At 73.1% G+C, this 43,098-nt stretch carries 32 protein-coding genes and 1 pseudogene; 8 read left to right on the top strand and 25 right to left on the bottom strand.

The window, feature by feature from the left end:
- Positions 1-104: 104 nt before the first annotated feature.
- The 4 genes from ABZ172_RS27075 to eccD all read right to left on the bottom strand — a co-directional run bounded on the left by ABZ172_RS27075 (position 105) and on the right by eccD (position 4,360).
- The gene (locus ABZ172_RS27075; RefSeq protein ID WP_356887431.1) at positions 105-413 is read right to left on the bottom strand and encodes a WXG100 family type VII secretion target; all 309 of its coding nucleotides are present in this window, start codon (positions 411-413) and stop codon (positions 105-107) included.
- 90 nt (positions 414-503) lie between these two features.
- Positions 504-839 (bottom strand): hypothetical protein, encoded by a 336-nt coding sequence (locus ABZ172_RS27070; RefSeq protein WP_356887429.1) that lies wholly within the window; start codon positions 837-839, stop codon positions 504-506.
- A gap of 449 nt (positions 840-1,288) precedes the next feature.
- The gene (gene eccB / locus ABZ172_RS27065) at positions 1,289-2,908 is read right to left on the bottom strand and encodes a type VII secretion protein EccB (RefSeq protein ID WP_356887427.1); all 1,620 of its coding nucleotides are present in this window, start codon (positions 2,906-2,908) and stop codon (positions 1,289-1,291) included.
- 48 nt (positions 2,909-2,956) lie between these two features.
- Positions 2,957-4,360 carry a type VII secretion integral membrane protein EccD gene (gene eccD, locus ABZ172_RS27060; protein ID WP_356887425.1) on the bottom strand — a complete coding sequence of 468 codons (1,404 nt, stop codon included), beginning with the start codon at positions 4,358-4,360 and terminating at the stop codon, positions 2,957-2,959.
- A 407-nt stretch (positions 4,361-4,767) separates the two neighbouring features.
- On the opposite strand from eccD, the gene eccCa reads away from it, so the two are divergent.
- On the top strand, positions 4,768-8,817 hold the full coding sequence (eccCa, locus tag ABZ172_RS27055; protein WP_356887423.1) for a type VII secretion protein EccCa: 4,050 nt from the start codon (positions 4,768-4,770) through the stop codon (positions 8,815-8,817).
- Between the two features lie 87 nt (positions 8,818-8,904).
- On the opposite strand, the gene ABZ172_RS27050 is transcribed toward eccCa, so the two are convergent.
- From ABZ172_RS27050 to ABZ172_RS27035, 4 genes are all read right to left on the bottom strand, one after another.
- Positions 8,905-10,164, bottom strand: coding sequence for a S8 family serine peptidase (locus ABZ172_RS27050; protein ID WP_356887421.1), 1,260 nt, complete (start codon positions 10,162-10,164; stop codon positions 8,905-8,907).
- A complete protein-coding gene (locus ABZ172_RS27045) occupies positions 10,161-13,478 on the bottom strand; it encodes a right-handed parallel beta-helix repeat-containing protein (RefSeq protein ID WP_356887419.1) in 3,318 nt (1,105 codons plus the stop codon). Before ABZ172_RS27045 ends, ABZ172_RS27050 begins: the two co-directional genes overlap by 4 nt.
- Before the next feature lie 146 nt (positions 13,479-13,624).
- Positions 13,625-14,866, bottom strand: coding sequence for a ricin-type beta-trefoil lectin domain protein (locus ABZ172_RS27040; protein WP_356887417.1), 1,242 nt, complete (start codon positions 14,864-14,866; stop codon positions 13,625-13,627).
- Positions 14,863-15,675 carry a type VII secretion system-associated protein gene (locus ABZ172_RS27035; RefSeq protein WP_356887415.1) on the bottom strand — a complete coding sequence of 271 codons (813 nt, stop codon included), beginning with the start codon at positions 15,673-15,675 and terminating at the stop codon, positions 14,863-14,865. Before ABZ172_RS27035 ends, ABZ172_RS27040 begins: the two co-directional genes overlap by 4 nt.
- Before the next feature lie 405 nt (positions 15,676-16,080).
- On the opposite strand from ABZ172_RS27035, the gene ABZ172_RS27030 reads away from it, so the two are divergent.
- Together ABZ172_RS27030 and ABZ172_RS27025 are read left to right on the top strand one after the other, a co-directional pair.
- Positions 16,081-17,091, top strand: a complete 1,011-nt coding sequence (locus tag ABZ172_RS27030; protein WP_356887413.1) for a mannose-binding protein — start codon at positions 16,081-16,083, stop codon at positions 17,089-17,091.
- A 168-nt stretch (positions 17,092-17,259) separates the two neighbouring features.
- Positions 17,260-19,254: a beta-N-acetylglucosaminidase domain-containing protein gene (locus ABZ172_RS27025; RefSeq protein WP_356887411.1), complete on the top strand. Its 1,995-nt coding sequence runs from the start codon at positions 17,260-17,262 to the stop codon at positions 19,252-19,254.
- Between the two features lie 90 nt (positions 19,255-19,344).
- Here the strand turns inward: ABZ172_RS27025 and ABZ172_RS27020 are convergent, their stop codons facing one another.
- The 7 genes from ABZ172_RS27020 to ABZ172_RS26990 all read right to left on the bottom strand — a co-directional run bounded on the left by ABZ172_RS27020 (position 19,345) and on the right by ABZ172_RS26990 (position 24,879).
- Positions 19,345-20,040: a GntR family transcriptional regulator gene (locus ABZ172_RS27020; protein WP_356887409.1), complete on the bottom strand. Its 696-nt coding sequence runs from the start codon at positions 20,038-20,040 to the stop codon at positions 19,345-19,347.
- 140 nt (positions 20,041-20,180) lie between these two features.
- Positions 20,181-21,224, bottom strand: coding sequence for an LLM class flavin-dependent oxidoreductase (locus ABZ172_RS27015; RefSeq protein WP_356887407.1), 1,044 nt, complete (start codon positions 21,222-21,224; stop codon positions 20,181-20,183).
- On the bottom strand, positions 21,221-21,505 hold the full coding sequence (locus ABZ172_RS27010; RefSeq protein WP_356887405.1) for a tautomerase family protein: 285 nt from the start codon (positions 21,503-21,505) through the stop codon (positions 21,221-21,223). Before ABZ172_RS27010 ends, ABZ172_RS27015 begins: the two co-directional genes overlap by 4 nt.
- A 1-nt stretch (position 21,506) precedes the next feature.
- Positions 21,507-23,006, bottom strand: coding sequence for an aldehyde dehydrogenase (locus tag ABZ172_RS27005; protein ID WP_356887403.1), 1,500 nt, complete (start codon positions 23,004-23,006; stop codon positions 21,507-21,509).
- Positions 22,999-23,730: an alpha/beta fold hydrolase gene (locus ABZ172_RS27000; protein WP_356887401.1), complete on the bottom strand. Its 732-nt coding sequence runs from the start codon at positions 23,728-23,730 to the stop codon at positions 22,999-23,001. The genes ABZ172_RS27005 and ABZ172_RS27000 overlap by 8 nt, the downstream gene beginning before the upstream one ends.
- A 7-nt stretch (positions 23,731-23,737) precedes the next feature.
- Positions 23,738-24,289, bottom strand: a complete 552-nt coding sequence (locus tag ABZ172_RS26995) for an amino acid synthesis family protein (RefSeq protein ID WP_356887399.1) — start codon at positions 24,287-24,289, stop codon at positions 23,738-23,740.
- Complete coding sequence (locus tag ABZ172_RS26990) at positions 24,286-24,879, bottom strand: amino acid synthesis family protein (protein ID WP_356887397.1); 594 nt, start codon at positions 24,877-24,879, stop codon at positions 24,286-24,288. Before ABZ172_RS26990 ends, ABZ172_RS26995 begins: the two co-directional genes overlap by 4 nt.
- A 300-nt stretch (positions 24,880-25,179) precedes the next feature.
- Here ABZ172_RS26990 and ABZ172_RS26985 point away from each other — a divergent pair, with 300 nt between their 5' ends.
- The 3 genes from ABZ172_RS26985 (at position 25,180) to ABZ172_RS26975 (ending at position 30,166) form a co-directional block, all read left to right on the top strand.
- On the top strand, positions 25,180-26,166 hold the full coding sequence (locus ABZ172_RS26985; protein ID WP_356887395.1) for a flavin reductase: 987 nt from the start codon (positions 25,180-25,182) through the stop codon (positions 26,164-26,166).
- Positions 26,167-26,467: 301 nt separating this feature from the next.
- Complete coding sequence (locus ABZ172_RS26980; RefSeq protein ID WP_356887393.1) at positions 26,468-27,907, top strand: cytosine permease; 1,440 nt, start codon at positions 26,468-26,470, stop codon at positions 27,905-27,907.
- 354 nt (positions 27,908-28,261) lie between these two features.
- Positions 28,262-30,166, top strand: coding sequence for a DUF2075 domain-containing protein (locus ABZ172_RS26975; protein WP_356887391.1), 1,905 nt, complete (start codon positions 28,262-28,264; stop codon positions 30,164-30,166).
- 186 nt (positions 30,167-30,352) lie between these two features.
- Here the strand turns inward: ABZ172_RS26975 and ABZ172_RS26970 are convergent, their stop codons facing one another.
- From ABZ172_RS26970 to ABZ172_RS26950, 5 genes are all read right to left on the bottom strand, one after another.
- The gene (locus ABZ172_RS26970; protein ID WP_356887389.1) at positions 30,353-31,447 is read right to left on the bottom strand and encodes a peptidase C39 family protein; all 1,095 of its coding nucleotides are present in this window, start codon (positions 31,445-31,447) and stop codon (positions 30,353-30,355) included.
- Positions 31,448-31,538: 91 nt separating this feature from the next.
- Entirely contained in the window at positions 31,539-33,641 is a 2,103-nt protein-coding gene (locus tag ABZ172_RS26965) for an iron ABC transporter permease (protein ID WP_356887387.1), read from the bottom strand.
- The gene (locus tag ABZ172_RS26960) at positions 33,638-34,702 is read right to left on the bottom strand and encodes an iron-siderophore ABC transporter substrate-binding protein (RefSeq protein WP_356887385.1); all 1,065 of its coding nucleotides are present in this window, start codon (positions 34,700-34,702) and stop codon (positions 33,638-33,640) included. The genes ABZ172_RS26965 and ABZ172_RS26960 overlap by 4 nt, the downstream gene beginning before the upstream one ends.
- Before the next feature lie 228 nt (positions 34,703-34,930).
- On the bottom strand, positions 34,931-35,794 hold the full coding sequence (locus ABZ172_RS26955; protein ID WP_356887383.1) for an ABC transporter ATP-binding protein: 864 nt from the start codon (positions 35,792-35,794) through the stop codon (positions 34,931-34,933).
- 160 nt (positions 35,795-35,954) lie between these two features.
- The gene (locus tag ABZ172_RS26950; protein WP_356887437.1) at positions 35,955-36,794 is read right to left on the bottom strand and encodes an AraC family transcriptional regulator; all 840 of its coding nucleotides are present in this window, start codon (positions 36,792-36,794) and stop codon (positions 35,955-35,957) included.
- A 275-nt stretch (positions 36,795-37,069) separates the two neighbouring features.
- Here ABZ172_RS26950 and ABZ172_RS26945 point away from each other — a divergent pair.
- Positions 37,070-37,278: pseudogene (locus ABZ172_RS26945) on the top strand (MBL fold metallo-hydrolase); the annotation flags it as partial.
- On the opposite strand, the gene ABZ172_RS26940 reads toward ABZ172_RS26945, so the two are convergent.
- Positions 37,269-37,556: a metal-sensitive transcriptional regulator gene (locus ABZ172_RS26940; RefSeq protein WP_356887435.1), complete on the bottom strand. Its 288-nt coding sequence runs from the start codon at positions 37,554-37,556 to the stop codon at positions 37,269-37,271. The pseudogene ABZ172_RS26945 and the gene ABZ172_RS26940 sit on opposite strands and share 10 nt — an antisense overlap.
- A 281-nt stretch (positions 37,557-37,837) precedes the next feature.
- On the opposite strand from ABZ172_RS26940, the gene ABZ172_RS26935 reads away from it, so the two are divergent.
- Positions 37,838-38,053, top strand: coding sequence for a hypothetical protein (locus ABZ172_RS26935; RefSeq protein ID WP_356887381.1), 216 nt, complete (start codon positions 37,838-37,840; stop codon positions 38,051-38,053).
- A 153-nt stretch (positions 38,054-38,206) separates the two neighbouring features.
- On the opposite strand, the gene ABZ172_RS26930 is transcribed toward ABZ172_RS26935, so the two are convergent.
- The 4 genes from ABZ172_RS26930 to ABZ172_RS26915 form a co-directional block, all read right to left on the bottom strand.
- Complete coding sequence (locus ABZ172_RS26930) at positions 38,207-39,649, bottom strand: aldehyde dehydrogenase family protein (protein ID WP_356887379.1); 1,443 nt, start codon at positions 39,647-39,649, stop codon at positions 38,207-38,209.
- 3 nt (positions 39,650-39,652) lie between these two features.
- Positions 39,653-39,799 carry a hypothetical protein gene (locus tag ABZ172_RS26925; protein WP_356887377.1) on the bottom strand — a complete coding sequence of 49 codons (147 nt, stop codon included), beginning with the start codon at positions 39,797-39,799 and terminating at the stop codon, positions 39,653-39,655.
- A gap of 7 nt (positions 39,800-39,806) precedes the next feature.
- A complete protein-coding gene (gene fabV, locus ABZ172_RS26920; RefSeq protein ID WP_356887433.1) occupies positions 39,807-41,036 on the bottom strand; it encodes an enoyl-[acyl-carrier-protein] reductase FabV in 1,230 nt (409 codons plus the stop codon).
- A gap of 19 nt (positions 41,037-41,055) precedes the next feature.
- On the bottom strand, positions 41,056-43,098 hold a 2,043-nt coding region (locus ABZ172_RS26915; RefSeq protein WP_356887375.1), incomplete at its 5' end, for a KR domain-containing protein.

The following is a 43,098-nucleotide window of genomic DNA, read 5'->3' as shown; positions in this document are numbered from 1 at the left end:
ACGCCGCCGCCCCAAAAAACCCGCCCCCCCCCCCCCCCCCCCCCCCGCGGCGGGGGGGGGGGGGGGGGGGCCCCCCCCCCCCCCCACGACCCGGACGAAGAGCCTCAGCGGGCTCGCACGTTGCCCCAGTTGTCGGCGCTCCTGCGCTCGTCACGGGAGTGGTTGTCGTGGATGCTCTGCACCAGCTCGCCGCTGTCGCCGAGCAGCAGGGCCATGTTCTTGGTGGCCTGGTCCCACTCCGCCTGGACCCCGCGGTACATCTGCTGGTCGTCACCCTCCCATGAAGCGACGAGCGGCCTGAGCTCGTCCTCCAGGTTGTTGAGGGTGGTGATGATCTGCTGGGTCTGGCCCTTCAGCTCCTCGATCGCGTTGCGGACCGTGGAGTACTGCACATCGATGATGCCGTCAGCCATGACATCTCCTCTCGGATGGCCGGGCGCCGGGGCCCGGGCCGCTCACCGGTCCCGGCCTCCTCCAGGGGGGCCGGCACCGCGGGGGGTGGGTCAGCGCAGCGCTTCGAAGACGCCCTGGCTGGTCTTGCTGTTGAGGACCTCGGTGAGGTCCTGGTTCTCCTTCGCCAGACGGTCGGCGGAGGTCACGTTCTCCTGAAGCGCGTCGACCATCTTGCTGATCTGGACGACAACCTTCTGCGCCTCGCCGTTCCAGCTGCGGAAGAGCTTCAGCAGGGCCTGGCCCTCGTCGCCCCCCACACCCGAACGCGCGGCGATCTGCGCGACGTTGTCCTGGATCTTCTCGACTGCGCTCCGGGCCGACTCCAGGGAGGAGACACCTCCCAAGCCCTTGGCATAGTCCGCTTTCCTTGCGCCAGTGTCCGCCATGTCGCGCTCCCTTCCTACAGGCCTGCCTTGTTGCACCGTTGCCCCGCCGAGGCTAAAGAGAACCTGGCGTTCAGCGCAACGCGTGTGGGGAAGATTTGAGCATAGGCCAGTTCTCAAGAACCCCTGCACGACAACAGAGTTGTTCAAATGTTTCCACGGGATGAACCCGCTGCTCGCCGAGGGCGGGACCGTCCGGGGCCACTCCGCGCCGGTCGGCACGAAACGGCTCGGAAACGGGCACCCATGGAGGGCGAACGGTCACCGGGACAGCCCGATCAGGCGATGTGCGGGCACCCGCGGGATTCCGCGGGCACCGACGCCCGAATATTTGAGCTTTATTTGAGGATCGCCCTCGCGTTCCGTTCACAAGAAGTCGACGGCACCGCGGGGAAGATTTCTCTTTGCCGGTTTTTCCGTTCTTCGGCCGCGTACGCACGGTTCCGTATGGATCACAATGCGGAGTCGGCCGCGCCGACGGCCTCTCCCATTCCGCCCTTCTCGGCCTGGTCCCCCTTCTCGGCCTTGTCCTTCTCCTTGTTCTCGTCCTTCTTCTCGTCCGCGGACTCGGCCGCGCACTGCGGGGCCGTGACACGGGGCTGCGCGGCGCCCGAGGCGGCGGCCGGGTCGAGGTCCGCCCCGGTCGGCAACGCCGCCAGCAGCGGCGCCGGGACGGAGCCGATGTCGCCGGCCGCGTAACCGAGGGCCGCCAGTGCCTCCTTGCCCGGGACGCGGTACTTCACACCGTTCTCCGCCACCAGGTACGTCGTGCCGGCGTGCGCCGCGCCGCTCGCGTTCAGGGCCCGGACCAGGGCACCGCGCCCCGGCCGCACCACGGTGGCGTCGATGCGGACGCAGGCGGGGCTCAGCGGCTGGGCGGTGCCCTCGGCCACCACGACCGGTGCGAGTCCGGTCAGCGGGACCAGTACCGACCTGATCCGGGTGCCGCCGTGGTCGCCGTCCACCTGTGCGCACAGCGCGGTGCCGCGGGGCGCGGGCTGCGGGACCGGCGGGGTGTCCGGCAGGTCCGCCGTACCCGCGGTCGCCGCGTCCTTCGCCCGGTGGGCGCGCAGTGCGTCGGCGCCGACGTCCCGCACCTCGGGCGACTTCCCCTCGTAGGCGTCCTTCTGGGTCGCCGGGTCACCCAGCACCAGGGCGGCGCCGAGCCGGGTCAGCGGCACCAGGCCGTCCTTCTGCAGCAGGTGGTAGGTGCTGCCGCCGCCGGGCACCTGCACGTTGAAGACCTGGCCGATCCGGCTGGGTTCACCGCCGAGCACCGGGCCCTCCTCGCCACGGCCGGGTACGGCGGGCGGCTTGAGGGCGGGGCCGGGGGCCAGCGCGTCCAGGAAGGCCGCCGAGACCGGCATCGGCTCCTCCGAGCCGTAGCCGAGGGCGTTGCGGGCGTCGGACTTCCGGTCCAGCGGGAGCCTGCTGCCGCGCCAGACCAGGTACTCGGTCTTCCCGGGGCCGCGCACGAGCACCCCGCGGCCACCGTTCACGTCCTGGGTGTCCAGCGGCGCCCCGGCGACCACGGTGGTCGCCCCCGGCTCGTCCACCCCGGTGGACCCCACCGCTCCGGTGGTGCTGGGCAGCGCTCCGCCGGGGCCGGTCACGCACACGTGCCAGGCGGCGGCGTCCAGCTCTCCGGCCCCGGGCACGGTGTCCGGGGCGCCCGGGATGCCGGCCGGCGATCCCACCGGGACGTCCCGCAGGGAGGCGGTGGCGACGTCCGCGGTCTCCAGCTCGGACCCGCCGATCAGCCGGGCCGAGGCGTAGTTGCGCACCGGGTGCAGGACGCCGTCGGTGCCGGTCCACAGGTAGCGGGCACCGGTGTCACGGTTGACCACCAGGTGCTCGCCCTTCTGCCAGCCGTCGTTCCCGCCCGGGCGCAGCAGCCCGAAGACCGTGGTGCCCGCACCGACGAGCACGGTCACCAGGACCCCGAAGACGACGCCCCGGGTCGTGCGCCCGAGGGGGCTCTCCGGGGCGTCCGGGTCGGCGGTCAGCAGGCCCGAGCTGAGCCTGCCCATCATGAACGTGTGGGCGTGTACCTGGTCGCGCTTGGACTGCACTGCCTCTCCTCACCAACTTGTTTCCCATGTCACGGCGTGCGGGGGTGCTCAGCCGAACAGACCGCGCAGCCAGCCGAAGAGACCCGCGACCCAGAGGCTGAGCGGCAGCAGCGCCACGGCGAAGAGGGTGTGGGCCAGCTCGGCCGCACGGCCCCAGTACGGCAGCATCCGGCGGCCGGGCACGATCCAGGAGGCGATCACGAGTCCCGCGGCCACCGCGAGGAGCACGGCGAAGACCACCACGCGTCCGTCGCCGCTGTCCACCGCCCAGGCGCGGGCCAGGAGCAGCAGCCCCCAGATCCCGGCCACCGTCAGGGTCAGCCGCTGCCCGATGTGCACCAGGCCGCGGGCGTGCAGGAGGAGGAGCAGGCTCAGGACGACCGCGGTCAGCACCTCGGGCAGGTTGGGGTGCTGGGCGATGACGGTCAGGGCGGCGGCGGCGATCACGCCGGTGGCGGCGAAGAGCGCGGCGACCCAGCGTCCCGCCAGCAGGGTGCGCTCGGCGACCTCGTCACCGGCGTAGGGGTCGATGCCCTCCTGGAGCTGACCGGCCGAGGACGGCAGCGAGGGCATCCTCATCCCGGCGAGCTTGAAGGCGAACGGGGCGACCGTGCCGGCGGCCAGCGTGACCACCGCGGACACCAGGGCCACGGCCGCGGGGGCGCCGAGGCCGGTGTATCCCATCAGAGCTCCGGCCACGGCGGCGGCCACCGAGACGACCGCGGTGGCCAGCAGGGCCGGGGCGCCGACCGCGGTGGCGGCGAGCGCGATGACCGCGCCTCCCGCACCCGCGGCGCCCGCGGCGAGCAGCCGCGCTCCGACGACCTGCGTCGCGTCCGGTCCGGTCACGTCGCCGCCGGGCAGCACCCAGCCGGCGAGCGCCAGGCAGGGGGCGACCAGCAGGCCGAGCGCGGTCGCGGAGAGCCGGTCGCCGACGGCGCGGCTGGCGGATCCCGCACCGGCGAGCAGCAGCAGGCCCGCGACGCCCGCGCAGGCGGCCCGGAGGGATCCGGAGCCGGTCACTCCCGGCCAGAACACCAGGACGAGGGCGGTCGCCACGGTCGCCACGGCGGTGCCCAGGAGCAGGCCGCGGGCCGCGCCGGGGTGCCAGGTGTGCAGCCGGCGGCCCGCGGTGTCGGCGATGCCGTCGACCAGGTCGTCGAGCCGTGCCTCGGGCAACGCCTCGGTGTGCGGGCGCAGGTAGAGCACGGCGCCGTCGGAGAGCCCGGCGCCGGCCAGGGTCGTCTCCTCGTCGAGGGGCGCGTCACCGAGCCGCTGGAGCACCCACCCGGCGTGGTCCAGTCCGGCTTCCTCGGCCTCCTGGCCGACGTAACGCAGCAAGGTGGGCAGCAGATCGGCGACCGGCACGTCGGCGGGCACGGCCAGGTCGACGGTGACGCTCGGCGCACGTACGGTCAGGCGGCACGACTCGGCCACCGCACTGTCGGTCATCAGCTGAACTCTCGGCTTCTGTGGGGGCTTTGACAGGAGGGCCCCTCGTGGAAGAGGGGACGTGCGAACAGTACGGAAGGCCCGTACGGCGGGGAACGGTTGCCGGGCGGGGAAATCATGCCGTCACTCATCGCGACGACCCACCCCGCGTGGACAGTTCGCGTTCCGTGAATGCAGACTACTGCCTACGACCACCGGGTCGTATTGCGGATCGGACTCACTATCCGGTATGCAATTGGCCATCACGGGAGTTACTCCTCCCCTACTGTCCGCCCGAAACATTCACCCGACGTTCACCGCGGCACGCGCGGGACACCGGGGAATCAGCGCGGTGCGGTCTTTCCCAACTACCGGGCGCACCGGTATTCGGTACGGGCCGGAAAGCCGTAAAACGGAGGTTCTGTTCCTTGAGTGTGGTGCTGTTCCGCCGCCCGGCCCGCCGCCGCGGACCGGAGATGCCCGACGGGCAATTGACCCTCCAGGAGCCGCCGGTCCTCGCCGAGACGACCCCGGACACCTCGGCGATCTGGACCTATCTGCCGATGGCGCTGATGTCGGTGTCCATGATGCTGATGTTCCTGCGGCCCGGTGGCGGCAACGGCGTCTTCATGTACCTGGCGATGGGCGTGATGGCGCTCTCCGCCGGCGCCATGCTGCTGGGGCAGCTGATGCGCCGCTCCAGCGAGCGCAAGCAGCGTCTGAAGGGCGAGCGCCGCGACTACCTCCGCTACCTGGCGCAGATCCGCAAGCGGGTCAGGACCACCATCGCGGAGCAGCAGCGGGCCCTGGCCTGGCGCCACCCCGAGCCGCACTCGCTCCGCTCGCTGGCGCGCACCTCCCGGCTCTGGGAGCGCCGCCCGGCCGACGAGGACTTCGGCGAGGTACGTCTCGCGGTCGGCGAGCAGCAGCTCGCCCTCACCCTGGAGCCGGTCTCCACCCGGCCGGTGGAGGACCTCGAACCCCTCTGCGCGCACGCCCTGCGGCGTTTCATCCGCGCCTACTCGACCATCCCCGACCAGCCGCTCGGCCTCTACCTGCGGTCCTCGGCCCGGATCCTGCTGCGCCCCGAGGAGACGCCTGACGAGGGGTCCGTCCAGCCGGCGGCCGCGGCGGGCGAGGAGAGCGGCGGGGCCGCCGGCTCCGACGCCGTGCGCGACCTGGTGCGCGCCGTGCTCGGGCAGCTCGCGGTGTTCCACGCGCCGGAGGAGCTGTGGCTGGCCGTCTGCGTCAGCGACGAGCGGCGGCCCGACTGGGAATGGGTCAAGTGGCTGCCGCACGTGCTGGACCCGCACGAGGAGGACGGTGCCGGCCAGGTGCGCCGGATCACCGCCGACATCTCCGAACTGGACGACCTGCTCGGCCCCGAGTTCGCCGAGCGTCCGGACTTCGACCCGGACGCCCGCCCCGGCCGCGACGAGCCCTACACGGTCGTCGTCCTGGACGGCGTCACGATCCCCGAGGGGCACCGCTGGGAGGGGCACGGCTACCGCAACGCCCTGGCCCTCGACGTCTCCGGGGCGCTCCGCTGGCGTCCCGGCCGCAACACCCTGCGGCTGACCGCCGGTCCCGACCAGGTGAACCTGGTGCGCACGGACCGCAGCCGCAAGGAGCGCACCGTGCCGCTCGGCCGGCCGGACCGGCTCGGCCTGCTCGGGGCGGAGTCCCTGGCCCGGCTGCTGACGTCCCGGCGGATGAGTCTGGGCACCGACATCGCACAGCCGCTGGACTCCGACGTCGAGCTGACGACGCTGCTCGGCATCCCCGACCTGCACCGGCACAACCCGCAGACCCTCTTCGACCGGCACACCGGCTCCGGCCGGCTGCGGGTGCCGATCGCGGTCGGAGTGGACGGCCGCCCGGTCGAGCTCGACATCAAGGAGTCCGCGCAGGGCGGCATGGGCCCGCACGGCATGCTGATCGGCGCCACCGGGTCCGGCAAGAGCGAGCTGCTGCGCACCCTGGTCCTCGGTCTCGCCCTGACCAACTCCTCGGAGACCCTCAACTTCATCCTGGTCGACTTCAAGGGCGGCGCCACCTTCCTCGGCCTGGAGGAGCTCCCGCACACCTCCGCCGTCATCACCAACCTCGCGAGCGAGGTCGCCCTGGTGGAGCGTATGCAGGACGCCCTGCACGGCGAGCTCATCCGCCGCCAGGAGCTGCTGCGCGCCGCGGGGAACTACACGTCCGCCCTGGAGTACGAGCGGGCCCGCGCCGCCGGGACGCCGCTCGCCCCGCTGCCCAGCCTGTTCGTGGTGGTCGACGAGTTCAGCGAGCTGCTCTCCGCGCACCGTGAGTTCATGGACCTGTTCGTGATGATCGGCCGGCTGGGCCGCTCCCTCGGGGTGCACCTGCTGCTCGCCTCGCAGCGCCTGGACGAGGGGCGCATGCACCAGCTGGAGAGCCACCTCTCCTACCGCATCGGTCTGCGGACCTTCTCCGCGATGGAGAGCCGCGGCGTGCTCGGCGTACCGGACGCCTACGAGCTGCCGGCCCAGCCGGGCAGCGGCTATCTGAAGTCCGGTGTGGAGGCGCTGACCCGGTTCCGCGCCGCCTACTCCTCCGGGACGTACCGGCGCCGTACGGGCGCGGTGGTGCAGGCCCGGGTGGCCAGCCAGGTGGTGCCGTGGACGAGTGGCTGGGTGGTGCCGCGCATCGTGGAACCCGCGGCCCTGCCGGAGCCGGAGACGGAGGAGACCGGTGACGAGGAGGCCCTGCTGGACGTGGCCCTCGACCGGCTGCGCGGCACCGGTCTGGCCGCGCACCAGGTGTGGCTGCCCCCGCTGAACGAGCCCTCGCCGCTGGACGCCCTGCTGCCCGGCATCGCCCCCGATCCGGAGCGCGGCCTCAGCGCCGCCGGCTGGCCCGGTACCGGCAAGCTGCAGGTGCCGGTCGGTCTCGTGGACAAGCCGTTCGAGCAGCGCCGCGACCCGCTGGTCGTGGACCTCTCCGGGGCCGGCGGCCACATCGCCGTCGCCGGTGGCTCGCAGAGCGGCAAGTCCACGGTCACCCGCACCCTGATCACCGCGCTCGCGCTCACCCACACACCGGCCGAGATCCAGTTCTACTGCCTGGACTTCGGTGGCGGCGGGCTCTCGCAGCTGGCGGCGCTGCCGCACGTCGGCGGCGTCGCGGCGCGGCTCAACCCGGAGCGGGTGCACCGGGCCGTCGCCGAGGTCATGACGCTGCTCGCCCGCCGTGAGCAGTTCTTCGTGGACCACACCCTGGACTCCATGCAGTCCTACCGCCGCCGGCGTGCCGCCGGGGAGTTCCCGGACGAGCCCTTCGGCGACGTGTTCATGGTGGTCGACGGCTGGTCGACGGTCCGCCAGGACTACGACGACCTGATCCCGAAGTTCAACGAACTCGCCGCCCGCGGCCTGAACTACGGCATCCACCTGCTCATCACCACCACCCGCTGGGTGGAGTTGTCCGCCCAGGTCCGTGACCAGGCCGCCACCCGTCTGGAACTGCGGATGGGTGACCCGATGGACTCCGAGATCGACACCCGCAAGGCCCGCTCGGTGCCGCGCACCGGGGGCCGGGGCATCACCGCCGACAGCAAGATGCACTTCCTGGCCGGTCTGCCCCGGCTGGACGGCAGCGGCTCCCTCGACGACCTCGGCGAGGGCGTCGCCCACCTGGTGGCCGAGGTGTCCCGGCACTGGACCGGTCCGTCCGCCCCGCAGGTGCGGATGCTGCCGCACCGCCTCCCGGTCGCCGAACTCCCCGCCCCCGAGAGCACCGAGGGCGGCGGCATGCGCCTCGCGCTCGGCATCGACCAGGAGTCCCTGGAGCCGGTCTGGCACGACTTCAGCCGGACGCCGCACCTGATCGCGGTCGGCGATACGGAGAGCGGCAAGACCAACCTGCTGCGCCTGATCGCCAAGGGGATCACCGAGCGCTACTCCCCGGCCGAGGCGAAGATCATCGCGGTGGACTACCGCCGTACGCTGGTCGACGCCGTGCCGGAGGAGTACCGCATCGGGCACGTGATCTCCCTGGACAACCTGAAGGACACCGTCGACGGTGCGGCCCGCGCCCTGAAGACCCGGGTGCCCGGCGCGGACATCGCCCCCGCCCGGATGCGCCGGTGCGACTGGTGGACGGGCCCGCGTCTGTTCATCCTGATCGACGACTACGACATGGTGTCCGGGAACTCCTTCCAGAGTCCCTTCGAGCCGCTCTTCGAGAGCCTGACCCTCGGTTACGAGATGGGCCTGCACCTGGTCGTCGCCCGCAGCGCGATGGGTGCGGGGCGCGGCCTGAGCGACGCTCTCGTCCGCCGTCTGGACGAGGCCAACAACCCGGCCGTGCTGCTGTCCTGCCCGCCCACCGAGGGCAGGCTGTTCGGCAACGCGAAGCCCCTCAACCTCCCGCCCGGCCGGGCCCTGCACATCGCCCGCCGCAAGCCGCGCCTGATGCAGACGGCGCTGGTCGAGGAGGTCCAGGGAGAGTAGGACCGGACACCGGCACCGCACGACGACGCCCTCCCGGAAGGTTCCGGGAGGGCGTCGTCGTGCGGTGCCAGGTCGGGCGGCGTCAGTTCACTCCGGCATCGCCGCAGGGGCCGGACCCGTCGCGGCCGCGCCCGCCGGACGCCAGCCCCGGGCGCGGGCCCGGGTGAAGGCGAAGCCCGCCCACAGGACGGCGAGGACGGACGCCGAGCCGAGGAGGACGAAGAGGGTGGCCCGGCCGGTGGCACGGTCGGCGGAGGCCGTGTCACGGACGGTCACGGGCTCCGCGGCGCGCCCGGCGCCCGGGGCCGAACCGGGCTCGCCGAGCACCGTGGTGACGGCGGCGTAGGGGTCGAGCTGAGGGATGTCGGCCGGGTAGGCGGTGGCCGTCAGACGGCGGGCCACGTCGTCGGGGGCCTCGCCCGGATAGGCGGCGTGGACCGCGGCGGCGGCCCCGGCGGCGTAGGCGGTGGCCACCGAGGCGCCGGCGCCGAGGTAGTGGCCGTCGCCCCGGGGGCCTCCGGAGACCACCCCGGCGCCGGGGGCGACCAGGTCGATGCCGTCGGTGGGCAGGGCGCGGTCGGGCCGGACCCCGGCGGGGAGCATGTCGCCGACCGAGAGGACACCGGGTTCGCCCGCCGGCCAGTAGGTGCGGGCCGGGATCTCGTCGGTGCCGGTCCGCGGCGGGTCCGGGGTCGCCGCGGCCACGACCACCGCGCCCGCCTCACGGGCCGCGGCCACCGCGCGGGACAGTGCCGCGTCGCGGCGGGGCAGGGCCACCGCCACGGCGATCACGTCGGCGCGGGCCGTCGTCGCCGCCTTCACCGCCTCCGTGACCAGCGCGGCGTCCGCCTGGCCTCGCTCGTCGGTGCCGCGCAGGGCCAGGACCTTCGCGTTCGGGGCGACTCCGGCCAGCCGCGTGTTGCCGCCGCCGTCCCCGGCGATCAGCCCGGCCAGGAAGGTGCCGTGCCCGACGCAGTCCTCACCGGCGGCGCCCTGCGCCGTGACCCGGCCCTTGAGCCCGGCGGCGCCGGTGGCGGCACCGGTGTCGACGAGCGCGACGGTCGTGCCCTCACCGGTGCTGTGCCCGTGCAGCCGGTCCAGGTCGAGGCGCTGGCGGGACCAGTCCTGCTTCTTCGCCTTCTCCCGGGAGGCCGGGGTGCAGGTCAGCTGTTCGTTCCCCGGGTCCAGCGACGAGGGCATGGCGGGCAGTTCCTGGCCCTTCTCCCCGTCGGCCATGGGCAGGAGCGGAGGCGCCGCCTGCGCGGGTACGGCGGCGGGCAGCAGCAGGGCGGCGGCGATCCCGGCGCCGGACAGCAGGCGGGCGGTGCCGCGGGCGGGCGGTTTCATCGGGGTGCCACCTTCGGTGCGGCGGCCGTGACGTCCTCGGGACGCAGGATGCGCAGGTCGTCCAGGGTGGGCGAGGCGAGCGAGCTGAGCCGCCCCGCCTGCCGGGTGACCATCGACTCGACCACCTGGCGGGCCAGTCGGGCGTTGCCGAAGGACCGGTCCCGGGTCAGGGAGTCGAAGTACTCCTTGAGCAGCGGTCCGGTGCCGGGGCCGCACTCGTAGCCCATGCTGGAGGCCTGGGCGCGCACGATGGTGACCAGCTCCTCGGAGGAGTAGTCGGCGAAGGCGATCCGGCGCGGGAAGCGGGAGGCCAGGCCGGGGTTGGAGGCGAGGAAGCGTTCCATCTCGTCGGTGTAGCCGGCGACGATGACGACGACCTCGTCGCGGTGGTCCTCCATCAGCTTCAGCAGGGTGTCCACCGCCTCCTGGCCGAAGTCCGCGCCACCGCCGCGCGGGGTGAGGGTGTACGCCTCGTCGATGAACAGCACGCCGCCGCGGGCCCGTTCGAAGACCTCGCGGGTGAGCTGGGCGGTGTGGCCGATGTAGCGGCCGACCAGGTCGGCGCGGGCCGCCTCGACCAGCTGGCCCCGTTCGAGGATGCCGAGCTGGGTCAGGACCTCTCCGTAGAGGCGGGCGACGGTGGTCTTGCCGGTCCCGGGCGGGCCGGTGAAGACCAGGTGGTTGCTGAGCGAGGGGACCGGCAGCCCGGCCGCGGCCCGGTGCCGGGCCGTGGTGATCAGGTTGACCAGGTCCGCCACGTCGCGCTTGACCTCGGCCAGACCGATCATGTCGCCCAGGCGGGTCAGCGGGTCGTCGTCCGGTACGGCCGTCTCGCCGGCCTTGGCGGCGGCGGTGACGGAGACGTCCTCGGGCAGCAGCAGCCGCAGGTCGTGCTCACCGACCTGTGCCTGGGTGGAGAGCCTGACCGCCTGCCGGTCGACCATCTCCTCGAACACCCCGCGGGCCGCACGGCCGTTGCCGAAGCCCTCGTCCCGGGGCATGGCGGTGAAGTGCGCGGCCAGTGCCGCGTCGGTGCCCTCGCCCAGCTCGTACTGGTGCTGGGCGCACATGCTCTCCATGATCGCCACGAGATCGGGGACCGAGTAGTTCTCGAACTCCACGGTCCGCGAGAAACGCGAGGCGAGACCCGGGTTGGAGCCGAGGAAGGAGTCCATCTCACGGGAGTAGCCGGCCGCCACGACGACCACGTCGTCGCGGTGGTCCTCCATCAGCTTCAGCAGGGTGTCCACGGCCTCGCGGCCGAAGTCGGCGCCGCCGTTGCCGCTGTCCGCGGTGAGCGTGTACGCCTCGTCGATGAACAGGACGCCGCCGAGCGCCCGCTGGAAGGTCTCGGTGGTCTTGATCGCCGTACCACCGACGATCTGTGCGACCAGGTCGGCCCGGGAGACCTCCACGAGGTGCCCGCTGCGCAGCGATCCCAGCTCGGCCAGGATCGCACCGTAGAGACGGGCCACGGTGGTCTTACCGGTGCCCGGGGGGCCGGCGAAGATCAGATGTCTGCTCATCGGCGGAGCGGACATGCCGAGCTGTTCACGGCGCTGGGCGAGCTGGGTCAGGTTGACCAGGGTGCCGACCTGCTGCTTGACGTTCTCCAGGCCGATCAGCGCGTTGAGGGCGCCGAGCGGGCCGTCCGCGCGGTCCGGCGGGGGTGCGTCCGCTGCACCGGAACCGGCCGGGTCGGTGTTCTCGGCGCTGCCGGTGCCCCAGGCGTCCCGTTTGCCGTTGCCGACGCTGTGGAGGCCCTCCACGGCGAGCCGTTCGCCGGGTGCGGTCTGCACCAGGCCACCGCCCTCGTTCTCCCGGGCGATGCAGTTGACCAGCGAGACCGGTGCGGTGGACTCCACCCGGAAGCCGTCCTCGGCCCCGCCGGTGGCCTCGCAGCCGCTGAGCGAGGCGAGCGCGCCCTCGCGGAGCAGGAAGCCGTGGCTCTTGGGGGCGTGCACGGCGGTGCGGTTGGCGGTCAGTTCGCCGCCCGCGTCCACCACGACGCCCTCCTCGCCGGACATCTCCACGCGGAAGTCGCGGACGGTGACGTTGCCGCCGTCCTCGACGACCAGACCGCTGGTGACGGTGTCGGAGACCCCGCCGCCGGCGAGGTACAGGGTGCTGCCGGAGGCGACGCGGACCCCCGCGCCCTTGGGCCGCACGATCTCGCAGTCCTCGGCCCGGCCACGGGCCTCCCTGGCCGCCGAGATACCGTCACCGGCGGGCTCCACCAGACGGGCGCGGCGCAGCAGCGGGTTGGCGCCGGCGAGCACCGAGACCGCGGGGGATCCGCCGATGACCTCCAGCCGGTCCAGCTCGGGCGCGGAGTCCTCCTCCAGGAGCAGCCCCGCCCCGTCGCAGTCGCGGACCGTCAGTCCGGTGAGGGCCGGGGAGGCGGATCCGGCCACCCGGACCGCCGCGCCCTGCGCGCCGTCCACCCAGCAGTCCTCGAAGGTGCCGCGCGCCCGGTCGGTGACCAGCACGCCGTTGCCGCGGGAGCGTGAGACGCGGCAGCGGCGCAGCACGGGGTCGGTGCCCGCGGCCAGCGTGATCCCGTTCCCGGAGGCGCCGGTGACGCGGACGTCCTCCAGCGTCGTACGGCCGCCGCTGCTCAGGTGCACGCCGTTGCTGGTGTCGTGCACCACGGTGCGGACGACCGTGACGGAGCAGTTCTCCTCCAGGGCGATGGAGGGCTTGTCGGTGGAGGAGATGTCGCAGTCCTCGACGCTGCCGCGGGACTCGCCGTTGGCGAGGAGGCCGTTCCCCCGGGCGCCGCGCACCGTGCAGTCGCGGACGCGTGCCTCGCCCTGCTCCGCGAGGACCAGGCCACTGGTGCCCAGGTGCTCGAAGGTGCAGGACTCCACGGTGGTGGGGGCGTTCGAGGTCACCACGATGCCGGCGCCCTGCGGGTTGCTCACCCGGCAGTCGCGCAGCGCGAGGGAGCCCGTCCCTCCGGCGAGCATCGCGGTCCAGGCGGCGCCGACGACCTCGCAGCCGTCGAGCGCGGCCTGGCCGCGCCGTACGTCCACGGCCGGCAGCTCGGCGTCGCCACCGCGCAGGGTCAGCTCGGAGAGCATCACGGCGTCGGCGCGCAGCGCGATGACGCTGCCCGACCGCGGCCGGATCTCCACCGTGCCCCGCCCTTCGGCGGCCGTGAGGGTGACCCGGGTGTGGATCACGAGGTTCTCGGCGTACGTCCCGGGCCGGACGCTGATGAGCGCACCGGTACGGGCAGCAGCGAGTGCCTCACCGATCGTCCGGTAGCGGTCCCGGCTATCGGGGCCGACCGACAGTACCTGGCGCGACACGCACCAACCTCCTTGCTACGCCAACATCTTCAGCGAGCGTCCCCCACGTGGCCGGGGACGCGTGTCGGGGAGCCGACGGTGCCATCATGCCTCGCCCCGGGACCTGCGTGTTCCGGGAGCGGTGCTCCAGGTGCCGAATGACTCGGTCAGGTGCTCCACTTCTGGGCGGGGTTGCCCGAGCACCTCAGCAGTTGCAGGGCTGCTCCGTTGTTCCGGTTCGCGCCCGCGATGTCGACGCACATGCCGACGACGGTGTTCACCAGGTCGTGACTTCCGTTCAGGGCGAACTTCTGGGCGTCGTTGCCGTTGCACCAGGCGAGCTGGATGACGGTGCCGTCGCTGAAGTTGGCGCCGGCCACGTCCAGGCACTTGTCCTGGATGCGGATGGTGCCGTCGGACGCGAACCGCCACTTCTGCGCGGGGGCGCCGTTGCAGTCCCAGACGTGCAGCGCCTTGCCGTCGCTGAAGTCGTGGTTGGGGACGTCGATGCACCGGCCCGAGAGGTGGCTGCGGAAGGAGACGGGACCGCTGAAGGTGACCGCCGGAGCGCCCGCCTTCTTCTTGTTCGCGGCCGGCTTCTTCTCGGTGCTCTTCTTCTCGGACGCGGCGGGCTTGTCGTCGTCCTTCTCGGACTTCTCGTCCTTCTTCTCCGGTTCCGGTTCCGGCTCCGCCTTCGGGGCCTGCTCGACCGGCTTCGCGGCCTTCGCGGAGGAGTCCGGGCCCTTCGTGCCGTCGCCCGGGCCGGCGTTCTCGGTCGGGGTCACCGCGAACTCTCCGGGGGCGTCCTGCTCGCTGCCGGTGAGGACGGTCCCGGCCGCCGCGGCGGGCCGGTCGCGGTCCTCGTCGTCGTCCGTGGCCAGGACCAGGAAGGGCACCGAGACGAGCAGGACCCCCGCGATCGCGGCTCCGGCCAGCACGGCCTTGCCCGGCCGGCCGACCGGGCCGGTCTGCTGGGGCCGGCCGATCGCGGTGGCGGTCATGGTGCGCACGAGCGAGGGCAGCCGGCTCTGCGCGACGGCGGTGGCGGAGTCGGGGTCGGTCTCGGACCGGGTGCCGGAAGCGGCACCGGTCGCGGACTCGCCGTCGGGCTCGGCCGCCGGGCCCGTCCTGGTCCCCTCCGGGGCCTCGCCGGACTTCGCCACAGGCTCGGCCTGCGGCTCCGCCGGGCCTGCCGCAGCCGCGGTACCCGTGCCGGACGGGGCGGACTTCGCACCGGCCCCGGACGGGGCGGGCTCGGACGTGGGGGTCTTCGCGGCGGGCCCGGACGGGGCGGGCTTCGCCTCCGGCGTGGGCTCGGCGAGGCCGGCCGCGGCCGTCTCCTCGCTCTCGGGACCGGACTCCGCGCGAGCCCGCGGGGAGGCGGGGGGTTGCTGAGCCGAACGCGTCACGGGGTTCTCCCTGTGGTGTGGGGCCAGGGGTCGGATGGGGTGTCGGCCCGGTCCGCGGACGGGTCCGCGGCCGGAGCGCCGGCACGGAGCTCCGTGCCGGAGGGGTCCACGTCCGCCTCCCGGGCGGGCACCTTCCCGTCGTCCGCCGGGCGTTCGGGGCCGAGCAGGCTGTCCGCCGGGACGAGCAGGGGTGCCGCCGCGGCGGCGTTGACCATCAGCAGCGTTCCGGGACCGTCGAGCGAACGGGCCAGTTCCGCCGCGGGCAGTGTGTCATGACGAAGTGCCGAGGACATGAACATGTGTGCCGGTGAGGTGAACAACAGGACCACAGGTTCTCCGTCCCGTCCGGCGGCCGTGAGCGGTCCGCCGTCGGGTCCGCGGACCACGGTGACGTCCGCCTCGGCGAGTGCCGCGAGCGCCGCCTCCACCGTGCCGTACCCGGTGGCGGCCCGTTGCGCCGCCGCGTCCACCGGGTCGGTGGGCTCCGGCCAGCCGAGTGTCCGCGCCGAGGGACGGTACGCGGGGTTGGCGCGGTACTCCCCCACGCCGCCGTCGTCGTCCGACTGCCACTCGCCCAGGACCGCCCACTCCGGCGGGGTCCGCTCCTCGGCCCACTCCGGGTCCACCACCCCGATCCAGTGCCCCGGCGCCCGGCGGGCAGCGGTCCTGACGGCCTCGGGTATCTCCGGCTGTTCGGCGGCCCCGCCGTCCGCGACGGCGGGCGGCGGCAGGTCGGCGGCCGGACCGGAGACGCCCGGACCGGTGGGCAGGGCGCCCTGCCCGTCCTCTTGACGCTCTCCGGGCCGCATTTCCACCTGAACTCTTGGGTCCGTACGAATCCTTGGGTGCCGGACGGCGACAACGCGCGCCGACACCGATCAAACCTAGTCAACAGGATGTCATACCGGTCCCATCCGTGGGCCTCGGGCACAGGTCCGTATCGGACGCTCGCATGCCCGTATGGTGCCCGAACAGGGAACCTAACGGGAGTAGTCGGGCGCGGGGGGACGAACTGACGCGGGCATTCGGGGCGATGAGGCGGACTCCGTCCCGCGACGGGCTACGTTGTGTATCCCTCGGCCACGTCGGCGCACGGGCCCCACCGGCCGTCCCCGTCCCCACAGGGCCCCGGCCGGTGCCGCGGGGACCGCTCGGCGTTCATCCGGTCCGGTCACTGCCCCACGACAGGTTCCGCCCCGATGAGGAGTAACCCCATGTCCCCCCGACACCCCGACTCCGGAACGCAGGCGGCAGCAGCCGCTCCCGACGCACAGGCGCCCGAGGCACCGCAGCCGCCCTCCGGGCAGACCGGGGCCGAGCGGGGCCCGGAGGCCGCCCCCGAGGCGCGGCAGGCCCCGGAGACCACCCCCGCACCGGAGCCGGAGAGCGCGCCCCGGCCGGAGCCGGACGCGGACACCGTCGCCGCGGCGAAGTCCGGGGCCGGCGCCGCGTCCGCGGACGAGCGGTCCACCGCCGCGACCGTGACCAACGGGGCGGCCACCGCGGTCGCGACGGCCGCCGTCGCGGCGCCGGACGCCAAGACGCGCACCGGGGTCGACGGCGGACGGCCCAGCGCCCCCATGCTGGCGGGGGCCGCCTTCCTCGGCGCCGCCCTGATCGCCATACCCGTGCTGCTGGTCGGGAGCGCGGACGACGACCGGGGTGACGACACCCCCCGGAAGACGGTCGCGGGGAGCGCGGACACCGTGCTGAACCCGAACTCCGGCCCCGCGGCCGTCGGGGACTACGTGGCCGGGACGCCCAGCCCCTCCCCGAGCAAGGAGGTGAAGAAGGTCGAGGCGCCGAGGACCACGGCCCCGCAGCCCGTCGCGCCCGCACCGCGGCCCGAGCCGAGCAGCAGCCCCTCGAAGAAGCCCAAGCCCAAGGCGGCCCCGAAGCCGGACTGGACGACCGTGGCCGTCTCCGCGCCCAGCGTCCTGGAGGTCAACCAGGCCTGGACGACCAACCGCATCCGCATGATCATGCAGGCCGACGGCAACCTCGTGGTGCTCAACGAGGAGGGCAAACCGATCTGGGCGGCCATGACGTTCGGCCCGAACCACCGGGCGATCTTCCAGCCGGACGGCAACCTGGTCATCCACAACGGCGACGACCGCCCCATCTGGGCGTCGAAGACCCACGACCACCCCGGCGCCCAGCTGGTCCTCCGGGCCGACGCCAAGGTGGTCGTCGTGGACGGCGGCAACGTGGTCTGGTCGACCTGACACGGGTCGTGACGCGCCCTCCGGCGGCCGGCCCCCGTGCCGCCGGACCGGCGACCCGGAGCGGCCGTTCCCGCGCCCGATCTTGACACCGGCTTCCACGAGTGGTGGTTTAGACCACTCCACCACCTGAATGTGATGGTCCGGTTCCGTGGAGGTGCAGTGTCCGCTATGCCTGAACGCCATCCGTACGGTCTCCCCCGTGTCCCCCGGCTCCCGCTGCTCGGAGCGGCGGCCCTGCTCGCCCTCGGCACGCTCGCGGCCCCCGCCCAGGCGGCCGGCGAGCACCCGGCGGGCCGGCCGGCAGCCGGTTCGGCCGCCCCGCCCGCGGCCCTGCCCGTCGTCACCCCGACCCCGCAGCAGATGAAGTCCCAGGGCCGGGACCTGCGCGTCCCCGACCGGGTGCGGCTCGTGCTCGGCGACGACGTCGACGCCGCGAGCGCCGACGTCATCAGGAAGGCGCTGGCCTCGGCCGGGGCCCGTCACATCGACACCGGCCCGGCCGGACCGCGCTCCCCCCGGGCGAAGCTGACCGTCGTGGCCGGCTCCGTCGAGGACCGGGCGGTGGCCGCGGCCCTGCGCTCCGCCGGCGGCAGCGTGCCCGGCACCCTCGTCGCGGAGGGCTACTCCCTCGCCTCCCGCGGCGACACCGTCGTCCTCGCGGGCAACGACGGGGACGGCGTCTACTACGCCGCCCAGACACTGCGGCAGCTGGTGACCGGCAGGCACACCCTGGCCGCCGTCTCGGTCACCGACCACCCGTCCATGCCCCTGCGCGGCAGCATCGAGGGCTTCTACGGCGCGCCCTGGTCGCACGCCGACCGGCTGGACCAGCTCGCCTTCTACGGGGACATCAAGGCCAACACCTACATCTACACCCCGAAGGACGACGCCTACCTCAGGGAGGAGTGGCGCGAGCCCTATCCCGCCGACAAGCTGGCCGAGCTGCGGGAGCTGATCGAGCAGGCGACCTCCCACCACGTCGGCTTCACCTACGCCCTCTCCCCCGGCCTGTCCGTCTGCTACAGCGACCCCGGCGACGTGAGCGCCCTGAAGGCGAAGCTGGGCACCCTCTACGACCAGGGGGCCCGCAGCTTCTACGTGGCGCTGGACGACATCAGCTACACCCGGTGGAACTGCGACGGCGACGAGGAGACCTACGGCGCACCGGGCAGGGGCAGCGCGGGGCGGGCCCAGGCCGACCTGCTCAACGCCGTGCAGCGCGACTTCGTCGACACCCACCCGGACGCCGAGCCCCTGCAGTTCGTGCCCACGGAGTACTCCGACACCGCCGACTCCGCCTACAAGTCCGTGCTGCGCGAGCAGCTGGACCCGAAGGTGGTCGTGCAGTGGACGGGCACCGACGTCGTGCCGCCCTCGATCAGCGTGGCGGACGCCGAGGCCGCCTCGGCGGTGTGGGGACGCAAGGTGTTCCTCTGGGACAACTACCCGGTCAACGACTACGGGCAGACGACCGGCCGGCTGCTGATGGCCCCGTACGACAAGCGGGAGGCCGGGCTGCACAAGGCGCTGAGCGGCATCGTGCTCAACCCGATGAACCAGGCGGCGGCGAGCAAGGTGGCGCTCTTCGGGGGCGCCTCGTTCGCCTGGAACGACGAGGACTACGACGCCGGGCGCACCTGGCGCGCGGCGGCCGGCTACCTGGCCGGCGGTGACCCCAGGACCACCCGGGCGCTGCTCGCGTTCTTCGACACGCAGCACCTCGCGCCGACCTTCGGCGAGACCGAGTGGCAGCCGCAGGCACCCGAACTGGCCGCGCGGCTGGCGGACTTCACCGAGGCCTGGTCGAGCGGCGACCGCGCCCGCCGGCAGGCGGCGCTGCGCGGGCTCGGCGCCTACGCCGACGTCCTGGCCGGGGCTCCCGAGCAGATCCGCGCCGGTGTGAAGGACCCGGCCTTCCTGGCGCAGACCGAGCCGTGGCTGGACGCCCTCGACGCCTGGGGCGGCTCGCTGGACGCCACCCTGGACGGGCTGCGGGACCGGCTGCACGGCGGTGACGGGCAGGCGGACTTCGCCGAGGCCGCGGCGCTGGCGGAGCGGGCGTCCGCGTACACCACCATCCCGGGCACCACCCGGCCGCAGGGCCGGATCAAGGTGGCGGACGGGGTGCTGGACACGTTCATCACGCGGGCGCCGTCGATGTGACGTGGCCCGGGCACCGGGACCGGTGTCCGGCCACGACGGCGGAGGCCGGCCGGGCGGGGCGGAGGACCGCCGCGCCCGGCCGGGCCCGGGTCAGCGCTGGAACCGGTCGTCGTCCATGCCGGCCATGAGCGCCTGGTGGCTGCGACGCACGTGTTCGCGCATCACGCGTTCCGCCCCGTCCCCGTCCTTGGCGCGGATGAGGTCGAGCACGTGGTGGTGCTCGTGGTCGGACTCGCTGAGCCGGCCCGGCTGCGCCAGGGACGTACGGACCAGGCGCGCGTAGGCCAGCTGGTTCATCAGGGTGCGGTAGTGGGCCTGGAGCTTCGAGTTGTCGGCGCCCACGACGATCAGGTCGTGGAACTCGTGCACCAGCTCCTCGTAGCGCTCGGAGTCACCCGCGCGGACGGCCGCGTCGGCCGCCCGCATGGTGGCGTCGAGCTGCTCCACCTCGGGGACGTTGCCCCGCAGGGCGAGCAGCCGGGCGGCGGCGCCCTCGAACAGCTCCTTCATCTGGAACAGTTCGGTGATCTCCCGGCGCGACGGGACGGCGACGAACGTGCCGACCCGGGGGCGCACCTCCACCAGGCCCTCGATCTGCAACTGCTTCAGGGCCTCGCGGATGGGGGTGCGGCTGACGCCGAAGGTCTGCGAGAGGGCCATCTCGGAGAGGCTGGAGCGGGGCGGCAGCTCACCACTGATGATCATCTGGCGCAGCTCTTCGGCGACCTTGGCCTGCATGCTGGTCTGCTGCAACGACGTCCTCTTCGACCGAGTGGGTTCTTGCATGGCACATGAACCTAGTGGGAGGGGCGGCGACCCGTCAATCGCGCGTTCGTACCCCTTCTGCCATACAAGAAAGGGGGAGCGGATCTCTCCGGAACACGGGCTCGCCTCCGCCGCGGGGCGAGCCCTCTCCCACGCGTCCCTCACCGGAAGGCGGGGACGACCTCCTTGATGAAGCGTTCGAGCGAGGCGCGCTTCTCCTCGTGCGGGAGGCTGTTGTCGATCCAGAAGCTGTACTCGTCGACGCCGAGCTCCTCGTAGGCCCGCAGCCGCTCGACGACCTCGGCGGGGGTCCCGATCATGGCGGTGCCGCGCAGGGCCTCGGGGGCGAACTCGGGCCGGTCGGCGAACTTCTCCTCCGGGCTGGGGTCGAGGAAGCCGTCGGAGGGGGTGGCCTTGTTGCCGAACCAGGCGTCGAAGGTCCGGTAGAACCGGTTGATCGCCTCGGCGGCCGGCCGCCAGCCCTCCGGGTCCTCGGGGGCGTGGACATGGGTGTGGCGCAGGACCATCAGGTCGGGGCGGGGCACCTCGGGGTGGTTCGCCACCGCGGTGTCGAACTTGGCCTTGAGGGCGGCGACCTCCTCGTCGCCCTTCATCAGCGGGGTGACCATGACGTTGCAGCCCTGGGCGACGGCGAAGTCGTGCGAGGCGGGGTCGCGGGCGGCGATCCACATCGGCGGGGTGGGCTGCTGCACCGGCTTGGGCACACTGGTGGAGGTGGGGAACTTCCAGATCTCGCCGTCGTGGGCGTAGTCGCCCTGCCAGAGCTTGCGGACGGCGGGGACCAGTTCGCGCAGGTGCTTGCCGCCGTCGGCCGCGGCCAGCCCGTCCGCCAGCCGGTCGAACTCGATCTGGTAGGCGCCCCGGGCGAGGCCGACCTCCATGCGCCCGTTGCTGATGACGTCGAGCAGCGCGGTCTCCCCCGCGGCCCGGAGCGGGTGCCAGAAGGGCGCGATGATGGTCCCGGCACCCAGGCGGACGGTCGTGGTCTTCGCCGCGAGGTGCGCGAGGATCGGCATCGGGCTGGGCGAGATGGTGTACTCCATCGCGTGGTGCTCGCCGACCCACACGGTGCCGAACCCCCCGGCCTCGGCCATCAGGGCCAGCTCGGTGAGGTTCTCGAAGAGCTCCCGGTGGCTGGTCTCCTCGTCCCAGCGCTCCATGTGCACGAACAGCGAAAACCTCATGTCAGCTCCTTGTCTGTGGTGGCTGCGGCGGGGTGACCGGAATCGGTGCCGCCGCGTCCCGCGTCCGCGGCGGCGGTCCCGTCCGCGGGCAGGGACCGCATCTCGGCGATGGTCGTGTCGCCGGTGGCCCAGTGGGTGAGGGGTACTTCGTGGACGGTGACGCGGATGTGCTCCGGCCGGGTGTCCACGCTGCGCAGCACGGCTGCGTGGAGCTCGTGCAGCAGGGTGCGGATCTGCCGCGGGGTGCGGCCCTCGGCGATCGTGACGGAGATCTGCGGCATCTCAGCTCCGCATCGTGAAGGGGTCGGACACGGGCTCCTCGCTCGTGTTGATCCAGACGCTCTTGACGCGGGTGTACTCCTTGATCGCCTCGGTGCCGTGCTCCACCCCGACACCGCTGGTCTTGAAGCCCTGGCGCGGGGACATCGGGGACATGGCGCGGTAGGTGTTGACCCAGACGGTCCCGGCGTCCAGGCGTGCGGCGACCCGGTGGGCCCGGGCGAGGCCGGTGGTCCAGACGCCCGCCGCGAGGCCGTACTCCGTGTCGTTGGCCAGCCGGACGGCCTCCTCCTCGGTGTCGAAGGGCATGACGGCCACGACCGGGCCGAAGATCTCCTCGCGGACCACCCGCATGCTGTTGTCGACGTCCACCAGGACGGTGGGCTCGTAGAAGTAGCCGCCGAGCCCGCCGTCGGTGGCCGCGCCGCCGGTCAGAACCCGGGCGCCTTCGCTGCGGCCGAGGTCGACGTAGCCGGCCACCTTGTCGCGCTGGGCCTCGAAGGCGAGCGGGCCGAGCTCGGTCGCCTCGTCGAGCGGGTCGCCGATGCGGATGGACCTGGCCCGTTCGCAGACGCGCTCCAGCAGCTCGTCGTAGACGGAGCGATGGGCGAAGACCCGGCTTCCCGCGATGCAGGTCTGTCCGGCGGCGGCGAAGACGCCGGCGACGACGCCCATGGCCGCGTTCGCCACGTCCGCGTCCTCGAAGACGATGTGGGGTGACTTCCCGCCGAGTTCGAGGGTCGAGCCGATGAAGCGGCTCGCGGTGGCCGCGGCGATGCGCGAGCCGGTGGCGGTGGACCCGGTGAACGAGATCTTGGCCAGGCCCGGATGGTCGACCAGGGCCTGTCCCGCCTCGGGCCCGAAGCCGGTGACGACGTTCACCACGCCGGGCGGGAAGCCCGCCTCCAGGGCCAGCTCGGCGAGGCGGAGTCCGGTGGCCGAGGTGTGTTCGGAGGGTTTGACCACCACGGTGTTGCCGACGCACAGCGCGGGAGCGAGCTTGCTGGTGGTCAGCGTCAGCGGGGAGTTCCAGGGCGTGATCGCGCCGACGACGCCGAGGGGTTCGCGGGCCGTGTAGTTCAGGACGCTGCGGTCCGAGGTGGGGATGGTCGAGCCGTGGATCTTGTCGGCCAGCCCGGCGTAGTAGTGGTAGTACTCCGGCAGCGTGGTCAGCTGGCCGCGCATCTCCCGGAGCAGCTTGCCGTTGTCCCGGGATTCCATCAGGGCGAGCTCGTCGGCGTTCTCGGCGATCAGGTCGCCGAGACGGCGCAGCAGGTGGCCGCGCCGGGTCTGGCTCATGTCGCGCCAGCGCGGGTCGTCGAAGGCCTCCCGGGCGGCGGTGACGGCCAGGTCGACGTCGGCGGCGGTGCCCCGCGCGGCCCGGTACAGCCTGCGGCGGGTCGCCGGGTCGGTGCTGTCGAAGTACTCGCCCCCGGCCGGCTCCACCCACCTGCCGCCGATGAAGTGGCCCCGGACGGGGAGTTGTTCCGTGGGTTCAGACATGTGCGTTCTCTCCGATGAACGTGGTGAGTGCCCCGGCGAACTCCTCCGGGCGCTCGACGGGCAGCATGTGCCGCGCCCCGGGGACGACCAGCGCGCGGCACGAGGGCAGCGCCGCGGCCAGCCGGTGCGTCATCCCGGGGGTCGAGCCGGGATCGTCCTGACCGGTGAGGGCCAGCGAGGGCACGGTGATCTCCCCGAGGTGCGGGGCCAGTTCGGCGTCCGCGGTGGCGAACACCCGGTAGCAGCCGAGGAAGGACCCGATGTCGTTGGCGTACAGGGTGGCCCGGGTCCGGCTCATCGATGCGGCCGGTACACCGGTCCCCGCGTACCAGCGTTCCAGGGACGCCTCGGCGGACGCCGCGAAGTCGGCCTCCGCCGTGCGCAACCGGGCGTGGACCGAGGCCCGTTCCTCCGGCGTCCGGCGGCACACCGAGCTGACGGAGGTGAGCGTGCGCACGAGGTCCGGCCGGTGCAGCGCCAGGTGCTGGGCCACCAGCGCGCCCAGCGAGAACCCGACGAGGTGGGAGCCGGCCGGGATACCGTCGGCGACCCCGTCGGCCAGGTCGCCGAGGGCCACCCCGTCGGCCACCGGCGGGCGGGCGCCGTGGCCCGGCAGGTCGGGGGTGAGCACGGTGAAGCGGTCGGCGAGGCGCGCGGCCACGGGCTCCCACATCGTGCGGTCGAGCCCCACGCCGTGCAGCAGTACGAGGGTCGGCCTGCTCATGGGCGGCCTACTGCTCGGTCGACAGGTCGGCGAGCCGGGACTGCGGCCGGCCCTGGGCCGCCGCGGCGAGGCCGATGACGATCTCGTCCGCCCGCGGCCCGTCCGGGACGCGCACCTCGATGCTCTGGTGGTGCGAACGGACCGTCGCGTCGGTGATGTGCTTGAGCGGGATGTCGAAGGTGCCTCCGGCGGCCGCCCGCTTCTCCACCGCGGGGAGCAGGGTGGTGGCGTTCGCCGCCCTGCGGAAGTGGTCGCCGAACTTCAGCGTGTGGATGAGCGCGCTGCCGTGCTCGACCTCGCCGTCGAGGCCGACGATCGCGGCCTTGCCGTACGCCTCGACCGGTGCGCCGAGCGCCTCGACCACGCGCGGCGCCAGCAACGCGCCGAGCTGCGGCGCCACCTCGTCGATGCCGGGGAGCAGGTCCGGCACGAAGTCCTGTCCCGCCCACGGGTTCTCGATCACGGCGAGCACCACCGCCGTGCGCGCGACCGGGTCGACGGGCCGGCCGCCCTCGGTGTGGACGTCTTCGACGAAGGTGAGGATCTTGCGGACGTTCATCGGGTCTTCTCCAGGTCTGCGAGGCGGACTACGGGGTCGGAACGGCGGTCCCCGATACGGGCGTTGGGGCGCGGTCCGGACGCGGCGGCGGCGACGACCACGATCTCGTCGGGGCGGGGTGCGTCGGGCACCCGGATCTGGACCGTCTGGTAGTGCGAGCGGGTGGCGGCGGCGGTCTTGTGCCACAGCGGGACGGTCAGCGCCTCGCCCGCCGCCAGCCGGTCGTCGCTGAACACGATGATCGAGGTGCCTTCGGTCAGCTCCCGCAGCACGTTGCCGAAGTACGGGGTGTGGATCAGCGCGCCGCCGTGCTCGATCTCGCCGTCGAGGCCGACGACGGCGGCCTTCCCGAACGCCTCGATCCGGTCGGCACCGCCCAGCGCGCCGATCAGGCGGTCCGTCAGCATGCGGCCGAGTCCCGGCGCGACGGACTCCACGTCGGGCTGCAGGTCGGCGACGAGGCCGCGGCCGGCCCAGGGGTTGCGGATCACGGCCGCGGCGGCGACCCGGCGCACCGGGGTGGCGACCGGGCGGCCCAGTTCCAGCAGCACCTCGTCGACGACGGTCACGACCTTCCGCAGGCCGGTCATCCGGCGGGCTCCGCGACGGTGGACGCACGCCCCGGGTGACGCGCCGGGGTGCGGCCGTCCGGTGTGCGATCGCCCTGCCGCCCGGCGTCCCCGCGACCGCGCGGAAGCGGAGATCGCATTCTTTGCCTCTTCGTTCGCTGCTGTGCCATGCCAGTGAGGCTAGGAGTCCACTTAGGGGCAGTCAAGGGGAGGCTCCAAAATATCGGTTTGACCTGAGCATTAGCTGAACGAGGCAAAGGTTTTCGCGAATATCGCCCGCCCCATTGACAGCACTGCACCCTCTTCCTAGCGTCCTGTGCCATGCAAGAGCCGCAGACCGAGGGAAACGTCATGTGCCCCACCGTTGACTCCGCCGACCACACCGCGACCGTCGCCCCGTCCGACCGGTCCGTCCGCCTCCGGGCCGCATGGACCGCCGCGTGGGACGAGAGCGACGTCGATGTCCTGAACGACCTGCTGAGCCCGTCCTACGTCCGCCTCCGCGGCCCGCAGGGCGTCGAGCAGAGCCGGGAGGGATTCAAGGAGAGCATCCGCGCCGTGCGCGAGGCGTTCCCCGAGCTGCGCACCGAGATCGAGGATCTCGTCGAGGACGGCGACCGCCTGGCCGTCCGCTGGCGCAGCACGGGCCGGCACACCGGCCCCTTCCTCGGCGTACCGCCCACCGGGAGGCCCATCGAGGTCTCGGGGGCGACGTTCGCCCGTTTCGAGGGGGACAGCATCGTCGAGGAGCGGGTGACCTTCGACTCCCGGCAGCTCCTGGAAGCGCTGGGGATCATCACCACCGCGCAGGGGACCGCCGTCGAGCCCGAGCTGGTGCGCGGGGTGCACCGCAAGTTCATCACCGGCGTCACCGTGGTGACCACCACCGACGACGAGGGCGCACCGAGGGGCCTGGCGGTCAACGCCTTCGCCAGCATCTCGCTCGACCCGCCCATGGTCCTGGTCTGCGTGCAGCGCAGCTCGTCGACGCACCCCGTGCTCCACCGGTCGAGTCACCTGGGGATCAACATCCTGGCCGCCGGCCAGCTGGACGTGGCCAAGGTCTTCGCCGGGAAGGGCCAGGACAAGTTCGACCGGATCGAGTGGAGCCCCGGCACCCACGGCACGCCACTGATCGACGGTTCCAGCGCACAGCTCGAAGTGGAGATCGGTGAGCGCATCGAGGCCGGCAGCCACACCGTCTTCACCGGGCGGGTGGTCTCGGCCTCCCACGCCGAGCGGGCCCCGCTGGTCTACAGCGGCGGGGGCTTCTTCGACATCTCGACGACGGCCCCGCTCCCGTGGTGACCGCTCCCCCGGCGCCGGGCCCCGCGGTGACCGGCCGCCCGGTGCCTGTCCGCGTACCGGAGGCCCCCGCGGTGAACGGCCCCGTGACGACCGTCCCCGCGGTGCGGACCCCTCCGGTGGAAGCCCCCGCGGTGACCGGCCGCCCGCCCTCCGGACCCCGGGCCCTCGCCGCACCGTCCCACGCCCCACGGCCCCACGTCGCGGCGCCGTATGTCCCGCCGTACCTCCCGCAGCACCCTGTCCTGCAGTCCCACGCCCTGCGGCCTCACGGCCTGCGGGCCCACCTCCTGCGGAGCGCACCATGACCAACGACGCCCAGGCACCCGCCTACGGCACGTCGCTCACCAAGGTCGAGCCCTTCGGTGTCGACCACATCCCCGACGGCGAGCGGCACGGCAAACCGAGCTCGCAGTTCTTCGTCTGGTTCGCCGCGGGCCTCAACTTTCCCGTCATCGTCCTCGGTTTCGGCGCGGCCAGGTTCGGGCTCAGCTTCCCCGTCGCCGTGTGCACCATCGTCGTGGGAGCGGCGGCAGGCTCCGTACTGATGGCCGTGATGTCCCAGATGGGCGTACGCCTCGGCGTCCCCCAGCAGATCCAGGCGCGCGGCCCCCTCGGCTTCTTCGGCAACTTCGTGCCCGTCGCCTACATCAACGTCTTCTCCGGCATCGGCTGGGCCGCGGTGACCGTCATCCTCGGCGGCAAGGCGTTCGCCGAGCTGACGCACTGGCCGTTCTGGCTCTGCGCCGCCCTGCTCACGGCCGTCGAACTGGTCGTGGCCGTCTACAGCTACAACATGATCAACTTCTTGCAGAGGGCGCTCACCTACGTCCTCACCCCGCTGTTCGTGCTGATCACGGTGGTGGCCGTGGTGCGCGGCGGGAGCATCTTCGCCGCCGACCCGCAGGCGAGCGGCTACATCGGGCAGGCCGGCGGCTCCGTGACCCTGGGCGGCTGGTTCCTCGCCTTCCTCGTGGCCTGGGCCCCCTTCGCCTCGGACTACTCGCGGTACCTGCCCGACACCCCGCAGGTCGTCCGGCGCACGGCCTGGTACACCGGGCTCGGCAACTTCGCCACCATCTGCTGGCTGGGCATCCTGGGCGTGATCGTCGGAGGCTCGACGTCGGGTACGGACACCATCGCCGCCCTGCACGAGCTCGCGGGCCCGTTCGCCGTACCGGCCCTGATCGCGGTCGGCCTGTCCGCCCTGGCCCAGAACTTCCTCAACGTCTACGGCGGCGCGATCTCGGTCCAGACCCTGAAGGTCCCGGTGACCCGCTCCCAGGCGGTGGCCGCGATCTGCGTACTGGCCTACGCCATCAGCCTGTGGGGCGCGACCGGGGTCGAGGACAAGTTCAAGGTCTTCCTCAACCTGACCGCGTACTTCATCGCACCGTTCGCCGCCGTGCTGCTGCTCGACTTCTACCTGGGCGGGCGCAACGACCCGGCCCGGATCTCCGAGCTCTACGACCGCTCCAGGGTGCTGGACTGGGGTCTGGTGGCCTGGGCCGGCGGCGTCGTGGCGTCCGTGCCCTTCTGGCAGTCCACCCTCTACACGGGTCCCTTCGCCGCGGCGTACCCGGGCGCGGGCGACCTGAGCATGTTCGTCGCGGCCGGGGCCACGGCCGTCCTGTACCTGCTCACCTACCGCCTGAAGCCGCTCTGGCGCAGGCCCGGCGGTGACAGCGCCCCGGCCCCCACGGGCCGGCCGGAGCAACCGGCGGACCTGGCCGAGCTCTCCTGACCCGGCAGCCGAGGGGCGCCCCCTGCGTGTTCACCTCGTCCCGCAGCACCCCGGGACGAGGGGGGCGAGCTCTCAACTCGTCAAGTTGAAAGGGCACGCAGCCGCCGCACGAACTGGTCAAGGGGCCGTCGCATATGCGACGTGCGCCCAGCCCTGCGGCCCGATCACGCAGACATCCGGTGCGACGGCACGCGCTCCGCAGGCGGCCCGTCGAAACTCCGCCGCTCGATTCGTCCCTGGCTTAGGATGAGCCAGATCATCTGCGGCCCGACGGGCTTCCGTTCCGCGTCAGCGGACTGAAGAGGACATGCCCCCACCCGCACGAGCTACTTCGTGCTGCCTGGGGGCAATTCCTTGCTGTTCCGCGAGTCCGCTGCGACCGTCGCCGCCCGCAACCTCGAAGGCACGTTGGCGCTGCACTTGATGGAGAATTTCCAGCACGCGCGCGGACACCGTCCCAGCGCCTCCGAGGTGCGGTCATGGGAACGCAGCCTTCCCGCCCTCACCGGTGCGCTGCTCGACGCCGGACTCGACGACGTCGAGATGCTGATCGAATACTCCCTCCCTCTGACAAGCAAGCGTGCCGACGTCATACTGGCGGGCCTCCACCCCTCGACCGGCGAACCGTCGTACGTCGTGGTAGAGCTCAAGCAGTGGAGCCAGGCGTACGCGGAGGAGGAAGATCCTCTTCTGTGCCGGATAGACGCCTATCCGCGCCCGGTCCTCAACCCGATCGAGCAGGTCCGCGGTTACTGCTCCTATCTGCTCTCGTTCAACGGGGCGCTGGAACGGACTCCGGAAGCGGTCGCGGGGGTGGCTTTTCTGCACAACGCGACGGAGTTCGGCATCAGTTCCCTGCGTGAGGTCCCGGAAGACCTCCAGGGTCGTATGTACACCGCCGAGCAGCGCGGTGCGTTCCTCGACTTCCTGCGAACGAGGCTGGCTCCCCGGTCCGGTGCGGGGGCGGCCGATCTCCTCGTCGGGGGCAGGACACGCCCGTCGAAGCAGTTGATGGCCGTCGCGGCCGCCGAGGTCCGCGACCGCGAGCAGTTCATCCTGCTCGACGAGCAGCGGATCGCGTACGAGCTGGTGCTGTCGGCGGTACGCAAGGCCAAACGGTCCAACCACAAGCAGGTGGTCGTGGTGACCGGCGGTCCTGGTTCCGGCAAGAGCGTCATCGCCTTGTCGCTCCTCGGCGAACTGTTCCGCCGCGGCGACACGGCTCTGCACGCGACCGGCTCGGCGTCGTTCACCAAGACCATGCGCAAGATCGCGGGCGCCCGGAAGCCTGAGGTGCAGAAGCTGTTCATGTATTTCAACAGCTTCATGACAGCCGAGCCCAACGACCTCGATGTCCTCATCTGCGACGAGGCCCACCGGCTCCGCAAGACCTCGGCCAACCGCTACACCAAGGCGTCCCTGCGCACCGACCGCCCGCAGGTGGCCGAACTGATCGACGCAGCCCGGGTACCGGTGTTCCTGCTCGACCAGCACCAAGTGGTACGTCCCGGCGAGATGGGCACCGAGGAACAGATCAAGGACGCCGCAGCCGCACAGGGTCTCGACTGCGTCGTGGTGGAGCTGGACAGCCAGTTCCGCTGCGGCGGCAGCGAAGCCTACGTGAAGTGGGTGGCGAGCCTGCTCGGCCTGGAGGGCGGCGAGCCGGCCGCGTGGGAGGCGGACGGCAAGGTGGAGCTACTGACCGCCGACAGCCCGCAGGAGCTGGAGGACTTCCTCACAGCCCGCCGCGCGGAAGGCGGAGGGAAAAAGTACAGCGCGCGTATGGCTGCCGGGTACTGCTGGAAGTGGACGACGAAGATCACACCGGAGATGTCCGAGCTGCCGCGCGACATCGTCATCGGCGCGTGGACCCGTCCATGGAACGTACCCGGCGATCGGTCGCTCTTCGGAGCGCCGGCGGCACCCCTCTGGGCCAACGATCCGGCCGGTTTCGGCCAGGTCGGCTGCGTGTACACCGCCCAGGGTTTCGAGTACGACTGGTCGGGCGTGATCATGGGGCCGGACCTGGTGTGGCGCACCGACCGGTGGGTGGTGGACCGCACGGCTTCGAAGGACCCGATCTTCACCAAGTCGACGCCGGACTCCGAAGTCAGCCGGCTCATCCGCAACACGTACAAGGTGCTGCTGACCCGGGGCATGGTCGGAACGATGATCTACTCCACAGATCCGGAGACCCGCGAGAAGCTGCGCTCGCTCGTCCACCCGCAGGCAGGGGTCGAAGCCGCCGTTCCCGCCTGACCCACCGTCGTTCGAGGATTTCGGTCCCGCCACAGTGGAAAAAGTGCGACAACCGTCTGGGCAGCCGGGTAGAAGGCCCGCTCGGTGGACTGGATACCTGTTCGGCCGAGGAGGTCGTCCCACGGGCCGAACCCGACGGGCGACCAGAGCCGTCGGCCGCCGCACCCCCGCCGCCCAGCACTCCGGCTATGCGCCTCCCGGCCCCTCCCCCTCCGGGCGGCCGAGGGTCACGGCGCCGTGGAAGCCGTCGGGCGAGACGGCCGACATCGTGTCCAGGGACGGGTCGGCGACCGGCAGCAGGTGGGCGTCGACCCAGGTGTCACCCTTCTTCGCGTCGGCCCACGGATCCTCGATCACGAGGGCGCCGGGCACGGCGCCGTGGCAGAGCACCCAGTGCGGCACGTCGAAGCCCTGCATGCCGGCGAGCGAGACCAGGAGCAGCACGTGCTCCCCCCGTCCGAGCGCGTCCCGGATCGCGGCGGAGGTGAGGGGGCGCGGGTCGACCGGGACGCCGGTGCCGTCGGCGTCCGTGCGCGCCATGCGCTGGAGGCAGGCGCGCCACTCCTGCTCGCTCTCGGGGAGGTGGTCGAGCATGACGGGCCGGTCCGTGTCCAGGTGGACCGTGACGGGCGACGACGGCCACGCGCGGCGCGCGGCGACGCCCAGGCCGACCGGTTCGCACGCGGGGAAGTTGGTCGCGTCGCGCCAGAACGTCAGCTCCGCCCGGCGGTCCAGTGCCCCCTGCGGCAGCACCCCGGCGTGCGTCTGCGCGACCAGGGCGGTGACGGCTCCGCAGGTGAAGTGTGTGGTCTGCCCGTAGTACGGGGGTTCCGCGGGTGCGGCACCGTCCAGCCAGCGGACGTGACCGGTGGCCGGTCCGGCCGTGTCGTCCGGGGGCGTGAGCGGAGGGCGCAGCGGTGTGAAACCGGCTGCCGCGGCTGCCTCCGGGGTCGCCGTCCATCCTTCCCACTTGACCTGGGTGCGTTCCAGACGGCGGGCGTGGGCGACGACCGCCGCGACGGCGGCCGGGACGTCGCCGACGGCGTCGACGATCTTCAGATAGGCGGTGTGCGGGCGGGCCGTCACGAGGGCGGCGGCCGTCCAGTGCCCGCCGTCGCCGGCCGGGACGGCCACGAGGTGAGGAGCGTGGGCCGACCGGTCGACCGCGTGCCAGCGTTCCACCACCTCGTGGTGTCCGAGGCGCTTCAGCGCGTCCGGCGTCGTGCCGGACACGAACGGCACGACGACGCTCTGCGCGGGTGTTTCCTGCTGGGCCGCCATGGCGGTGCTCCTTGCTGGCCGGTGGGACGGGGACGGACGGTACGGGTCGGGGTGGTGAGGGTGAGGGCCGGGCCGGGGGCCACCGCGCGGGTCAGGCGCGGGACTTCCGGAGCACCAGGACGAAGTACGGTGCGCCGACCAGGGCGATCATGAGGCCCGCCGGCAACTGGGCGGGGGCGACGAGCGTGCGGCCGAGGGCGTCGGCCACGCAGACCAGCAGTCCGCCGAGCAGCATCGCGACCGGGATCGCGCGGCCGTGCCGGGCGCCCACCAGCGACCGGGCGAGGTGCGGGGCGACCAGCCCCACGAAGCCGACGACGCCGACGGCGATCACGCTGAGCGCCGCGAGCACCGCCGCGATCGCCAGGGCCGCGAAGCGTGTGCGCCCCAGCCTGACGCCGACGATGCGCGGGGTGTCCTCGTCGACGGCGAGCAGGTCGAGCCGGCTCCGCATCGCGAGCAGCACGGGGACCGCGAGCGCCAGGGCGATCGCGACCGGGGCGACGTCGGGCAGGGTGCGGCCGTAGGTCGTGCCGGAGAGCCAGGTGAAGATGCGGGGCGTGTCGTACGGGTCGGCGCGCAGCAGGAGGAAGGTGGTGACGGAGCTGAGGCCGTACCCGCAGCCGATGCCGATCAGGACGAACCGGTCGGGCAGGAAGCCGCCGCGCCAGGACAGCAGGGCGATCAGCGCGAACGTGGCGAGCCCCGCCGCGACGGCGACCGCGACGAGCACCGGCTGTCCGCCGGGCAGGCCGGAGGTGACGACGCTCGCCGCGCCCAGTCCGGCGCCCGCCGTGATCCCGAGGACGCCGGGTTCCGCCAGCGGGTTGCGGACCGTGCTCTGCACCACGCATCCGGCGAGGCCGAGGGCCGCCCCGGCGAGGACGGCGGCGACCACGCGCGGGACCCGGTCGTCGAGCGCCTGACCGACGAGGCCGGGGGCGGCACCCTGGATCCAGAGCACGACGTCCCCCGTCCGCAGCCAGAGGCTCCCCGCCAGGACCGCCACCACGACCGCCGTGGCCAGCAGTGTGACGGTGCCGGTCACGACGAGGAGGTACGCGCGGCGGGACCGGGCGGCGATCCGCGCGTGCGGCGGCTGCCGGAGCTGCCCCGTGTCCCGGAGCCGCAGCGCGAGGACGACGATCACGACGGAGCCGAGCAGCGCGGTCGGCACGCCGGTGGGGATGGAGGCGGCGCCGTCCGCGCCCTGCACGGCGCGCAGGGTGGCGTCCGCGAGCAGGATGAGCAGCGCGCCGAGCAAACCGGCTGCGGGGACGAGCAGGAGGTGCCGGCGCAGGGCCCGGACCCGCCCCGCGATCAGCCGGGCCAGGACGGGAGCGCCGAGGCCGACGAACGAGATGGGGCCGGCGAGCGTCACCGCGGTGCTGGTCAGGAGCACCGCGCAGAGCACGGCGGTCACCCGGGTGGTCCGGATCGGCACGCCGAGGGTCGCTGCGGCGTCGTCGCCGAGGTTCATCACGTCCAGCCGCCGGGACAGCGCCAGGGCGAGGCACAGCACCACGGCCACGAGGGGGAAGGCGCGCACCGACGCGTCGATGTTCAGCTGGGCGAGCGAACCGCTGCCCCAGGCGAAGAGGCCGGTGGTGTTCTGGCCGAACAGGATGAGCAGCATCCCGGTCGCCGCGTCCAGGGCCAGGGCCGTCGCCGATCCGGCGAGGATGAGGCGGGTGCCCGCGGTGCCCGCCGCGCGGCCCGCGAGGAGCAGCACGAGGCCCGCCGCGACCAGGCCGCCGGCGAAGGCGACGGCTCCCGACGCCCACAGCGGTACGGCGAGGCCGAAGGCCGCGACGAGGGTGAGCGTGAAGTAGGCCCCGGCCGTGACCGCGAGGGTGTCCGGGGAGGCGAGCGCGTTGTGCGTGACGGACTGGAGCAGCGCGCCGGCGCAGCCGAGGGCGAACCCCACGGCCACGCCCGCGAGCAGGCGCGGCAGGCGCGAGCCGGTGAGGATCTCACCGACCGGCGCCGCGCCCGAGTCCGCCTCCCGCCCGGCGAGGTGGCGCAGCAGGTCGCCGACGCCGACACCCGACGTCCCCTGCGTCAGGTGCCACGCGCCCACCAGGACGGTCGCGGCGAGGAGGAGCGTGAGGACGAGCAGCCCGGCGGGGCCGCCACCGCGTTCGGTGCGCGACAGCGGCCTCGCTGCGGGTGCCGGTGTCCGGATCGTGCTCACTTCGTGGCGAGTACGTCGACGTATGCGTCGATCGCCTGGGCGCAGGAGCGGGGGCCGCCGGCGCCCCACACCCGTGCCGGGAAGGCGTGCGCGCGCCCTTCCTTCACGGCCGGGAGGGACTTCCAGATCGGGTTCTTGGCCAGCGCGGCGACGTATCCGCCGGCTCCCTCGTCGTTGGCGTGGAAGAGGTTGGCGTTCCCCACCGCGGTGAGTCCCTCGACGTCGGTCTGGGCGAGGCCGTAGGACGGGTCGACACCGCCGTCGCCGTGGGCCTTGTTGACGTCGTTGGTCCACGCGGGCGTCATGCCGAGCTCCTTGCCTATCTCGGTGAACAGCGCGCCGTCGCTGTAGGGGCGGACGGTGAGGTTGCCGCCCTGCAGCCATCCGTCGAAGAACAGGAAGTCCTTCGTCGGCAGGTCGGCGTCGGTGACCTGCTTCTTCGCCGTGGCGAGGTGCTGGTCGAACTCGTCGAGCACCTGGTCGGCGCGCTCGGTGCGTCCCGTGGCCTCGCCGATCATGCTGAAGACCTCCCGCATGTTCCCGATCGGGTCCTTCGGGTTCGCGCCGCGCGTGGCCATCACGGGGACCCCGCGCTTCTCCAGCTTGGCGATCGTCTCGTCGTCGGCGTCGAACGCCTCCACGACGACGAGATCGGGATCGGCCGCGTAGAGGGTGTCGAGGTCGGGCTCCTCCCGGGTGCCGATGTCCGTCACCCCGGCGGGCAGCTTCTCCGCGCTGACCCAGGTGCTGTACCCCTTGGCGTCGGAGACGGCGGTGGGGGTGACGCACAGGGTCAGCGCGTCCTCGACCTGCTGCCACTCCAGGACGGCGATACGCCGGGCGGGCTTGTCGAGCTTCACCTGGCGGCCCACGCCGTCCTTGAAGGAGACGGGTCCGGTCGAGGTGGCCGTGGTGTCGTCGGCGCAGCTCTTCGACGCGGGCGCCGCCGCGGCGCCGTCGCCGGGAGCCGCCTTGCCGACGTCGGTCGTGCCGCAGGCCGTTGCGGCGAGGAGGGCCAGTCCGGTGGAGGCTGACGCCGCCAGGCGGTGGGCGCGGTTCATGCAGGGGCCTCTTTCGTGTGGGGTGCGTTCGGACGGGATCGGTGCGTTCCGAGCACGCTGCGTGTGTTCGGAACGAGGAGGGGTACGGGGCGCGCGGCCGGGTCCGTGACGTGCCGGGGCCACGGATCACCGCCCCGGGCGCCGGGCGCGGAGACGGGTGGTGTCGCGTCGGGTGGAGGGGGCGGGGCCCGGGCGGGTCGTCCCGCCCGGACGGCCGGATGTGCCGGGTCAGGCGAGGTGCCGCCCGAGCGGGTCGATGCGGAGACGGCCGGTGCGGGGGTCGACGCCGACCTCGACACGGATGTCGTAGACCTCGCCGATGTTCTCGGCGGTGAGGACCTCGGCGGGGGGACCGGCCGCGTGCACCCGGCCGGCGCGCATCAGCACCAGCGTGTCCGCGACGCGGGACGCCTGGTCGAGGTCGTGCAGCACGACGCCGACCGCGATGCCGTGTTCCTGGACGAGGTCGCGGACCACGTCGAGTGTCTCGATCTGGTACCGCAGGTCCAGGTGGTTGGTCGGTTCGTCCAGGAGCACCACACCGGTGTCCTGGGCGAGGCAGGCCGCGAGCCAGACCCGCTGCATCTCCCCGCCGGAGAGTTCTCCGACCGGCCTGTCCGCCATGTCCCGCACTCCGGTGACACCCATGGCGTGGTCGATCGCCGTCCGGTCCTCGGCGGTCGGGCCGGCGAAGCCGCGCCGGTAGGGGTGGCGTCCGAACGCCACGACCTCCGCGACGGTCAGCCCCTGGGGCGCCGGCCTCGACTGGGAGAACAGCGTGACCTCGCGGGCGAACCGGCGTGCGCTGAGCAGGGCGGCGTCGCGCTCCGACGGTCCGTCGGGGGCACCGAGCGTCACCCGGCCGCCGTCCACCCGGTGCAGTCGGGACAGCGCGCGCAGCAGTGTGGACTTCCCGCTGCCGTTCGGCCCCACGAGAGCGGTCGCGCGGCCGGGTTCCAGGGTGAGCGAGACACCGTGGACGACCGGCTTCCCGCCGTACCGCAGCACCAGGTCGTGCCCGTGGAGGGCGGCGGCCGGTGCGGCGGGGCCGGCCTCGGCAGGGCCGGTGGGCCGGAAGGGGCTTGTGAACATCGAGAGGTCCGGACGGTCGGAGGGGCAAGGGCTGCGGCACCCTCCGTCCGGCCTTCACCGGGCGGCACGCTCCCGCGCACGGAAAGCTCCGTCCGCGGCGAGCACCAACTAAGGGTCACCTAACTCCGAGAAGGTTATATTCCGCTCGCGATGTCGACAATCAGGAGTTCTGGACATGTGATACGGGATTCCGGACATCCGGCGAAGCGCCGTCGGCCGCGCCGAAGAAGGCGCCCGGGGTGGTCCCCATGACCCGGCGGAACGCGGCGATGAAGGAACTGGGCTGCGCGTAGCCGAGCGTCTCGGAGACCGTCGTCACGTCGAACCCCTCGGCCAGCAGCGCCAGCGCGCGGTGGACCCGCAGCATCTGCCGCCACTGCGCGAACGAGAGGCCCGTCGAGCGGCGGAACGCGCGGGTGACCGTGCGCTCGCTGACGTCCAGGCACCGCGCCCACTCCTCCAGCGAGCGGCTGTCGGCGGGATCGTCCAGCAGGGCTTCCGCGAGGGCCGCGATCCGGACGTCACCGGGCAGCTGCAACGTGAACTGGCGCTCCGACGGCCGGAGCACGTCGAACACGACGGACTCGGCCCGCGCCCTGGCCTCCGGATCGAGATCCGTGCGGGACAGATGGGTCAGCAGCGACTCGAGCAGCGGCGTCATGGCGATCGCCTTCGGCTCCTCGAACGCGAGGGGCGTGCGGTCGGGGGCGAAGAAGGCGTCGTGGAACGCGGCGCCCGCGGTGGCCCGGCCACCGTGCACCGTCCCGGCGGGCATCCACAGCCCGTGCCCCTCGGACACGGTGAAGACGCGGTCCTCGACCCGGGAGGTGAGCGTGCCCCCGCGCACCCAGACGAGCTCGTGCACGGGGTGCGCGTGCGGCGCCCACTCCGTGGGGACACGGGGGATGCGGAACCCGGCGGTGATGGCGAAGGGGGCGGCCACCGGCTCCGCGGGCACCTCGACCCGGCGCACCACGGTGTCCGCCTCGCGCAGCCACATCCCCGGGCTCACCTCACCGCGGGACGACCGGACCATGCCCCGGAGTCTATCCGGGCCCCGCTCCGGAAACGGCGGCCCGACCTGGCAGGACCTCGCACGAGCCGCCCGCCCGGGCCCGCCGCCGGCGGCGGTCGGGCCGTCATGTACCGGACGGGTCCGGGGCAGGGCGGGCCTGGGGAGCGCGGTGGCGGCGACCGGCGGAGCACCGGGCGGCCCTACCTCGGGGTCAGCGAGGTAGATACCCCAGGGGGTAATTTCGCCCGAGAGGAGAGGCCGTGTCCTTCGTCGGCACCGTCGAGACCGAGGGCTGGGCAACCGAAGTCACCTCGCCGGCGGCGGACGGACCGCGGTGGCCGTGGATCCGCGCCTCGACATCGACCGGGTGCCGGCCGCCTCGGCCCGGCGGGGGGGGGTGCGGGTCTCCCGCGTGGTGGAGACGCACCTGCACCACGACTACGTCACCGGCGGCCCGGATCAGGCCAGGGAGAGGAAGAGCTTCTCCAGCCGGGCCCGCATCTCGTCACGGTCCTCCCCGGAGCGAATGCCGTTCTCCGTCTCGGCCAGACACTGCTGGAGCCCGGTCGCGATGATCGCGAACCCGGCCCGGTCGAGCGCCCGCGACGCCGCCGCGAGCTGCGTGACGACCTCCTCGCAGTCCCGCCCCTCCTCGATCATCCGGATCACGCCGGCGATCTGCCCCTGAGCCCGGCGCAGCCGGTTCAGGACCGCCTTCAGCTCCGCACCCGCCAGATCAAGCTCCATCATCACTCCTCATGAAATACCCCCGGGGGTAAGATACTCCCCCGCGCGGCGACAGCGCCGGAAGAAAGGATGACACCCTCCCCGCGTCCCGGACGCCCTCTCCGCTCACACCGGACGAGCAGGGTGCCGAACTCCTCGCGAAAGCGGGACATCGGGCCGAGGCCGTCGCCGCCTACGAGGACATCCAGTCGGCGGCCCTGCGGATCTGGGGCACCGATCACATGGGCACCTTCATGCTCCGCGGATGTCTGGCCGAAGCCCGGAGCCGCCTCGAAGGGGATATGGCCTCGGGCGTTCCGGCGTTCGAGCAGTTGCTCGCCGACTGCGTCCGGGTGCTGCCCCCCGAGGATTCGGTCACCGGAGCCGTACGCGCCTATCTCGCACAACTACGCACACCGGACGCCACGGAGCCCGGTGCGGAAGCACAGACGTGCAACGACTTGCTGGATGCTCATGAGAAGGCCGCGCGGACCCGTCGTGCGGCCGGCGACGGGTGACGCTCGCAAGCGGATCGCCGGGCACCGGAGCCCGGCCGTCCGGTCCGGGCGAGGTCCTCGCCGGGACCGGACGGGGCCTTCAGGGCCGTCCGCGCGGTACGCGTGTACGACGCCGGGTACGGCGCCGCGTCACGGGGCGTCCGGCCCCGGGGTTCAGGAGGGCCGGACGAACGAGCGGAGTTCGCTGTAGGCGTGGAGCCCGAAGGGGCCGCCGGTATGCGTCCCGGGGTGTTCCCGGGCGGTGTTGACACCGACGTTGTCGCCGTTCAGGCGCGCGGCGACGTGCCGGGCGCGGGCGGTGTCGGCGGAGAAGACGTGGTCGTGGAGGGCGGCGGGGGCATCCGTGACGATCCGTACCGCCTCGTCCTCGTCGTCGAAGGGGATCACCGCGACGACCGGGCCGGCGATCGCTTCCTGGGCTGCCGTCATGTCCGGGGTGACGTCGGCGAGCACGGTGGGTGCGACGTAGAACCCAGGCTTCAGGAGCGGGCGTTCGCCACCCGCGGCGATCCGGGCGCCCTGCTGCACGGCCGTCTCGACGTACGCCTCGAAGCGATCGCGCCGGGCGGCGGAGATGAGCGGGCCCACGAGCACGGCGTCCTCGGCGGGGTTGCCTACCGTCAGTGCCTCCGCGTGCGCGGCGAGGGCGGCCACGGACCTCTCGTACAGCGTGCGGTGCACGAGCAGCCGGGCCGGTGTCGCGCGGATCTGACCGCTGTACAGGGTGAAGGCCGAACCGGCTGCCGCGAGGGCCGACTTGAGTGCGTGCTCGTCGGCGCCCTCCAGGACGACGACCGTGCCTCTGCCGCCGAGGTCGAGGAGGGTGCGCTTCGACTGGGCGCCCGTGGAGACGGCGATCCTCCGGCCTTCGGCGACGGAACCGGCGAAGCTGACCATGTCGATGTCGTAGTGCGCCACCAAGGCCTCGACCGTGATGGGCCCCGATCCGGTGACGACGTTGAAGACGCCGTCCGGGAGACCGGCCTCCTGCATGACCGGTCCCAGCTCCAGACAGCCGAGCGGGTCCTCCGGGGCGGGCTTGACGACCACGGTGTTGCCCAGGGCGAGCGCGGGTGCGATCTTCGCCGCGAGGTCGGCGAGAGGGAGGTTGTGGGAGGTGATGCAGGCCACGACGCCCAGGGGGCGGCGCACCGCCACCGCTTCGACGGGTCCGCCGTCCTCCTGCGGGCCCGTGGCGGCGGGGTGCGGCGCGAGGGTCACGGTGTCGGGCTCCCGCGCACCGAGTGCGTAGCGGTGAAAGTGACCGGCCGCGGTGGACACCTGGGTGGACCGTGCCACCCGCGCGGTCGCGCCGCTCTCGGCCCGCATCAGGGGCACCAGCATGTCGGCGCGTTCGGAGATCAGGGCGCCGATGCGCTCCAGGACGGCCGCCCGCTCACCCGGTTCGGTGCGCGACCACGCGTCGAAGGCGTCCCGTGCGGCCTCCGCCGCGGCCCAGACCTCGGCGGCATGGCCCTCGGGGGCGTGACCGACGGTCTCCTCGGTGGCCGGGTCGGTGATCGGGTAGTGGCCCTGTTCCGGCGCGAGCCAGGCTCCGGCTGTCCAATGACCGTACTTCTTGGGGGAATCGCTCATGGTTCAGGCTCCCTTCGGCGGGCCGAGGAGGTGACCGGCGGGGAGGCCGCGCCGGTTCTCGTCGGAGCCGCGGTGGACGGTGTCGGTACGGATGGTGAGGTCGGCCTGCCGGAGCAGGCGGGTCTGGTTCGGTACGCCGTCGGGTCCCACGCCGCTCCTACCTGTACGGCCGGACGCCCGCCGTCGGCCAGGGCAGATCGGTCTCGACCGGGGCGGCGTAGTCGACGCCGGGCACGTCGAAGCCGTACAGAGCGCGGAACCGGGTGCGGAACCACGGGATGTCGGCCAGTTCGGTGAGGGTCCCGGGGCTGAGCGCCCGCCAGCGTTCGGCCACAGCGGCCTGGACGGGCCCGGCCAGCTCCCACCGGTCGAGACGGATGCGGCCGGCCTCGTCCACGTCGGGGCGGGGTGCGGTGAGCTGCTTCCACAGCTGGAGCGTCTGCTCGACGGGGGACGGGAAACGGTCGCCCAGGACACCGCGGAGCAGGCTGACGTAGAGCGGGATCCCCGGGACGGCGGTCAGAGCCTGCGTGATCGCCGCTCCGTTGACCGAGGTGAAGGCCCGGCCGCCCACCGGGGCGAGCCGTACGGTCAGGGCGTCCGCGGTGGACTCCAGGTGGGTCTTGGCGGCGCCGATCGTGCCCGCGCGGTAGATCGCCGCGTTCAGCGGTGAGCCGATGTAGCTGAGGGCGACCGTCCGGAATCCGTCACGGAGCAGGCCGCGTTCCGCCAGTGCGTCGATCCAGCGGGACCAGTCCTCGCCGCCCATGACACGTACGGTGGCGGCGGTCTCGGCCTCGTCCGCCGGGCCGACGGTGACCTCGCGCAGGGACGCGGAGCCGTCCTCGGCGAACTCCAGGTTCCGGGTGGTGTGGGGTGCGCCGAGCGGCTTCAGCACCGACCGGTAGGTGGTGCCGCTCCGTGGATCGGTGCGCCGGGGCGCGGCCACACTGTAGATCAGGACGTCGACGCCGCCGAACCGCTCGGCCAGCAGATCCAGGGTCTCGGCCTTGGTGGTGTCGGCGAACGCGTCGGCGTTGAGGAACGAGAAGTCCGAACCGAGTGCGCGGGCGAGCGTGTCGGTCGCGACGGTGCGGTACCACCCGGCGGTGGCGCTGCGGTGCCCGGCCGGCCGCTCCAAGGCGACGCCCACGCCGTCGATGCCGTACCGCACCAGTCCGGTGACCGTGCTCGCCAGGCCGTAGCCCGCGCTCGAACCGATCACCAGGGCCGTCGGCCGCCGGGCCGGTGGCCCCTCGGGGACGGGTATCTCGGCCCGCATCAGCTCGACGTCGCGGAGGCATCCGGCCGGATGCGATTCGAGCAGCAGATAGCCACGTCCCGTCGGGGCGACGACGCGTTCGGACGGGGTGAGCGGTCGGTGCATCATCGTCTCCTCCGCCGTGTCAGGTGCCGAGCAGTGCGTGCCTGAGGTGCTCGACCAGATCGTCGGGTGTCGAGCGGTGGAACATCGACGCGGTGTCCAGACGCAGGCCGGTCGCCGAGTTCAGGCGGTTGCGCAGGGTCAGAAGGGAGAGCGAGTCGAATCCGAGCTCGCGGAGGATCCGGTGCGGCTGTACCGCCTCGGCCGCCTCGAGTCCGAGTACCGCGGAGATCTGGGTGGCGACCAGGTCGGACAGTGCCCGGTCCCGGTCGGCGTCCGCCATCGACGCGAGCCGTTGCCGCAGCGAAGTCGCCGAGACGGCTCCTGCCGCCGCCGTACGCCTGCCGGTGGGCCTGACCAGTGACCGGAACAGCGGCGGCAGGGCCTTCCCGGCTGCGGCCCGCCGGGCCGGTTCGGTGAGGTCCAGCCGGGCGGCGATCACCACGGGTCCGTCCGCGTGACGGGCGGTGTCGAACAGCGCGAGGGCCTCCGGCAATCCCAGCACGCCTGCCCCGGCGATTCCGGTACGGGCGGCTGCGTCGCCCCGCGCCCAGGGGCCCCAGGCCAGGGACACCGCGGGGGCCCCGCGGGCCCGGCGCCGTCGGGCGAGCGCGTCCAGTGCGGCCGCCGCGGCGGCCTCGGCGCCGTGACCGCCGCCGAGGGTGCCGGCCGCCGACGAACACAGGACGAGGGTGACGGCGGGCCCGGACTCCTGGTCCAGCGCCTCCGCGGCGGCGATCGTCGCGCGCACCTGCTCGACGCGTTCGTCCGGAGTCCGAGCGGTGGCGGAGGGCGCTGTCGCGGCAGGGGGCCCGGCTGCCGGACCGTCGCCCGGCAGCCCTTCCGGTACGTACACGACCGTGGTCAGGGGATGCTCCGCGGGCAGACGGCCGATGAGCGCGCGCAACGCCGTGCGGTCGACCGGATCGCACGGTGCGGTGGTGACGGTGGCGCCCAGCCCGGTGAGCTCGGCGGCCAGTGCGGGGGTCTCGGCTCCGGTGAGTACCAGGTGCCGTACTCCGTCGGCGGCGACGAGGTGCCGCGCCAGGTGCTCACCCATGGGTGTGCCCGCGCCGGCGATCAGGGTCGTGCCGTCGTCGCCGGTGCCCCGCTCCACGCCGCTCGCCGGGGGGTGGGGTGCGAGTCTCGGCACCCTGACCCGGCCCTCGCGCAGGGCTGTCTGCGGCTCGCCCGAGAGGACGGCCCCCGGCAGCACCCGCCACGAGGCCTCGTCGTCGGCGTCCAGATCGGCGAGTACGAAGCGTCCGGGTTCCTCCGCCTGCGCGGACCGGATCAGCCCCCACACCGCGGCGCCGGCGAGGTCGGTGCCGGCCCCGTCGAAGGCCGGCACCGCGGAGGTGGTCAGGAACACGACGGTCACCCCGGCGAGCGCTTCGGCGGCCCGGAGGGCGTCGAGCCTGCTCAGTGTCTCCCGCACGGCGGTGGCGGTCTCCGCACCCGGCTGCACGGTGAACACCAGGCAGTCCGGCGCGGCACCGCCCGCCTCCGTCAGGGCGTCGGGATCCGGATACGTCTGGGCCGGCACACCCTGAGCCGTCAGCCCCGCCACCGCCCGGAGCGGATCGGCACCGACCACGGCCCAGTGCGCCGCGCGGGGCGCCGACCTCGTGATGTGGTCGGTCCACTCCTCCCTGTGCAGTGCGTCGAGCTGCGCGGCCCTGACGGCTCGCAACTGCCGTGCATCGACGGGGGTGGTGCCCACGACGAACTCGGCGACCGGGTCACCCACGGCATCGGCCAGCAACATCGACAGCGCGCCCGTACGGTTCGGGCCGATCCGCACCCGCAGCGCGGACGCCCCGGCCGCGTGCACGGCGACTCCGTGCCAGGAGGTCGCCAGCCGAGGGCCCTCGGTGGGCGCGGCGTGGAGTGCGGCGTCGAGCAGGGCGGGATGGAGGGTGTACCGGTCCGGGTCGGTGGGGAGCACGACCTCCGCATACACCTGGTCATGGTGACGCCACATCTGCCGCAGCCCCTGGAAAACCGGCCCGTACCGGTACCCCTGAGCCGCAAGCGCCTCGTAGGAGAAGTCCACAGGCTCCGC

It is taken from the genome of Streptomyces sp. NPDC006296, assembly GCF_040613235.1.
In the GTDB taxonomy this organism is placed as follows: domain Bacteria; phylum Actinomycetota; class Actinomycetes; order Streptomycetales; family Streptomycetaceae; genus Streptomyces.
The sequence above is the reverse complement of the archived record's forward strand: the minus strand, read 5'-3'. Positions and strand labels throughout refer to the sequence as shown.

Excerpts from the sequence above, each read along its gene's own strand:
- ABZ172_RS26940 (WP_356887435.1), bottom strand. The coding sequence starts at position 37,556 with ATGGAGCTTGATCTGGCGGGTGCGGAGCTGAAGGCGGTCCTGAACCGG.
- ABZ172_RS26990 (WP_356887397.1), bottom strand. The coding sequence starts at position 24,879 with ATGACCGGCCTGCGGAAGGTCGTGACCGTCGTCGACGAGGTGCTGCTG.
- ABZ172_RS26985 (WP_356887395.1), top strand. The coding sequence starts at position 25,180 with ATGCAAGAGCCGCAGACCGAGGGAAACGTCATGTGCCCCACCGTTGAC.
- ABZ172_RS27075 (WP_356887431.1), bottom strand. The coding sequence starts at position 413 with ATGGCTGACGGCATCATCGATGTGCAGTACTCCACGGTCCGCAACGCG.
- ABZ172_RS27020 (WP_356887409.1), bottom strand. The coding sequence starts at position 20,040 with ATGCAAGAACCCACTCGGTCGAAGAGGACGTCGTTGCAGCAGACCAGC.
- ABZ172_RS27010 (WP_356887405.1), bottom strand. The coding sequence starts at position 21,505 with ATGCCGCAGATCTCCGTCACGATCGCCGAGGGCCGCACCCCGCGGCAG.
- ABZ172_RS26935 (WP_356887381.1), top strand. The coding sequence starts at position 37,838 with ATGGCCTCGGGCGTTCCGGCGTTCGAGCAGTTGCTCGCCGACTGCGTC.
- ABZ172_RS26950 (WP_356887437.1), bottom strand. The coding sequence starts at position 36,794 with ATGTGGCTGCGCGAGGCGGACACCGTGGTGCGCCGGGTCGAGGTGCCC.
- ABZ172_RS27070 (WP_356887429.1), bottom strand. The coding sequence starts at position 839 with ATGGCGGACACTGGCGCAAGGAAAGCGGACTATGCCAAGGGCTTGGGA.
- fabV (WP_356887433.1), bottom strand. The coding sequence starts at position 41,036 with ATGCACCGACCGCTCACCCCGTCCGAACGCGTCGTCGCCCCGACGGGA.
- ABZ172_RS26980 (WP_356887393.1), top strand. The coding sequence starts at position 26,468 with ATGACCAACGACGCCCAGGCACCCGCCTACGGCACGTCGCTCACCAAG.
- ABZ172_RS27030 (WP_356887413.1), top strand. The coding sequence starts at position 16,081 with ATGTCCCCCCGACACCCCGACTCCGGAACGCAGGCGGCAGCAGCCGCT.
- ABZ172_RS27005 (WP_356887403.1), bottom strand. The coding sequence starts at position 23,006 with ATGTCTGAACCCACGGAACAACTCCCCGTCCGGGGCCACTTCATCGGC.
- ABZ172_RS26970 (WP_356887389.1), bottom strand. The coding sequence starts at position 31,447 with ATGGCGGCCCAGCAGGAAACACCCGCGCAGAGCGTCGTCGTGCCGTTC.
- ABZ172_RS27035 (WP_356887415.1), bottom strand. The coding sequence starts at position 15,675 with ATGCGGCCCGGAGAGCGTCAAGAGGACGGGCAGGGCGCCCTGCCCACC.
- ABZ172_RS26955 (WP_356887383.1), bottom strand. The coding sequence starts at position 35,794 with ATGTTCACAAGCCCCTTCCGGCCCACCGGCCCTGCCGAGGCCGGCCCC.
- ABZ172_RS27015 (WP_356887407.1), bottom strand. The coding sequence starts at position 21,224 with ATGAGGTTTTCGCTGTTCGTGCACATGGAGCGCTGGGACGAGGAGACC.
- ABZ172_RS26960 (WP_356887385.1), bottom strand. The coding sequence starts at position 34,702 with ATGAACCGCGCCCACCGCCTGGCGGCGTCAGCCTCCACCGGACTGGCC.
- ABZ172_RS26995 (WP_356887399.1), bottom strand. The coding sequence starts at position 24,289 with ATGAACGTCCGCAAGATCCTCACCTTCGTCGAAGACGTCCACACCGAG.
- ABZ172_RS27050 (WP_356887421.1), bottom strand. The coding sequence starts at position 10,164 with ATGAAACCGCCCGCCCGCGGCACCGCCCGCCTGCTGTCCGGCGCCGGG.
- ABZ172_RS26930 (WP_356887379.1), bottom strand. The coding sequence starts at position 39,649 with ATGAGCGATTCCCCCAAGAAGTACGGTCATTGGACAGCCGGAGCCTGG.
- eccD (WP_356887425.1), bottom strand. The coding sequence starts at position 4,360 with ATGACCGACAGTGCGGTGGCCGAGTCGTGCCGCCTGACCGTACGTGCG.
- ABZ172_RS27025 (WP_356887411.1), top strand. The coding sequence starts at position 17,260 with ATGCCTGAACGCCATCCGTACGGTCTCCCCCGTGTCCCCCGGCTCCCG.
- ABZ172_RS27000 (WP_356887401.1), bottom strand. The coding sequence starts at position 23,730 with ATGAGCAGGCCGACCCTCGTACTGCTGCACGGCGTGGGGCTCGACCGC.